This window comes from Planotetraspora mira (genome assembly GCF_016863275.1).
Classification (GTDB): Bacteria; Actinomycetota; Actinomycetes; order Streptosporangiales; family Streptosporangiaceae; genus Planotetraspora; species Planotetraspora mira.
This window is the reverse complement of the sequence record NZ_BOOO01000026.1, coordinates 1-49,285: the sequence shown is the minus strand read 5'-3', so window position 1 is coordinate 49,285 and position 49,285 is coordinate 1. Positions and strand designations below refer to the sequence as shown.

The following is a 49,285-nucleotide window of genomic DNA, read 5'->3' as shown; positions in this document are numbered from 1 at the left end:
GGAGGCGCGGCAATCAAACACTGTGATCAATCTCATTGCGAGCCGGCGGCCTGTTCCACCACGCGGGCCCACCGTTCGAGGATGCCCTGGGCGCTGTCGACGTCGTGGCCCTCGGCCCACAGGTGGGTGACGGCCTCGGACGGGTCGGGCAGGACGAGGGCCCAGCTGCCGTCGTCCTCGACGACCCGCACCCCGTCGGTGGTGTCGATCCTGTGGCCCTCCGCGGCCTCGACCACCGACCGCATCACCGCCCCCTTGTGGGCCCACGGCGTCGGCACGGTCCGCTTGAGCAGCTTCGCCTCCGGGATGCGGGCGTCGATCTGGCTGAGGGACAGCCGGGTCCGCGCGACCAGGCCGAGCAGCCGGAGGAACACCGCGAGCCCGTCCACCGTCGGGGCGAACTCGGGCACGATGAAGCCGCCGCGCCCATCGCAGGCGAAGATCATGTCGGGGTGCCGCGCGGCCGTCGCGAGCGTGTCCACGCCCGTTGCGGTCCAGTCGACCTGCACGCCGTGGAACCGGCAGACCATCTCGGCGACCCGCGTCGTCGTGACGGGGAGGGCGACCCTGCCTCCCCTGCGCTCGGCCGCGACCAGGTCGAGCACGACGAGCAGGGCCCGCTCCTCGCTGATGAGCTGGCCCATCTCGTCGACCAGGGACACCCGTTCGCCCACGGGGTCGAACCGTACGCCGAAGGCCGCTCTGGACGAGGCCACGAGCTCGGCGAGCCTCTGGAGGTCACGGCGGCGCTCGGCGAGGCTCTCCGTGGGCGAGACGTCGTCCAGGCGGTTGTTGACGGTCAGCACGTCGACGCCGGCACGGCCGAGCAGGCTGGGCAGCACGAGCGAGGACGTGCCTCCCGCGCAGTCGACCACGACCTTCATCTCGGCGTCCTTCACGCCGGTCATGTCGATGCAGCGCAGCAACTCCCGGGCGTAGGTGTCGACGGCCCTCGCGGGGAAGGTCAGCTCGGCGATCTCGCCGGGGAAGGCACGGCGGTACTCCTGCCGCGAGAAGACCCTCTCCAGCTTCCGCTGGGCCGCCTGGGACAGATCGGCCCCGGACTCGTCCATGAACACGATGTCGACGCTCTGGGGGTCGCCCGCGGTGGTCCGCAGGGCGATGCCGCCCCGGACGTTCTCCCTGGAGGTGTTGAACCGGGTGACGGGGAGCGCGGCGGCCTCCAGGTCGACGACGTTGATGGCGCTGGAGTTGAGCGCGCTGATCACGGCCCGCTTGAGCGCCCTGGCGGCGCGGGAGGCGTCGCGGGACGTGACGACGGTGTCGCCCTTCCTGAGGGTCGTGGCGTAGGCGCTGGCCAGCCGTACGCACAGCTCGGGGGTGATCTCCACGTTGACGAGACCGGAGACGCCGCGAGGCCCGAACAGGCTGCGCTGGCCACGCGACTCCCAGATGACGCTGGTGTTGACGACCGCGCCCGCCTCGATGGTCTTGAACGGATAGATCTTCACGCCGGAGGAGACGTAGGCCTCGGCCTCGATGACGCACTCGTCGCCGACGACGGCGTTCTCCTCGATCCTCGCGCCGGTCATCACGTCGGTGTTCTTGCCGATCACGCAACCCCGGAGGTGGGCCGCCGGGCCGACGTAGACGTTGTCGCAGACGACCGCGCGGTGGAGGAAGGCGCCCTCCTTGACCACCGCGTTGCTGCCGAGGACCGTGTACTCGCGCAGCTCGGCCCCGGCCTCGACCTTCGCGTAGTCGCCGATGTAGAGCGGGCCCTTCAGCACGGCGTCCGGGTCGACGGAGGCGCCTTCGGCGGCCCAGACGCCCGGTGCGAGCTCGAACGCGTCGAAGTCGACCTTGACCTTGCCCTCCAGGACGTCTGCCTGGGCCTTCAGGTAGCTCTCGTGGGTGCCGACGTCCTCCCAGTAGCCGTCCGCTACGTACCCGAACAGCCGCTTCCCGCTCTCGAGCAGCTTGGGGAAGATGTCGGACGACCAGTCGACGGACTGTCCCGGCTCGATCTCGTCGAGGACCGAGGGCTCCATGATGTAGATGCCGGTGTTGACGGTGTCGGAGAACACCTGGCCCCATGTGGGCTTCTCCAGGAAGCGCTGGATCCGCCCGTTCTCGTCGACGATGATGATCCCGAACTCGAGCGGGTTGGGGACGCGCTTGAGGCCGATGGTGACCAGGGCCCGGTTCTCCCGGTGGAAGCGGAGCATGTCGGTCAGGTCGATGTCGGTCAGGGCGTCGCCGGAGATGACGAGGAACCGGTCCTCGCGGAGTTTGTCGGCCGCGTTCTTGACGCTGCCGGCCGTGCCGAGCGGGATCTCCTCGGTGGCGTAGTGGAGGCTCATGCCGAGCTCGTCGCCGTCGCCGAAGTAGTTGCGGATCAGGGCGGCCAGGAACTGGACCGTGACGACGGTCTCGGTGTACCCGTGGCGCTTCAGCAGCCGGAGCACGTGCTCCATGATCGGCCGGTTGATGATCGGGAGTAGGGGCTTGGGCTGGTTGGCGGTCATCGGCCGCAGCCGTGTCCCCTCCCCGCCCGCCATGACGACGGCCTTCACGGTCACCCCTTCGTTAGGTGGCGCACCTGTACGACATACAACACCCCCGCCCACCAATACAGACCAGTTCCCCAGATGGCGAAGGCCCATCCGAAGATCGTGGAGATCTCCGCGTACCAACCGTCGTGGGAGGCGAGGAAGAGCAGCGGGAAGGCGTACATGAGGGCCGCCGTCGCCGCCTTCCCGAGGAAGTGGACCGGCAGCGCCGGGCCGTACCCGTGGCGGCGCAGGACCGGGGGGACCCACAGGAGCATGACGTCGCGCAGCGGCACCACGAGCGCCAGCCACAGCGGGATGGCGTCGCGCAGCACCAGCCCGACCAGGGTGGCCAGGATGTAGAGCCGGTCGGCGAGCGGGTCGATCAGGCGGCCCAGCCTGCTGGTCTGTCCCCAGGCGCGGGCGAGCTTGCCGTCGAGCCAGTCGGAGAACCCCGCGAGCATCAGCAGCAGGATGGCCCAGCCGTCCTCATGGGGTCCCAGAACGAGCCAGAGGAAGACCGGGACGCCGAGCAGTCGCAGTGCGCTCAGCAGGTTGGGAACCGTGTAGATCCGGTCCTCGGCAGAGTTCACGCCCCAGACCCTACATGCCCCTTTCCCGCGCGCCGCGAGGCGGTTCCAGGGCATTGAACTCCGCGTCGACCAAGCCGAACCGGTGGGCCACGACCGCGGCCTGGGTCCGGTTGCGCAACTCGAGCTTCTCCATGATCGCCGCGACGTGGCTCTTGACGGTCGTCACCCCCACATGGAGCCGGTCGCCGATCTCGGCGTTGGACAGGCCCATCCCGACCAGCGTGAGGACCTGGACCTCGCGTTCCGTGAGGTTGCCGGGGAGACGGGCCGTCTGGCGCTCGGCCGCCAGCGCGCGTTCGACCAACCGCCGCAACACCGACGGGGCGAGCAGCGGCTCCCCCAGTGCCGCCCGCCGTACGGCCTCGACCATCCGGTCCGGTGGGTCGTCCTTCACCAGGAAGCCGAGGGCTCCGGCGCGCAGGGCGGAGTAGACGTTCACGTCGTCGGAAAATGTGGTCAACACCACGATCCGCGCGGCCGGGTCGGCGGCCAGGATGCGCCGGGTGGCCTCGAGCCCGTCCACGCGGGGCATCCGCAGGTCCATGAGCAGCACGTCGGGCCGGTGGCGCTCAGCGAGCCGCACGGCCTCCGCGCCGTCGGCGGCCTCGCCGCAGACCTCCATGTCCCCGGCGGCCTCCAGCATCATCCGCACGCCCGCCCGGACCAGCGCCTGGTCGTCGGCGACCACGACGCGGATCACGACGGGCTCCGTGAGGTCCACCGGCATTCCGGGCCGGCCTCGGGGCCCTCCGCGGGGTCGGGCAGGGGTAAGGACGCGGCCAGGCGCCAGCCGCCGTCCTCCACGGGACCGGCCGTGAGCCGGCCGCCGAGCGCGCGGGCCCGTTCGCGCATCCCGGCGATCCCCTGCCCGGTCGAGGGCAGCGTCTCCCCCGGTCTCGCCGTGCCGGGGCCGTTGCGGACCTCCACGGTCATCGCGCCCTTCTCCATCCCGACCGTGATCTCGGCCGTCGCCTCGGAACCGGCGTGCTTGAGGACGTTCGTCAGGCCCTCCTGGACGATCCTGGCCGCGGACGCCCGGACGACCAGCGGCGCCGCCACGGCCTCGGTGGCGATGCTCAGCTCCACCCGCAGACCGGCGGCGGCCATCCGGGCGACGGCGTCGCGCATGATGTCGTCGGGGTCGGCCAGCGTGAGGTCGAGGCTGACGTCACCGGGCCCGGTGCGCGCGAGTTCGTCGCGTTCGGGGTCCCTGAGCACGGTGAGCAGCCCGCGGAGGTCCTCCAGGACGCGGTGGCCGGTCTCCCTGATGTCGTCCAGCGCCTCGGCCGCGGGCCCGGTCGCCCCGGCGTACTGGGCCGCGCTCGCCCGCAACACCATCGCCCCGACGTGGTGCGCCACGATGTCGTGGACGTCGCGGGCGATCCGCTCCCGCTCGGCGAGCCGGTCGGCGCGCAGGCGCTCGGCGCTCAGCTCCCTCGCCTGACGCCCCTCGGCCTGGCGGGCGCGGACGTACCGGCCGATCGCGACGGGGGCGGTCACGATGGCCATGAGCGTGACCACGCGGACGATCGTGATGTCGGCCGGGTCGTCGACTATCACGATGGCGGTGACGGAGCAGGTGAGCAGATATCCGGCGCCCACCCACGTCCAGCTCGCCCGGGTGGAGAACACGCCCAGTGCGACGAGTGCGAGGAGTTGGAGGCTGCTCCCCGTCCGCGGGGCGTACTGGTCGGCCACGACCAGGATCACGCTCTCCAGCAGCAGTACGGCCCCCGGGTGCTTGCGGACGACGCCGAGGGCGAAGCCCGCCACCACCGCCCCGAGGCCGACCACCCACACCGGCGGCGTCCCGCTGTCCCAGAACGGCCAGGTGCCGAGGACGGCGAACGCCACCCCGCCGCCGGCGAGCAGCAGGTCGAGCAGGGGCGCCGGGTCCTCCTCGCCCTGACCTTTCTCGCTGCGCAGATATCGGCCGACCAGCACCGGGAAGGCGATGATGCCGACCGAGTAGAACCACGAGTTCTGGGTGAAGGCGATCCCCGGATCGGCCAGGTTGACGGCCGTCGCCGCACCGGCGAGGACCGCCACCGGAGCCGTCCAGCGCCACCCCCTCTCCCGGGCCACCACGCCGACGGCGATGGGGAGCAGGATCTGCAGAGTGTCCGTGGTGGAGGCGCCGAGCTGGTCGCAGACGACGAGAAAGCCGGCGAAGTAGATCGCGACCGGGCCCGGCCGCCGGCGCACCAGTCCCAGCGGAAGGCCGGCGAGCAGGGCGAACAGGGCCCTGATCCACCAGGGCGCCGACGGCCCGCCCCAGTGCCCATGGGTGACGAGCACGTCGAGGACGACCCCGCACACCGCGAGGAAGACGTCCAGCACTCCGCCACGCCACCGCATAGGGGAACGGTATCCGCCGCAGGGGCGTGGTCCCCTTCCTCCGGAGGGACGAGACCGTCTCCTTCTTCTGGCCGCCCCGGCGGGTCCAAGTGGCCGCCTCCCCGGGTCCTTGTGGCCGCTCACACGGGCCGGACGACGGGGGCTCCGCGCGGAAGCGCGCCCCTAGCTTCGAGACATGGCGAACGAGTCAGCGATCTTCTTCAGTCAGTTCCTCAGGGCGCCCGCCGTCACCGGTGCGATAGCGCCCAGTTCCCGGCGGTTGTCGTCGGCGGTGTGCGTGCCGGTGCCGGAGCGGGGCGACCCCGTGGTGGTCGAGCTGGGGCCGGGCACGGGCCCGTTCACCGGCGAGATCCAGCGCCGCCTGGGCGGGCGCGGACGGCACCTCGCCGTCGAGATCAACCCTCAGCTCGCCGGGCTCCTCGGCGGCGCCCATCCGGGTGCGGAGATCGTGGTCGACAGCGCCGCGCGGCTGCCCGCCCTCCTCGCCGAGCGGGGCCTGGCCGCGGCCGACGTGATCGTGAGCGGGCTGCCCTGGGCCGCCTTCTCCTACGGCCACCAGTCCGAGGTCCTCCGTGCGGTCGTGCAGGCCCTGGCTCCCGGCGGGGCGTTCACGACGTTCTCCTACGTGCACGCCAGGGCGCTTCCCCCCGCGCTGCGTTTCCGCAGGAGGCTCTCCGAGTCGTTCGAAGAGGTCGTGCCGGGGCGCACGGTGTGGCGCAACCTCCCGCCCGCCTTCGTTTACCACGCGCGCCGCCCGCGCCGCTGATTCCCCGCCGATACGGAGACTCATAGGGAGATCGCTTCGTTCTACTATTGCGCGCGACCAGGAAATGGAGACAGTTATGGACTTCTCACTGCCGGAGAGCGCGCAAGCCGTACAACAGGGTGTCGCGGACATCTGCTCCCATTACGACATGGCTTACTGGGAGCGCTGCGAGACCGAGAAACGGTGGCCGGAAGAAGTCTGGGGGGACCTCGCCAAGGGCGGCTGGCTCGGTCTCGCCGTCCCCGAGGAGTACGGCGGCGCCGGGCAGGGACTGCTGGAACTCGCGGTCGCCACCGAGACGTTGTCGGCGTCCGGTTCCGCGGGCGGTTCCGCGTTCACCTACGTCCTGACGCCGGGCTTCGGCGCGATGACCCTGGCCAGGCACGGCACCCCGGAGCAGAAGGCCGCGCTGCTCCCGAAGCTTGCGACGGGGGAACTCGAGACCTGCTTCGCCCTCACCGAGCCGGACGCCGGGTCCAACTCGCTGGCGATCTCCACCTTCGCCCGCGAGGACGGCTCCGACTTCGTCATCAACGGGCAGAAGATCTGGATCACCGGTGTGCAGCGCGCCACCTGGATGTTGCTCGTCACGCGGACCATCCCCGCCGCCGAGGCCAGGCCGCGGACCAACGGCATGACGGTCTTCCTGGTCAACGTGCCGGATGCGGTCGCGGCCGGGCAGTTGTCCTACCGGCCGATCCCGAAGATGGGCGCGAACACCACGCCGTCCAACATGGTGTTCATCGACGATCTGCGCGTGCCGGCGACGAACGTGCTCGGCGAACTCCACGGGGGCGCCACGGTGCTCTGGGACGTCCTCAACCCCGAGCGCATCCTGCTGGGCGCGAGCGCCCTCGGCGGGGCGGAGGTCGCGCTGCGGGCCGGCGTGGACTACGCGAAGCAGCGCGAGGTCTTCGGCCGGCCGATCGGGTCGAACCAGGCCATCGCGTTCCCGCTGGCGCAGGTCAAGGCCAAGATCGAGCTGGCCAGGCTCATGCTGTACAAGGCGGCCTGGTCCTTCGACAACGGGCTCCCCTGCGGCACCGAGGCCAACATCGCGAAGCTGACCGCGTCCCAGGCGGCGTGGGAGGCCGCCGACGCCGCGTTCCAGACCCACGGCGGCATGGCCTACTCGCTGGAGTACCCGGTGGCCCGGCTACTCACGGACGCGCGCATCGGCAAGATCGCACCGGTGACCGAGGAGTTGCTGCTCAACTACCTCGCGACCCAGGTTCTGGGGCTGCCGCGGAGTTTCTAGCCGCCGGATCCGCCATTGCGTATGCGCCTTCGGGGGAAGTAAAGACATACGTAAGGCAGCGGTGAAGGGGACATCGGATGGACAAGCCGTACGCGAGCACCGTGATCAGGGCGGACGCCGACGAGGTCTGGGCCTACCTCCGGGACTTCGGCAACCTGGCGGAGTGGCTGCCCGGCATCACGACCTGCGAGATCGAGGACGGCGGGGCGCTCTCTCCCGGGGCCGTCCGCCGGATCGAGGGCGCCGGCGGGGTCTTCCGGGAACGCCTGTCGTCCCTCGACGACGCGGAGCGGTCGATGACGTACGAGATCCTCGAATGCCCGCTGCCGGTCAGGAACTACCGGGCGACGTGCCGGGTGGCCCCGGTGACGGACACCGGTGAGGCGTTCGTCGAGTGGTACGCGTCCTTCGAGGCCGACGACCCGGGCCGGGTGGCCAAGATCTTCACACGTGGCGTCTTCGCCCCCGGCCTCGACTCCCTGCGCAAGCGGTTCGGCTGACCGCCGTCGCGCGGACCCTCAGGAGAAGCGCGGAGGGCGCTTGTCGCGGACGGCCCGGACCCCTTCCGCCACGTCCGGACCGGTGAAGCCGAGGAACTCCATGGCCAGCGACGCGTCGAACGACGGGCCCGCCAGCCGGAGCCAGTTGTTCAGGGCGTACTTGGTCAGCCGGATGGCCTCGGCGGAGCCGTTCGCCAGTCGCACCGCGACGTCCAGCGCCCTGTCGTGGACCTGGTCGTCGTCGACGCACAGGCTGACCAGGCCCATCGCCTCGGCCTGCTCCCCCGAGACCGGCTCGCACAGCAGCAGGTGGTACTTGGCCTTCGCCAGGCCGCACAGCAGCGGCCAGATGATCGCCGCGTGGTCGCCGGCCGCCACCCCGAGCCGCGTGTGGCCGTCGATCACGCGTGCCGTACGGCCGGCCACCGAGATGTCGGCGAGCAGGGCGACCGCGAGCCCCGCGCCCACGGCGGGCCCCTGGATGGCCGACACCACCGGCTTGGGGCAGTTGATCACGTTGTAGACGATGTCGCGCGCCTCGGCGAAGACGCGCATGCGGGTCGCGTGGTCGCGCGTCATCTCCTCGATCATCGACAGGTCGCCTCCCGCGGAGAACGCCGCGCCCTCTCCCCGGATGAGCACCGCGCGGACCGCGTCGTCGGCGCCGGCGTCCTGCCACACCTCGGCGAGCTCACGGTGCCCGGTGCGGTCCACCGCGTTCAGCCGGCCGGGCTCGCTGATGACGATCCGCAGCACGCCCTCGGCCGGCCAGTCGATCTTCAGCTTCTCGTAGTCCCTCACGCATGGGCACAGTAACCGCGCGGCACCCCGGAGGGAACGGTCACGGCCGCGCGGCCTCCATCAGAGATTCGACGAGCCGGTTGTCCGTGCCGCGCTCGGGGTGCCACTGGACGCCGACGGCGAACCGGTGGCCGGGGATCTCGATCCCCTCCACGATCTGGTCGTCCGCCCACGCGACCGCCTGCAGCCCGGTGCCGAGCCGCCTGACGCCCTGCCGGTGCGCGCCGGTCACCTCGGCGTGGTCGCCGATCGCCTTGCCGACCTTGCTGGAGACGCTCACGGTGATCTCGTGCCTGGCCGTCTCGTGCCGCTCGTGGGCGACGACGTCGGGCAGCCAGGGGATCAGCGTGCCGCCCTGGGACACGTTGAGGATGTGCATGCCACGGGAGATCGCAAGCACCGGGAGGTCCGCCTCCACCGCCGCCCGGGCAAGGGCCAGTTCGAAGCGGTCACGGTGGACCTGTGGCTCCTCAACCCGATTGTCCGGCTCCTCGCCGTACAGGGAGGGGGAGATCTCCACGCCGCCCGCCAGGATCAACGCGTCGAGGCCGCGCACGTAGTCGGCCGCGGAGGCGGGACTGATCGGGGGGAGCAGGAGCGGGGCGCCGCCGGCCTTGTCCACGGCCGTGGCGTACGCCTGGGGCGAAATGGCGGCCTCCCTCACCCATACGCTCCATCGCGCGGCCTCGAGGTAGGTGGTGATACCAACGATCGGACGCGCCATTGCGATCTCCCGGGTGTCTTACAAATCGGTACAACCATAATGGCGTAGCCGGAATTCACTTTGTCCCACTTGCCTCACTATTACCGCAGGTAACAGCAAGCATCCACGATTACAATCCATTACCAGACAATCACAATGAGTTGGTTTTCGCACCACCTTGTGAAGAATCGGTTGTGACGTCCGACTGCGAGTGCAAGACTTCCAAATGAGCGCGGTTGAGCCGGGGCTGGCGGCGCTCATCACCCGGAGCCGTCAGGGAGGTGGATCGACAAGACCGGAGCTGGTCCGGTCCCAAGGGTGGGACACAGTAGATGACGCTTAATCCGCGCCTCGTCAAAGAGAGCTTCTCCGTCATCGAACCCGTCGCGGGTAAGGCCGCGGCGTTTTTCTACGGGCGACTGTTCGCGGAGAACCCACGACTGCGGGCGATGTTCCCGCCTGCGATGGACATGCAGCGTGACCGCCTTTTCAGCGCGCTCACACGGATCGTCTGGTTGCTCGACAGTCCCGATGGGCTCACGGCCTACCTCGGCCAACTCGGACGCGACCACCGCAAATACGGTGTCGTCGACGAGCACTACACCGCCGTGGGCAACGCCCTCGTCGCCACGATCAAGCATTTCGCCGCCGACATGTGGACGGACGAGATCGAGTCCGCCTGGGTCGAGGCGTACGGCCTGGCCTCCGCCGCCATGATCGAGGCGGCGGCCGCCGACGCGGGTGTCGCGCCCCCCTGGTGGCTGGGAGAGGTCCTCGACCACGACCGCCGGACTCGCGACATCGCCGTCATCACGGTACGGCCGGCGCAGCGGCTGGAGTTCACGCCGGGCCAGTACATCACCGTGCAGACCGCCCGGTGGCCACGGGTCTGGCGGACGTTCTCGATCGCCAACGCGCCGCGCGACGACAACACCATCCGCCTCCACGTGCGTGCCATCCCCGGCGGGTGGGTCAGCTCGGCACTCGTCCAGCACACCCGGATCGGCGACCAGATCCTGCTCGGCCCGCCTGTGGGCACGATGGCACCCGTCGAGTCGGACCGGGACATTCTGCTCGTGGCGGGCGGCACGGGACTGGCCCCGCTCAAGGCCATCGTCGAACACGTCATCGCGTCCGGCCGCCGGCCCAACATTCACCTGATCTTCGGCGCCCGGCGCTCGGCCGAGCTCTACGACATGCACGACCTCATCCGAATGGAGTCGAGCTTCCCATGGTTGCGCGTGTTACCCGTGGTCTCCGACGAACAGTCCTACGACGGGATGCGCGGGCGGCTGCCCGACGTCATGGAGCGCTTCCACTCCTGGGCCGAGCACGAGGTCTACGTCTGCGGCCCGGGCTCCATGGTGAACGAGACCGTCCAGCGGTTGCAGATGTCGGGCGTGCCCCTGTGCCGGATCCATCGCGACACCATCCAGGGCGAGCCCTAGCCGACTCCCGTATCTCCCTGACCGGCCGCCGGTCTCCTGGCACGATGGGCCCAACCCGGAAAGGGGCCGTGCACGAAGCCCATCAGGAGGTGTTCATGGAAGCCCTGCTAGCGATCGGCACGCGCAAGGGTCTGTTCATCGCACGCTCGTCCGGCGGCGGGCCCTTCGAGGTCGACCCCGTCCGCTTCTCCACCATCGGCGTCCACTCCGTGGCGATCGACACCCGTGGGGAGACTCCGCGGCTGCTCGCGGGCATCGAGTACGGCCATTTCGGGCCCTCGGTGATGTGGTCGGACGACCTCGGGCAGACGTGGCAGGAGGCGGCCACGCCTCCGGTGGCGTTCCCCGAGCGGACGGGTGCCTCCCTCGCCCGCGTGTGGCAACTCCAGCCCTCGCCGACTGAGCCCGGCGTGGTGTGGGCGGGCGCCGAGCCCGCTTCGTTGTGGCGGTCCGAGGACGGCGGCAAGACCTACTCGCTCGTCGAAGGTCTGTGGGACCACCCCACCCGGCCCGAGTGGCAGCCCGGCGGAGGCGGCCTGTGCCTCCACACCGTCATCCCGCACCCGACCGATCCCCGTCGCATCGCGGTGGCGGCCTCGGCCGTCGGATTCTTCCGCAGTTCGGACGGCGGCGCCTCGTGGGAGCCCGCCAACCGGAACATCCGGGCGCCCTTCCTGCCGGAAGGCGCGCAGTATCCCGAGTTCGGCCAGTGCGTGCACAAGGTGGCGCAACACCCGGCCAAGCCCGAGCGGCTCTACCTCCAGCACCACTTCGGCGTCTACCGGTCCGACGACTTCGGGGGCTCCTGGACGGACATCGGCTCGGAGTTGCCGTCGGACTTCGGCTTCCCGATCACCGTCCACCCCTCCGATCCCGACACGGTCTACGTGTTCCCGCTGCACGCCGACATGGACCGCACGCCGGTCGGCCACCGCTACAACGTCTTCCGCAGCGATGACGGCGGAGCGGAATGGAAGAGCCTCGGCGACGGTCTGCCGGACGGGCCGGTGCACTCCACGGTGCTCCGCGACGCCCTGGTCGCCAGCGAAGCGGGCGTCTTCTTCGGCACCCGTGACGGCGAGGTGTACAGGTCGGAGAACGCCGGCCTGAGCTGGACGCTGATCGCCCGCCACCTTCCCGACGTCCTCACCGTCCGTGCGGCGGTGCTCTGAGGTGACCAGGCCCGTCACGCTGGTCACCTTCGTGGTGCCGCACATGCTCCGGCACTGGATCGGTGACCGGTCCGAGGTCAGGGTCTTCGCGGTGGCGCCGCCGGACGAGGACACCCCCACGCTCGGGGCCGCCCTCGACACGCTCCGCCGTACGCACCCCTCGCTGGAGGAACGGCTGCGCGACGCGGACGGCCACATCCGGCGGCACATCAGCATGTTCGTCTGCGGGGAGAACGCACGACACCTCGGAGGACTGTCGTGCGCCCTGCCGCCCGGCGCCGAGGTCTACGTCCTGCCCGCGCTCGGTTAGGCGGGCGGGACGGCGGGGGTCAGACCTTCCGCCAGCCGGGAACCCAGGCGCCGTCCTCGACGACGTAGTCGCCGAACAGGGCGGGCGCCTCCTGCTTCATGAGCTCGCCGATCCGCTGGAACACCAGGCGGATCTCCTCCTCCGCGCCCACGGCCGTGCGGGACTCGATCGTGTGCCTGAGCGCGCGGACGTTGGCCGTCCAGACCAGGCCGGTCGCCAGGCCCTCGGGGGCGAAGCGGCGCATGAACGAGGTGTGGTGCTTCTTCTCGGCGAACTTCACACCCTCCTCGTCGAGTCCGAAGTGGCCGGCCATCCAGGTCTGGAACTCCTCCAGCTGGTCGAGCACCGCGGTCGCGCGCTTCATCAGCTCGGCGTCCTCCTTGGCCCAGTCGGGGAACCAGAACGGAAGATCCGACAGGCGGACGAACCGCAGCGACTCCTGCGAGATGGCCACACCGGGCCGGTGCCGTACGAGCTCGTGGGTGAAGACCCGGCTGACGTTGTGCAGGACGAAGCTGAAGTTGATGTGCTCGAGCACCGACCCGTGCGCGCTGGCGAGGATGTTCTGGAGGTACTGGGTCTGGTCGGTCCTGATCCGGGTCACGTTCGGGTTCAGCCCCGGCTCGAACGACCGGTAGCACAGCCGCCCGGCGAACTCCGCGAGGTTCTGCGCGTCGAAGTCGCCGCGCTCCAGCCGATCCAGCCAGCTGTCCCCGCCGATCTCCCGCAGGTAGCGGGCGAGCTCGTCGTAGTCCAGCTCGGGCCGGGCGACGATGAAGACCTCGGGTTCCACACTGCGCATGATGACCGTCCCCGTCCACTGTTCGTACTTGGCGAGTGGGCCACCGCTCGGCTCACTCGGCCCAACACCCTACCGATGGACGGCCTCGCGCCGTCCATCGGCTCTCGGATGATCTCGCCGCGTTCGCGGGGTCCGCTCAGGTGATGTCGCGGCGGACCGTCGTGGCCGAGGCGACGACGGCGAACAGCAGTCCGTACGCGACGAGGACGAGCGCGCCGCCCCACGCGGGCAGCCATTCGGGCCTGCCGAGCCCGGTGTCGATGTCGATGCTCATCAGGGACTGGGCGGCCCCGCCCGGCAGCCACTTGCCCACCGAATGCAACGCCGGAATCGCGGTGAAGATGCTCTCGATCACATACGCCCACACCACCGCGCCGACGATGCCGGCGATCTGGTTGCGCACCAGCGCCCCGAGTCCGATGCCGAACAGCCCGTAGAGGGCCAGACTCGCCAGGATGCCGACGCTCACCTGGGGGATGCGCGTCTCCGCCAAGGAGAACTCCCCACCGGAGAGCAGCACCGTGGGGACCACCGTGGCGGCCTCGAACACCAGGATCACGAGTGCGAACAACAACCCGATCAGGAGACCGGTGATCAGCTTGGCGGCGATCACGCGCTCGCGACGTGGCGTGGTGAGGAAGGTTCCTGTGACCGTCTGGTAGCGGTACTCGGAGGTGATCATGACCACTCCGAGGATCATGACGAAGATCCCGCCGCTCGAGCCGACCGACCAGGCGACCTGGGCCCATTCCATGGTGTCCCGCTCGGGCAGGGCCGGCCCTCCGTTCTGGCTCACCCCGGCGAACGCGATGATGAAGGCCAGGTTGACCCCGACCAGGACGACCATGACGATCAGCATGATCCACCACAGGCGCGTGGTGAACAGCTTGCGCAGCTCCGCCTTGACGAGCCCGATCATCGCTCCCCCGTCAGCTCGAGAAAGACCTTCTGCAGGTCGGACCGTTCCTGGGTCACCTCGGTCAGCACGACGCGCCGGTCGAGCGCGATCTGCCCGACGGCCTCGGCGTCGATCCCCCGGACGCGCAGCAGGCCGTCCTCCACCCGCTCTACGGCGGCCCCCGCCGCCTCCAGCGCCGGAGCGAGATCCGCCGCGTTGGACGCCCGGACGCGGATGGCCGTGTCCCCGTTCGTGATGAGCTCCTTCAGGGTGCCCTGCCGTACGAGCCGGCCCTTGGCGATGATCACCACGTTGTCGACGGTCTGCTCGACCTCGGCGAGCACGTGGCTGGAGACCAGCACCGCGGCGCCCTGGTCGTGGGCCAGATGGCGGAGGAAGCCCCGGAGCCACTCGATCCCGGCGGGGTCGAGGCCGTTGGCGGGCTCGTCGAGAATGAAGATCTTGGGCCGGCCCAGCAGGGCGGACGACAGCGCGAGGCGCTGCCGCATGCCGAGCGAGAAGCCCCCTACGCGCTTGCCCGCGACGTCGGCGAGTCCGACCATTTCGAGGGACTCGCCGGCGCGCTGATCGGGCAGGCCCGCGGCGACGCACAGGATGCGCAGATGGTCGAGGGCCGTGCGGCCCGGATGGAAACTCGTGGCTTCGAGCACGGCCCCGACCTCGCTCACAGGCTGGGGCAGCGTGACATAGCGCCTGCCGTCGACGAGCGCCTCCCCCGAGTCGGGGGTGACCAGGCCGAGCAGGCTACGCAGCGTTGTCGTCTTACCGGCGCCGTTGGGACCGAGATAGCCGGTGACAGAGCCCGCCTCCACAGTGAAGGAAACCCCGTCGACCGCTTTCACCGAGCCGAACGACTTCGCAAGGTCGCGGATCTCAATGGCAGTCATCTCGGCGATTATCTTGTGGCCTGCGCGGCGTTTCCTCCTTCTTGATGATGATCCGCGGGAGTCAGAGCCGATACACCCGTCTGGCGTTGCCCGACCCGATCATGTGGGCGATCCTGGCCGCGTCCGCCGCGCTCCACTCCCCCTCGGCGATGCGGTCGGCGAGCACCCGCGCGAGCCCTCGCCGGTGGTACACCGCCCCGAGGAGGCACAACTCCGCGACCCCGTAGCAGTCGGAGCTGAACATCTGCTTGTGGAAGGGGACGAGCTCGAGCATCTCCCGGAGGACCGCGGCAGACCCCGCGGCCGTGTAGGTCAGCGCCAGGCCCACGTCGACGTAGACGTGCGGGAAGACCGCCGCCAGGTAGGCCGCCTGGCGGTGGAACGGGTAGCAGTGCAGCAGGACGACGGGCATCCCGGACGGCGCGACCGCCCGGATGAACCCCGTCAGCAGTGAGGGGTCCGAGCGGTGCAGGTCGAGGTCGGCGTCGCCGTAGCCGCAGTGGAACTGGAGCGGCAGGCTCCGCTCCCTCGCGACGTCGACCGCCGCCCAGAGCAGATGCCGCACCAGTACGGGGTCGGTGAGCCGCTCCTTGGGATCGGACAGCCGCCGGCCCGCGGAGGCGATCACGGCTCCCCTGGACGGCCGGGAGGGGTCGAATCCGAGCCCGCAGCGGTAGGCGGCGATCGACTTCAGCCCCACCGCGCGCGCGGCTCTGACGGCGAGCTCGTCGCGCAGCGCCTTCACGTAGCCCACGGCGGAAAGGCCGGCGGTGGCGACCTCCTGCTCGATCTGCTCCAGCCGGACCACCTCGTCGGCCGCCGCCCCGCCCGTCCGGCCCATCTCGGCCGCGCTGAGCAGCTCGGGCCGGTCGAGCCCGGTGTCCACCAGGAAGGCCGCGATGCCCGCCTTCCTCAGCAGCCGGCGGTTCACCTCGGCCGCGCCGAGTTCCGCCCTGCGGGACAGGTAGACCGCGGGCGACACGTGCGGCTCGAGGTCGAGAGCGGGGGCGCACCAGCGCCGGATCGCCATGCCCGCGGGAGTGTCGAAGTGCGTGGTGCCGGGCGGCGCGGGTGTGCCGGCCTCCGTGATCAGAGTCTCGAACTCCGACCTGGACAGGTCGTCGCGCCGTACGCCGTGACAGTGGTGGTCGACCATCGGGGCGACGAGCGCGGCACGGACCGGGTCGGGCAGGGGCACGGGCAGCGCGTCGTCCACTCTGATCTCCGGCACGGGAGTGGACTTTACGGCTCCACTCCCGTGCCGGCGCGGCTTTCGCGTCCCTCTTTACCTGCTTTACCCGGGCGGGCTCGGCGGGTTCACCCAGCCGGGCTCGGCGGGTTCAGCGGGCGAGCCGCAGGACGTTGGCGATGATCCGGGCCCCGGCGCCACCCTGCGTGGTGAGGATCGACTCGGGGTGGAACTGCACCCCGAAACGCCGGTTCTCCACGTCCTCGATCGCCATGGCCGCGCCGTCCTCGGTGGACGCGGTGACCGTGAACCCGCGCACGCCGGGCTCCTTGGCGTGCACCGAGTGGTAGCGGGCCGCGACGAACTCCTCCGGCAGGCCCTCCAGCAGCGCGCTCGGGCCCTCGCGGCGGACGTGGCCGCGCTTGCCGTGTTCGGGGTACGGCAGCAGCTCCAGCGTGCCGCCCGCGTGCTCGACCATCGCCTGGAGTCCCAGGCAGACGCCGAAGACCGGCAGGCCCTTGGCGTACACCGCCTCAATCAGGGCGGAGGCGCCGAAGTCGGACGGCCAGCCGGGGCCGGGCGAGAGCACGACCAGAGTGGGCGCGATCTCCTCGATCGTCTCCGGCGGGAAGCCGTGCCGCAAGGTCACGACGGAGGCGCCCTGCTGGCGGAAGTAATCGGCCAGGGTGTTGACGAACGAGTCCTCATAGTCGACCAAGAGCACCTTGTGGCCCTCGCCCGGCAGGTCGGCGGCCCTCTCCGGCGCGGTCTCCGCCCGGTCACGGCCGACGGCGGCCAGCGCGGCGAGCAGGGCACTGGCCTTGAGCTCGGTCTCCCGCTCCTCGGCCTCGGGGTCGGAGTCGTACAGCAGTGTCGCCCCCGCCCTGACCGCGGCGACCCCGTCGCGGATCTGGGCCGTCCGCAGGGTGAGGCCGGTGTTCATGGAGCCGTCGAAGCCGATGAAGCCGACGGCTCCGCCGTACCAGCGGCGGGTAGTCTCCTCGTGGTCCTCGATGAACTGCATGGCCCACGTCTTCGGGGCCCCCGTGACGGTGACGGCCCACATGTGGGTGAGGAACGCGTCGAGGGCGTCGAACTCGGGGCGCAGCCGGCCCTCGATGTGGTCGACGGTGTGGATCAGCCGGGAGTACATCTCGATCTGGCGGCGGCCGATGACCTTCACGCTGCCGGGGACGCAGATCCGCGACTTGTCGTTGCGGTCCACGTCGGTGCACATGGTCAGCTCGGACTCCTCCTTCACGCTGGACAGGAGGGTCCTGATGGCCTCGGCGTCCTCGACCGGGTCGGCACCTCTGGCGATCGTGCCGGAGATCGGGCACGTCTCGACCCGGTCTCCGGTCACCCGGACGTACATCTCGGGGGACGCGCCGACCATGTGCTCGCCGTCGCCGAGGTTGAGCAGGAACTCGTACGGCGCCGGGTTGCTCGTGCGCAGGGACCGGTAGAAGGCGGAAGGATCGGTGCAGGAGGAGTGGAAGACCTGGCCGGGGACCACCTCGAACAGGTCGCCGCGCTTGAACTTCTCCTTGGCCGTGGCGACGATCTCGGCGTACGTCCCCTTTTCCGGATTTTTCGGTATTTCGGTGGGAATGGTGAGCGGGAAGCTGTCGCCTGACCGTTCCATGCCCCTGGTGGAGACGCCGTCGACGGTGAAGTCGTAGGTGTACTCCATGCTCGTCTCGCGGACCCGGTCGATCACCACCAGCCGGTCGGGCAGGTGGAGCACGAGGTCACGCTGGTCGGCCGGGCGGCTGAGGCGGTAGCGGATCGGCTCGAACTGGAATGCCAGGTCGTAGCCGAACGCGCCGTAGAGCCCCAGGTGCGGGTCGTCGCCCCGGAAGGCGGCGATCACCTCGCGGATCGCGGTGAAGACCGTCGGCCGCCGGCTGCGGAACTCCTCGGGCAGCAGATCCTCCGACTCGGCCACGTGGACCTCGACGTGACCGGCGTCCGGCTCCGACACCGGCTTGCCCGCGGCGAGCAGGCAGGAGGCGATGACGGGCAGGACGACGCGGCCGCGCTCGTTGAGGGCGCGCGCCGAGATGCGCCGCCCCCTCGCCACGATCTCCACGCAGGGATCGACGTAGCCGAATGCCCAGCGGCTGTAGCGGCCCGGATAGTCCATTCCGGAGGAGAACGCCCCGCCACGGCGCTCCCCCAGGGCCGTCACGATCTCTTCGAGGGCCTCCTCGGACACCTCGCGCACGCCGCGCTCGACCCCGACGCCCCCTGCGGTGGTATATCCGCTGGTCTCCACTGTCTCGCCCCTTTAAGTCGTATGCCCCGGGGGCGGACACACATAAAAGGCCGCCTCTCGGGGCGGCCAGTCGATCTGCTCACAACGAACCCGCGCCGCCTGCTAGCGGCGCCACCACTGAAGGGCTGCGGAAGTTCGCATGCCGTAAGGGTAGCGGCGCGCGTCGTGATCAGGCAACGCCCCAATACGATCATGAAATCGGACAAACAGTACGATAGGCCCCAAGAAGACACAGAGTATTGATATTCTGTTACCAAGAGGTTAAGGAGGCAGCGTGGCTTACCTGCCTGTTCCCCGGCTACCCGTCCCACGGCTGCCGGTTCTCCCCCGGCCACCCGGCGTACCCGCTCGTCGTGTGCAGGTGCGGCGCGACATCCCCGTCCCCATGCCGGACGGGGTGGCGTTGCTGACCGACCACTACATCCCCGTCGGCGCCCCCCAGCCCCCGACCATCCTGATCCGCACACCGTACGGCCGGGCCGGGGTCTTCGGCTGGCTGTACGGCTGGACGTTCGCGCGGCAGGGGTTCCAGGTGATCATTCAGAGCTGCCGCGGCGGCTTCGGCTCCGGCGGCCTGCTCGACCCCCTGGGCGACGAGCGCGAGGACGGGCTCGCGACCGTCGGCTGGATGCGCGCCCAGCCGTGGTACGGCGGCAGCTTCGCCATGCACGGGCCCTCCTACCTCGGCTACAACCAGTGGGCGATCGCCTCGGAGACGCCCGATCTCGCGGCCATGGCGACCCAGGTCACCGCGTCGAACTTCCGGGACGCGGCGTACGTCGGCGGAGCGTTCGCACTGGAGTCCACGCTCATCTGGACCACGCTGACCACGCAGATGGAGGGCCGCCTGGGCGGCATGGCGGCGCTGACGGCCCCGTGGCGGACGCGGCGCGCCGTCCTGTCGGGACGCCCGCTGTCGGAACTCGACCTCGCGTCGGCGGGCCGGCCGATGCCGTTCTTCCAGGACCTGCTGGCCAATCACTCCGACCCGGCCTCGCCGTACTGGAAGAAGAGAGACTTCTCGGGCACCGTGGGCGAGGTGACGGCCGAGGTCACGATGACCGGCGGCTGGTACGACGTCTTCCTGCCGTGGCAGCTCAAGGACTACGCGGCGATGCGGGCGGCGGGGCGGCAGCCGTACCTCACGATCGGGCCGTGGTACCACGCCGACATCCGGCACGGAAGGGCGTCGAACATCGACGCGCTCGCCTGGTTCCGCGCCCACCTCATGGGCGACCCCTCCGGGCTGCGGGCGTCCCCCGTCCGGCTCTACGTGACCGGCGCGAACGAATGGCGGGACTTCCCGGACTGGCCGGTGGCGAGCACGCGGCCGGCCCGGTGGCACCTCCAGCCCGGTTTCGCGCTGTCGCGGGACAACCCGCAGGAATCCCCTCCCGACGCGTACCGGTACGACCCGGCCAACCCCACTCCGGTGATCGGCGGCCCCGTGCTCATCGGCAACTCCGAGCCGCGCGACAACCGGAGGCTGGAGTCCCGGAAGGACGTGCTCGTCTACACGTCGCACGTGCTGGCCGAGGACACCGACGTGATCGGGCCGGTGACGGCCGAACTGTACGTGCGGTCGAGCCGGGAGCACACCGACATGGTGGTGCGGGTCTGCGACGTGCACCCCGACGGGTCGTCGATGAACGTGTGCGAGGGTGTGAGGCGGCTGACGCCTTCGATCCCCTCGGACGGGGACGGCGTACGCCGGGTGGAGGTCGACCTGTGGCCGATCGGTCACCGGTTCCGCCGCGGCCACCGGATCCGCGTCCATGTGGCGAGCGGGGCCTACCCGCGGATCGCCCGCAATCCGGGGACCGGCGACCCGCTGCCCTTCGGCGCCACCATGTACCCCTCCGACCAGGAGATCCTGCACACCCCCGCCCACCCCAGCGCCGTGATCCTCCCCCACCTCTCCTGATTTGCGCGTGATCATGCACAGGTTCGGGAATCGCGACCGTGACCTGGGCTTTCTTCCGGCGTGATCATGCACAAGTTCGGCGTCGTGGACCCTGATCTGCGTGAACGCGCGCCGTGATCATGCGCAGATTCGTGGTCGTACGGTCTGACCTGCGAATTCTCAGATGGTGATCATGCACAGGGCGTCCGCGATCAGCTCCGGCGTGCGGCTTCGCCGTACACGACACACGTGGTGAGCCGGCACAGCTCTGGCAGACATGAGCGATCGGGGCATGCGGCAGCATTCGCGGACGGCCGGCGCGGACGGCCGGCGCGGACGGCCGGCGCGGACGGCCGGCGCGAGTGCATGATCACGGTCGGCATGGGCGCAGCTCACGAGCCTTGCCGCCGAACTTGTGCATGATCACGCCGGGAGAAAGCCCAGGTCACGACCGCAATTCCCGAACCTGTGCATGATCACGCCCGAGATCGACGCAGGTCAATCCGTGCGATACCGAATCTCTGCATGATCACGGCGGGAGGACGGGCAGGTCATGGCGGGGGTTCACGAACCTGTGCATGATCACGGCGGGGGGGGTTGGAAATGGGAGGAGGGTCGCTCGTCGCGGCAACACGACCGTTTGGCGATCAGTGATCCCTCACTTTCACTGCGGACTTTACGCTGCGGAGCAGTCCGTGTCCGAAGGAGCATGCGATGACCACACCCCGCACTGATCGCAGTCCATGGAACTGGTTGCTCCTGCTGCCGATCGCCATTCCCCTGATACCAGCCCTGTTCAATGCGGTTGAGCCGCGGTTGTTCGGCATCCCGCTGTTCTACTGGTTACAACTCAGCTTCGTCCTCGTCAGCGTCGCCGCGACCCTGGTCGTCTATCACATGACGAGGAGGGCCCGATGACCACCGAGATCGTCATCTTCACCGTCCTCTTCCTGATCGTCAGCGGCATGGGCTTCGTGGCCTCCCGCTGGCGGCGGCCCGACGACATCGCCAGCCTGCACGAATGGGGGCTCGGCGGCCGCAACTTCGGCTCGTGGATCACGTGGTTCCTCGTGGGAGGCGACCTCTACACGGCCTACACGTTCGTGGCAGTGCCCGCCCTGCTGTTCGGCGCCGGCGCGACGGGCTTCTTCGCCGTGCCGTACACGGTGATCGTCTATCCCCTGGTCATGATCGTGCTGATCCGGCTCTGGTCGGTGTCGCACGTGCACGGGCTCGTCACCCCGGCGGACTTCGTGCGGGCGAGGTTCGGATCGCCGACCCTGGCCCTGCTCGTCGCCATCACCGGCATCGTCGCGACCATGCCGTACATCGCGCTCCAGCTCGTCGGCATCGAGGCGGTCCTCAAGACGATGGGGGTGACCGGTGACCTGCCGCTCATCATCGCCTTCGCGATCCTGGCCGCCTACACCTACCAGTCCGGGCTGCGCGCCCCCGCGCTGATCGCCTTCGTCAAGGACGCGCTCATCTACGTGGTGATCCTCGTGGCGGTCATCTACATCCCCACGCAGCTGGGCGGCTGGGGATCGATCTTCGACGCTGCCCAGGCCAAGTTCGACAAAACCCCCGCGGCCACCGACGGCATCCTGCTCAACGCCAACAACCAGCTCCAGTACGTCACGCTCGCGCTGGGTTCGGCGTTGGCGCTGTTCCTCTACCCCCACAGCGTCACGGGCGTCCTGGCCTCCAAGAACCGCGACGTCATCAAGCGCAACATGTCCGCGCTGCCCGCCTACAGCGTGCTGCTCGGCCTGATCGCGCTGCTCGGCTACATGGCCATCGCCGCGGGGGTGACGCCCATCGGCACCGACGTGAACACGGTCGTGCCGCAGCTGTTCGACAAGATGTTCCCCGACTGGTTCGCCGGGGTGGCGTTCGCCGCGGTCGGCATCGGTGCGCTCGTACCGGCCGCGATCATGTCGATCGCCGCCGCCAACCTGTTCACCAGGAACATCTACCGGGAGTACATCAAGCGGGACGCCACGGACGCGCAGCAGGCGTCGGCCAGCAAGATCGCCTCGCTGGTCGTGAAGGTCGGCGCCGTGCTGTTCATCCTGCTCATCGATCCGCAGTTCTCGATCGACCTGCAGCTGATCGGCGGCGTCATCATCCTCCAGACGCTTCCGTCCGTCGCCCTCGGGCTGTTCACCCGCTGGTTCCACCGGGCCGGCCTGATCGCCGGATGGATCGCCGGCATGGGGGCGGGCGTGCTGATGCTCTACAACATCGCCAACCCCGCGACCAACCACGCCCACTTCGGCAGCTCGGCGTTCGCCCTGTCCAAGCTGGGCCTGGACACCAAGATGACGATCTACGCCGGCTTCCTCGCGCTCGCCGTCAACCTGATCGTCGCGCTGCTCGGCACGGTCATCGCCAAGTCCGCCAAGGTCGCCGACGGTCCGGACGCCACCCGTACGGACGACTACACGGCCGACCAGGGCGACCCCCGTGTCCACGACCTGGAGGTCTCCAGCTCCACATGACGCCGCACGGGACGGCCACCTGACATCCGGCGCGGCCCGGTGACCTGGACGGGTCACCGGGCCGCCGCAGCCATCGATCTGATCATGGAAACACCGGGTGATCGAGGCACAATCCCGCCATGACCCCTGTTTCAGGGGCCGGTAGGCATCTCAGGACCGCCTGTCCCGGTTCAGCGAGCGGGTGTCACATCCTGCGGGGCGGAATCGTCGTTCATACCGTGTCCCCACATGCTCAATGTGGCGTAAAAAGGGCACGCATCTAGGGCAACCGATTCCGGGACCAGGAGAGCATGAGCATGGCTGAACGGAAGAGAGTGGTCGTCGTCGGAGGCGGTTTCGCCGGCTTCACCGCCGCCAGGACCCTTGCCCGGATCACGCGGGGGACGGCGGAGATCGTCCTGATCAACCCGACCGACTACTTCCTCTACCTCCCGCTGTTACCGGAGGTCGCCGCCGGGATCCTCGACCCGCGCAAGGTCGCGATCCCGTTGTCCGGCAACTGCCCGGGCGTACGGCACCTGCTCGCCACTGTGGACTCCGTCGACGTGCAGGCCCGGCGCTTGACCTGCACCGACCCGGAGGGAACCTCCCGGGAGCTCGAGTACGACCGGCTGGTTCTCGCGGTCGGCAGCGTCAACAAGCTGCTCCCCATCCCGGGGGTCGCCGACCACGCCCACGGTTTCCGCAGCATCGGCGAGGCTCTCTACCTGCGCGATCACCTCATCCGTCAGATCGAGCTCGCCGACGCCTCCGACGATCCGGAGGAGCGCAGGGCCCGCTGCACGTTCGTCGTCGTCGGCGCCGGATACACCGGCACCGAGGTCGCGGCCCAGGGCCAACTGCTGACCCGGGACGCGCGCCGGCACCGGCCTGGTCTGAGCGACCAGCCGCTCCGCTGGATCCTCGCCGACCTCGCCCCGCGCATCCTGCCCGAACTCGACGAGCACCTGTCCCGGACCGCGCACCGGACCCTGGTCAAGCGCGGGATGGAGATCCGCACCGGCACGAGCGTGTCGGAGGCGACCGCCGAGGGGGTCAAGCTCTCCGACGGGGAGTTCGTGCCGACCCGGTCGCTGATCTGGTGCGTGGGCGTGCGACCGGATCCCTTCGTCGAGTCACTGGGCCTGCCCACGGAGAAGGGCCGTCTGCTGACGGACGAGTACCTGAACGTCCCCGGCCATCCGGAGCTGTTCGCCTGCGGGGACGCCGCGGCGGTGCCGGACCTGACCAACCCCGGCCAGTACACCGCGATGACCGCCCAGCACGCCTCCCGTCAGGGCAAGCGGGTCGCGCACAACGTCGCCGCCTCCCTGGGCATGGGCAGGCGGGAGCCGTACAAGCACGGCGACCTCGGGTTCGTCGTCGACCTGGGCGGGGTCAAGGCGGCGGCCAACCCGCTGGGCGTGCCGCTGTCCGGCCTCCCGGCGAAGGCCGTCACCCGGGGATACCACCTGCTCGCCGTCCCGGGCGGCCGGGCGCGCATCGCCGGCAACTGGCTGCTCGACGCGCTGCTGCCCCGCCAGACGGTGCAGCTCGACCTGGTGCACGGCCAGGCCGTCCCGCTCGCCGGAACAACTCCCGAACGACCGGACGAACCCACCGGCTGACCCCTGTCCTCGCGTAAACGATCGACGGCGCGCCGACTCCGGTAGTGTGCGCGACGCGGACGTTCCACCCAGGCGAGGAGGTGGCGAAGGTGGACGAGGCGGGCGCGCCACTGGTGCCGGGATACGAGGTGCTCGGCCTCCTCGGCCAGGGCGGGTTCGGCGTCGTCTACCGGGCCAGGCAGCTCGCGGTGGGTCGCGAGGTCGCCCTGAAGATCGACAATCGGGTGCTGGTCTCCGAGCGCGACCAGCGGCGGTTCATGCGCGAGGTGACGGCGGCGGGCGCCCTGTCGGGGCACCCCCACGTGGCCGACATCTACGACGCGGGCGTGCTCCCCGACGGCCGGCCGTACATGGTGCTGGAACTGTGCCCCGGCGGATCGCTGGCGGACCAGCTGAAGCGCAACGGCCCGCTGGGCGTCCACGAGGTCCGCGACATCGGAATCAAGATCGCCGACGCGCTCGCCGCCGCCCACGCGAGCGGAGTGCTGCACCGGGACGTCAAGCCGGCCAACATCCTGATCAACTCTTACGGGATGGTGGCCCTGACCGACTTCGGGCTGGCCACACGGCCGGGGGGCGATCCCGCGCGGAGCGAGATGTCGGTGACCAGGGAGTCGCTCACCCCCGCGTACGCCCCTCCGGAGGCCTTCGACCTGACCGAGCCCACCGCCGCCGGGGACGTGTACGCGCTGGCCGCCACCCTCTACGCGCTGTTGCAGGGCAGGCCGCCCCGCTTCCCCGAAGGCGGTGTGGTCAACCTCGCGGTGATCATGGTGTTGCATCGGCGGCCCATCCCCGAGATCCCCGGCGTTCCGCCGGCGTTGACCGCCGTGCTCAGGCACGCCATGGCCACTGATCCCGCGCAGCGCATCCAGACGCCCGCCGAGTTCCGCGACGCGCTGGCCGCCCTGGACGTCGACGGCTCGTCCATGTCCCCCGGGTCTCCCATGTCTTCCGGATCTCCCGTGTCTTCCGGGCCTTACGGCGTCCGCGGGGCGTCGTCGACGGCGAACCCGGCCGCGCCGCCCTACGCCATGACCGGTCCTGGCGCCGGGCGGCCGTCGGCGGACCCGCAGTCGACGGGGCCGGGGCTGCTCTCCGAGGCGGGCAGACCCCACACCGTCCCATCCGGTCTGCCGTCAGGAGGCTCGCGGCAGTCGACGATCTTCGCGGTCGTGGCCGCGGTGTTCGCGCTTCTGCTCGCCGCCGGGATCGGCGTCCTGATCATCGACCGTCTCGGACCGCCGCCACCCCGCGCGGGGCAGCCACCAGGGCCGCCGCCGGGGCAGCCCGGAGGCCCGCCGCCGCCCAACTACGAGGTCCCCGTCACCTCCACCGGCTGTCCGGCCTCCACCGCCGCGGGTGTGATGGGAGCCGCGTGCGTCGTCAAGCCGGAGTGCTGGCACGGACTGACGTCGGTCGCGGGGGACACGACCGCGCGGCCCGCGTCCTGCGACGGCCCGCACTCCTGGGAGACCTTCGCCATCGCGCCCCTGCCCCTCGACCTGACCACGAGCGACCAGGAGACGGTGGCCCAACACCCCGCCGTGGCCGGCCTGTGCACCATGGACATCCTGCTCAGGTCGCGGCACGGCGCCGCGGCGAAACTGACACCCGACAGGTGGGAGGTCGACGTGCTGCCGCCGAGCGCCGCCCGGTTCGCGGCGGGTTCCCGGGTCTACCGCTGCATCGGTCACGTGACCGGCAAGGACACGACGGGCAGCGCCTTCACCGTCCCGAACTGACCGGGCTGGAAGACGCGCGGCCTCGGCCGTCCCGAGCCGACGAGGCGAAGCGCATCCTCGCCGTCCGCGCTGACCGGGCCGGACGAGGACGAACGGCTACCGCTGCCGTCCGGCCAGTTCGGTGAGCTCCGCGAGGCCGTCCCTCAGGTAGTCGATGAGGTCCCAGACGTCGGGGACCATCTCCCTGTCGACGACGATGCCGAAGTCGATCCGGCCGTCGTAGGAGAACACCGTGATGTTGATCCCGCCGCTCACATCGGTGATCACCGACATCGGGTACTGGGCCAGCACCCGCCCGCCGCAGATGTAGAGGGGCGACTGGGGCCCCGGGACGTTGGAGATGAGCAGGTTCACCGCGGGAGCCGTACGGGATGCGAGCCGGAAGGCCGAGCGGTTGGCGAGGGCGCTCAGCGCGGCCGGCATGGCCTGGCTGAACTCCAGCAGCCACGTCGCCGGAGCCGCCGCGAACCGCTCCTTCACGAGCTTCATGGCCTGGTTGACCGACTTCAGGCGCTCCTCCGGGTCGGCGACGTCGGTCGGGATCGTCGTCATCGCCAGCATGACCTCGTTGGCGAGGGAGTCGTCGGGCAGTTCCCCCCGGGTCGAGATGGGGATGCCTGCGACCAACGGCAGGCGGGGCAGTTCGTCTCGTTTGTCCAGCCAGCGCCGCAGGGCCGTCGCGCACAGCGCCAGCACGACGTCGTTGACGGTGACGCCGAAGGCGTTCTTGACGTGCTTGACCTCCGCCAGCGGGAGCGCGCCGAACGCGAACCTGCGGTGTTCCGACACCCGTCCGGAGAACGGCGTGCGCGGCACCGACATCCGCGGCAGTCCCGGCAGGTCGGTGCCGCCGCGGATCAGGCGGGCCAGCATCCCGGCGCCCGGGATCTGGGAGACGATCGGCACCTCGTCCAGCCTCGAAACGGCCTCGCCGAAGAACCGCATCAGGGCCAGCGGGTTGTCCAGAACCCGGGCGACGCCCCTGATGATCATCTCGAGGGGTTCGGGGGCGCGCTCCGCCGACTCCCAGACCGGCACGTCGGGCGTGTCCTCCAACGGCGGGACCTCCCGCGGCTCCGGGGTGAAGTCCATGAGCGCCGCCAGCACCTCGGCGCCGGTCACGCCGTCGACGGCCGAATGATGCACCTTGGTGTAGACCGCCACCCGTCCGCCCGCGAGCCCGTGGATCAGGTAGAGCTCCCAGAGCGGGCGCCGCCGGTCGAGCCGCCTGCTGTGCAGCCGGGCGGCCTGGGCGGCGAGCTGGTGATCGCTGCCCGGCGGCGCCAGCGCGAGCTCGCGGACGTGGTAGTCGAAGTCGACCTCCTCGTCCTCCGCCCAGTAGGGGTGATCGAGACCCAGCGGCACCTCCACCAGACGGCGCCGCAGCGGCGGCGCGAGGTGGAGCCGCTCGCGGAGCAGGCCGACCAGATCGCCCCGGGTGATCACCCCTCCGGGCGCGGTCGACGGGTCGAGGATGGTGAGCCCCGCGATGTGCGCGAGGTTCGTGGCCGTCTCGAAGTTGAGGAACTGCGCGTCGAGGGCGCTGAGCTGCCGTCCCATGACCTACTCCCTGCCCCGAAATCCGACCTTGGACCGCCGCCGCACCGCGCCCGTCTCCGGATGGTGAAATCGGAGGGCGGGCCCGGTGCGGGCGACGGTCGCCAGCCTAGACGCGCAGCAGGAAGATCTGCTGGGTGCCGTCCCGCTGGGTGCGGGTGGCCCGCCGATCGCTGGTGAAGACCACGAAGCCGTCGCCTGCGGACGGGAAGGTGCCGTTGCCGAGGGTGCTGAGCTGCACCGGCGCCGTCCATCCCCTGGTCCGGTCGAGCCGGGACGTGAAGAGCTTCCACCGCCAGTCGGCGGAACGGGTGTCGTACCAGACCGCGTGGACCGAGCCGTCCGACCCCTGGCTCAGGCTGGGACGCTGGCTGATCGCATCCGGGTTCAGCCCGACCGGCTCGGAGGCCGACCAGGTCCTGCCCCCATCGGCCGACCGGCAGGCGCGCAGGGACAGGTTCGCCCCCGAGCTCTGCAGCTTCTTGGTCTCCCACATGATCACGAACGCGCCGTCGCGGTCCCTGGCGATGGCCGGGTGCCGGTCCGCCGTGTCCGTGGCGGCGCTCACCTGCACGGGCGTCGTCCAGTCGCGTCCCTTGGCGTCGCGAACGCTCGCCACGATCTGCCAGTTGTCCGGGTCGGTGCCGCCACCGGCGGGCTGGCCGGCGGGCGGGGTGTGCCCCGTCCACAGCGGGTCGGGGTCGAACCGGTTGTCCTGCCAGGTGACCACGACGCTCTTGTCTTCACCGACGGCGATCGCGGGGAACAGCGAGGCCGGGTACCGCGGCGACCGCGCGTCCGTGGCGGGCGTGCCCGCGGTGACGGTCTTGCCCGGCGCCGACAGGTTGACGGGGGCCTCGTCGACGCCGATCACCTGCGCGTAGACGTCGAACGCGCCGCCGTCGTTGTCGGCCCAGGCGACGACGGCGTGCCTGCCGTCCAGGACCGAGACCGCCGGGTGGATCGCCCGGCCCTGGGTGTCGGTGAGGCGGACGGCCGGCTCGAAGGAACGCCCCCCGTTCCGGCTGTGGCGCAGGAAGATCTGCGACCGGTGCGGCCGTTCCTGGCCCCGCGAGTCCTGCCACACGACCCAGACGTCGTCGCCCGACGCCGCCACCCGCGGAGAGCAGGCGGTGGGTGAGCCCGCCGACAGTTCCAGCGTGTGGGCGGAGTGCCCGTGCGACTCCACCCGGCGGTAGACGACGGAGGTCCGGTGGTCCCGATGGACCTGGGCGACGACATGGGCGACCCCGCCGTGCCCGGCGACGTCGGCGAAGCCCGCGAACTCACCGGTCTCGCCGAGCACCAGGGACGCCCGGTCGTCGCGGGTCTCCGCGAGGGGAAGGGCGATCTCCGGAGCCGGTACGGCCGGCGCCTTCAGGGAGACGAACACCGGCGAGGTGGCCGCCCGCAACTGGTCGGGGAGCGTCGGGTCGGCGTCCACCCCCGACGGGTCGCCCGGCGCGCGGACCTCGGCCCGGAACCAGTTGTGCGTGCCGTCGAGGGTGAAGGGGACGAGATACGTCTGGTCGGCCGAGCCGGGGGTGAAGGTCGCCAGCGGGCCGGCCGTACGGCCAGGGGACGCGTAGACGAGGACCTTGGCGCCGGCGCCGCCGCGGATGCGCACGCGGAGGCGGGCCTTCTTCGGCAGACGGCGGTCACGGACGATCACCTCGTCTCCCCCGATGGCCTCGAACACGCCGTCACCGTCGACGTCGGCCTCGATCGTGACGAACGCCCCCTGAGGGGTGGCCGAGACCGCCGTGCGCCCGGCGCGGATCGCGTCGAGGATCCCGCGCACCGAGCGCTCGGCCGCGAACACCCAGGTGGTCGGCTGGCCGGGGCTCGCCTTCCCCCACACCTCGCGGAAGTGGCAGTCGCTCGCCCCGACCGCGCCGAAGCGGAACCCCTTGTTCCATCGGTTCTCGGCGTAGTCGATCTCAGCGTCCGGGTCGGAGGCGACGTTCCACACCTCGACCGTGTTCACTCCCTGAGCGCTGGCGTTGTCGTTGGGACCCGCTTCGCGGGTGTACTCGCCGTCGTCGGGGTGGGCCGTCCCCCACGACGCGTCCTGTGCGTGCGCGTCCCAGATCGACTGCTGGACGTGCCGGAACGCAGCGGAGCCGGGCGGGTTCGCCCCGTCCACGATGGTGTCGACCGCTCCGAGGACGGTGGCGTGCGGGGAGCCGTTCGCCTCCTCCCCCGGGATCAGGAGCAGCTTCGACGAGTGCCACTGGGGGTCCCAGTGCTGGTCGTAGGTGCGGTGGTCGGTCAGCGGCAGGAAGTCCAGCCCGACCCGCTCCGCCTCGCCGATCTGGTCGCTGACGGGGAGGTTCCCCGGCAGAGCCTGCTTGGAGGTCTGGCGGGGGAGACTGCCGTCGGCCGAGTGGTCGTCGTGCGCGTGGGTCTCCCCCGCCAGCCACTCCCCTCGCGGCGCCGCCTTCTTCGACTGTGCGGAGGCCGTCGACTGGGCGGTCGCGGCCTGTGCGGCCGCCTGCTCCACGGAAAGTCCGGCGGCCGCGACCGCCGTTCCTCCGACGACCATGAACCGCCTTCTGTTCAGCTCCATTGACGTTCCCCATCTGTTGCCGGCGCCGAGGTGATCCCGGAGGTGAAACCCGTCGAACGCTAGCCAGCCCACTCCCGTCCAAGCTGAATGCCACCAAAATCCTGAATGTCCGATTTATTAATCACTAGGACACCCCCACCCCCCGCCGTGATCATGCACAGGTTCGTGATCAAGCGCCTTGAACTGCCCTGTCCTTCACCGTGATCATGCACGGGTTCGGAGAAGTGGCCACTGACCTGCTCATTCACGTTTCGTGATCATGTGCAGGTTCTGGATCAGCATCCTCGACCTGCGGCGATGTCATCCGTGACCATGCACGGAATCCCCGATGTGGGCCCTGGGCAGGCGAAACGATGCTCGTGATCATGCAATCGCTACTGCGCCCCATCACAAGGGCCCCCGATTCGTCGCGGCGGCGAACCTGCATGCCGCAGAGCTACGGCCGTTCCGGCGTACTCATGGATGGCCCTGATCCAGGCCAAGGGAGGCAGGCCGATCGCCCAGCCGTACATGATCACGGGTATGGGAAGCGCAGGCCAGGCGGCGCGTTCCCGAAACCGCGCATGATCACGGTGGAGACGACACCAGGCCAAGGCCCATGATCCCGAATCTGTGCATGATCACGAACGGTGAAGGGGCAGGTCGGCGGCCACTTTTCCGAACCTGTGCATGATCACGGCGAGGGAAAGGGCAGGTCGGGGCGCTTGATCACGAACCTGTGCATGATCACGCGCGGAGGAGGGTGAGGAGGGCGGCGGAGAGGATTGCCAGGGCTGTGCCGAGGAAGATCATTCCGGCGAGGAATCCGTTGCCCGTCGCGTTGTCGATGCGGACCCGGGTGGGCCTGGCCGGGTCGTACAGAACCGGGACCTTGTCCCCCGGCATGGCCGGAGGCGGCGTGCCTCCCAGCGGGGACTCGGCCTCCACCCGCTGGCCGTAGACCGTCGTGAAGCGCACTGTCGGGTGGTAGACGATGCGGCCGTTGCGGGACCGGCTCGGGCGCAGCCGGACGACCTCCCCTTCCACGCGCTCGGCGCGCCTGCGAAACCGGCGGGCGCCGATGCCCAGCCCGCCGCCGACCAGAGCGGTGACGACGCCGACGACGCCGAGAACGAGGGGGAACAGGATGTCCGGTGGCACGTTCGCACCGTAGGGCGTCGGGCTTGCCCCCGGCTTGCGATCGCCTTGCCCGGCCGGCAGCTTCCCCGGAAACGGTCAGGGTCGCAGGCGCATCAAGGTCTCGGCCACGTCGAACACCGACTCACCCAGATCGAAGCGGCTGAACAGATGGATCTGCTCCCCCGCGTCGATCTCAAGCAGCTCGGTGGTCAGGCCGTAGCGCCGGCGGCTGTCCACCCGGATCCTGTCGACGTCGTTCCAGGAGATCCGCTCCTTGCCGGCGAGCCCGGTGACGATCAGCCCGTCGTCCCCCACGGCCAGCCGTACGGGCGCGAAGAGATCACGGAACACGAGCACGGCGAACCCGACGGCGGCGATTCCGGCAAGCAGAAGCTGCCGGCGGTCACCGATGAGCGCCAGCCCCACGCAGACGGCTACGCCGGCGGCCTTCAGAACAGTGACCTGCCAGGGCACCCGCCATTCGTGCCGCGGCCCCTCAACATCAGCCACCGTGAGAGCGTAACCCCTCGGAGACCCGTCCGCAGATCTTGCCCCACGCCGTGGCGTCCCCAGAGCCCGGTGACGGCTATGTCACCGGGAGGATCCTGGCCTCGACGACACGGCCGTCCTCGACGTCGAGGACGCCCACGGTGCCCTTCGGCTGCCTGCGGCGGTCGGTCGGAGAGCCCGGGTTGAAGATCCGGACGCCGTCGCCCGTCAGGTCCATCGGGATGTGCGAGTGGCCGAAGACGACGAGGTCCGCGCCAGGGAACCGGTGGCGCATCCTGGCAGTCCGCCCCGTGGCCTGCCCGCTGTCGTGGATCATCGCGATCCGTAGGCCGTCGACCTGGAGTTCCAGGGTCTCCGGCGCGCCCCACGCGGCCACGTCCGGCCCGTCGTTGTTGCCCAGCACCGCCCGGACGGGCGCGTACGCCGTGAGCTCGACCAGCACCTCCGCCGTGCAGACGTCTCCGGCGTGCAGGATCAGATCGGCCCCGCGAAGATGCTCCGCCACCGCCGGCGGGCAGGACTTCCACCGTCGCGGGGCGTGGGTGTCCGACAGGACCACGAGCCTCATCGTTCCATCCTCCTCGAACCGCCCGCGGACACCGGAAGTCGGCTGGGGATCACGGGATAACACTGAATATTCGGGGGAATAGGAACCCACGTCCCCGCCGTGACACGTCGCCGACGTGAGGCACGCACCACACGCCGGCCCCCACCCGGCGCTCGGGAGGAACGATGACGAGGCAGATCGCCGACGGCTTCCAGAACCCCCGGCTCATTGAGCTGGAAGCCCGCGTTCGCGGGCTGGAGACACAGGTCGCCCACCTCACCGAGCTGGTCAAGGCGCTCTCCGGCGAGCGCGACCCCACCTGACCGGCCGCCCACAAAGACCGCCCACAAAGACCGGCCACGGATCGGCCACTGACCGGTCGCCGCCGGGGCTCCACCCGGTTCCGCGCTGTCAGCGGGGCGGCGGGTCATCCGGACGTACGGCGCCGCCCACCTGCCGCCGCCCGGAGGGGATCGGCTGCGGCATGTACGGCTCCCGCTTGGTGGTGGCCGCCATCGCACCCAGCGCGACCAGCACGACGGCCGAGATCGTCAGCAGCGCCAGGATGACGAGCACCGTCAGCGCCGCCAGGGAGATGAGCGCTCCCAGCAGCTCCGCCATGCGTGGTCCCCCAAGAGGTCGGCCTCACGATCTCACAAGGCGTCCCGAGATCGCGTCTAGCGGCTGAGTGCCCCTTTTAAGGTGATTCATACCTTTGCCCGGTGGACACCGCGGAACCGCGCCGATCGGGTGCCCCCGGGCGTCCGCCCGGGAGCTGGTCGAGGCGCCGGAGGATCATCCCCTCCCGCAGGGCCCAGGGGCACAACTCGAGGACCGGCAGGCCCAGCAGGTCCATCGCGGCGTCGGCGACGACCGCCCCCGCGAGGAGCTGCGACGCCCTGCCGACGGACACTCCGGGCAGCTTGGACCGCTCCGCCGCGGGCATCGCGGACAGCCGCGCCGTCCATTCCGTCAGGGCGCCGTGCGCCAGCGTGCGCCTGACGTACGGGCCCTCACTCGACGAGGCCGCGCCCGCGATCCTCGCCAGTTGGCGGAAGGTCTTCGACGTCGCGACGGCGTGGTCGGCCCGGCCGTACCGGGTGACGGCTCCGACCTGGCGGGCGATCTCGGCCCGGGCATGGCGCCGGAGCAGGCGCACCTCCTCGGCGGGCGGCGGGTCGGCGGTGAAGAAGTCGCGGGTCAGCCGTCCCGCGCCGAGCGGAAGCGACACCGCCACGTCGGGCTCCTCGTCGATGCCGGAGGCGATCTCCAGCGAGCCGCCGCCGATGTCGACGACGAGCAGCCGGCCCGACGACCATCCGAACCAGCGGCGGACGGCGAGGAAGGTCAGGCGCGCCTCGTCGTCCCCGGAGAGCACCTGGATTCCCACCGGCGCCCCGGACTCGATCCGGCTGAGGACGTCCTCGCCGTTGACGGCGTCGCGGACCGCCGAGGTGGCGAAGGCCACCAGGTCCTCCACGCCCTTGTCCTCCGCGATGCGCAGGGCGTCCTCGACGGTCGCGCCCAGCCGCGCCGCGCCCTCGTCCGACAGCCGGTTCCCGTCCACGAGGTGCTCGGCCAGACGCAGCTCCTCCTTGTGGGAGAAGGCGGGGATGGGGCGAGCGCCCTGGTGCGCGTCCATCACCAGCAGGTGCACCGTGTTGGAACCGACGTCCAGGACTCCGAGTCGCATGATCCGACGCTACCGCCCACGACAGGCCGGTATCCGCACATCCCCTGCCAATACGCCGTGCGGAACGCCGGAATCGGTCGCTCAGTGACGTACTTCACGATACCGGCCTAACTGAGCGTTACGATTTGCGACTTAATAATTACGTATCGTGGCGGACGCTCCCCTTGCGGGTCATTCCATGACAAGACGACACTCGAAAACGGGCCTTATCGCAATCTCGGCAGTTGGGCATGAGATCACGCGATGACCCGTCGACCAAGGGGGTGGTCCAGGTGCCGGAGGGGTTCAGCACTTACGAGACGTGGCCTTTCGAGTGCCTGCATTGCCTGCGCGTCTGGGAGGAGGAGTACCTCGTCCGCCGCCAGACGGACGGGCACGGCAACGACGTGGTCATCTGGACCCGGGAGGGCACACAGGTCCAGCCTCCCTGGTCGGGCATGGTCTGTCCCCACTGCGGGTGCGGCAGCGTGACGACCTTCCCCACCGGCTACCTGGCCCATCACGCGGAGATCATCGCCGTGCGCCGGGTCGACGCGCCCGCCGCGCTGGAGGCGACCGGGCACCGGCACCCCACTCTCCTTCTGCCGTACGCCTTGCTGGCGATCTCGCTGCTCGTCTTCACCGGTTCCGAGATATACGGCCAAGTGATCGGACGCTGATCACGCCATCGAGGCCCCGGCGGGAAACGACCCGCCGGGGCCTCGGCACGCCGCCTATCTCACATATTGACGCTGCTTCAACCTGTGGGTAAGTTCACCTTAAATTAAAAGGAAAGCTTACTAATAGTTCCCCGCGAACACACAGGCAGGAACCGCGCCATGCCACGGTCGCCGCCCACCGTCTTTCCGATTCTCTGTGCCCCGAATTCCCCGCGACCGGCCTCGCGCCGCCTCGCACACGCGTCCTCCGCACCCTCCCCTCGCATCCGCCCCTTGGACGTGGAGCACATATGAAACGCAGGATCCTTCCGACATTGTTAGCGGCGATGGGGGCACTGCTCCTGCCGATCGCCGTCTCGGTGCCCAGTGCGTACGGGGCGGTCGCCGTCCCGATCCGCGCGAACGCGGGCGGCCCGGCCCTGACCGACGGCTCGGGCAACGCCTGGGCGGCCGACAAGGCCTACTCCAGCGGCAACTGGGGTTACGACACGCTCTACGGATCAGGCTCGACCCCCAGCGCGATCGCCGGGACCACCGATGACGCGCTGTACCAGAACTACACCCTCTTCAGCGGCTGGACCGGCTACAAGTTCGACGTGGCCAACGGCACCTACCAGGTGACGCTGAAGATGGTCGAGGACTGGGCCAACGGCCCGGGTCAGCGCAAGTTCGACGTGCGCGCCGAGAACACGACCGTGCTCACCGCCTTCGACGTCTTCGCCTCGTGCGGGGCGCTGACGGCCTGCGACAGGACCTTCACCACCACGGTCAGCGACGGCCAGCTCAACGTGCAGTTCAACATGAACGGCGGAGCCAACTACGCCACCGTGTCGGCGATCTCGGTCACCGGCGGCGGAGGCGGAGGCGGCGACACGAGCGCGCCGAGCGTCCCCGGCAACCTCCGGGTCACCGGCACCACCACCTCCAGCGTCTCGCTGGCGTGGAACGCCTCCACCGACAACGTCGGCGTCACCGGCTACGACGTCTACCGGGGCGGCACCCTCGTCACGACCGTGACCGGCACGTCGTACACCAACACCGGGCTCACGGCGGGCACCGCCTACAGCTACACCGTCCGCGCGAAGGACGCCGCGGGGAACGCCTCGGCCGCGACCGCCGCGGTCACGGGCACCACCCAGACCGGCGGAGGCGGCGGGGACACGAGCGCGCCGAGCGTCCCCGGCAACCTCCGGGTCACCGGCACCACCACCTCCAGCGTCTCGCTGGCGTGGAACGCCTCCACCGACAACGTCGCCGTCACCGGCTACGACGTCTACCGGGGCGGCACCCTCGTCACGACCGTGACCGGGACGTCCTTCACCGACAGCGGGCTGGCCGCCGGCACCGCCTACAGCTACACCGTCCGGGCCAGGGACGCCGCCGGCAACCTGTCCGCCAACAGCTCCGCGGTCTCCGGCACCACCCTGACCGGCGGCGGAGGAGGGGGTGGCAACAAGCTGCTCGGCTACTTCGCCCAGTGGGGCGTCTACGCCCGCCAGTACTTCGTGAAGAACATCGAGACCAGCGGCTCGGCGTCCAAGCTCACGCACATCAACTACGCCTTCGGCAACGTCACCAACGGCCAGTGCGCCATCGGCGACGCCTATGCCGACTACGACATGGCCTACACCACCGCCAACAGCGTGGACGGCAAGGCCGACACCTGGGACGCCGGCGTGCTCCGCGGCTCCTTCGGCCAGTTGCGCAAGCTGAAGGCCCTGCACCCGAACCTCAAGATCCTCTGGTCCTTCGGCGGCTGGACGTGGTCGGGCGGATTCGGCCAGGCGGCGGCGAACCCGACCGCCTTCGCCAACTCCTGCTACAACCTGGTCGAGGACCCGCGCTGGGCCGATGTGTTCGACGGCATCGACATCGACTGGGAGTACCCGAACGCCTGCGGCCTCAGCTGTGACAGCAGCGGACCGGCCGCGTTCAAGAACCTGATGTCGGCCCTGCGCACGCGCTTCGGCCCGAACTACCTGGTGACCGCCGCCATCACGGCGGACGGCAGCAACGGCGGGAAGATCGACGCGGCCGACTACGGCGGCGCCTCGCAATACCTCAACTGGTACAACGTCATGTCCTACGACTACTTCGGAGCCTTCGCGCCGACGGGCCCGACCGCGCCGCACTCACCACTGACCTCCTACACCGGCATCCCGACGGCGGGCTTCAACTCCGACGCCGCCATCCAGAAGCTCAAGGGCCAGGGCGTTCCCGCGAGCAAACTGCTGCTCGGCATCGGCTTCTACGGCCGGGGCTGGACCGGCGTGACCCAGGCCACGCCGGGTGGAACGGCGACGGGCGCGGCCCCCGGCACCTACGAGGCGGGCATCGAGGACTACAAGGTCCTCAAGAACACCTGCCCTGCCACCGGCACCATCGCGGGCACGGCGTACGCCAAGTGCGGAAGCAACTGGTGGAGCTACGACACCCCCGCGACCATCGGGGGCAAGATGAGCTACTCGAAGAACCAGGGCCTCGGCGGCTCCTTCTTCTGGGAGCTCAGCGGTGACACCTCCAACGGTGAGCTCATCACGGCCATGAAGAACGGCCTGGGCTGACCGGACGGCCGGGGAGGCTCCCGCCTCCCCGGCCTCTCAGGCGGTCCGGCCTGTCGGCCCCGAGTGCGTGAGCACCCGAACGCCCGACCGCGCCTGACCGCCCGACCGCGTGCGCGCCCGAGCTACCGACCGCCTGACTGCGTCGCGGGTTAGATGTCCTGGCCGCCGTCGTCGCTGCTCCGGGGCAACGGGCTCTGACTGCCCGAGCCGCCGCCCGACGGGGTGGGCGAGGGCTCCTGAGGTTCCGGCGACGTCGGCACGGGCGGCGGCGTCGGAACGAAGTTCGTGGCGGGAAGCGGCCGCGCCGGCTCCTGTTCCCCGTCGCCGCGGAAGACCAGCAGCCACAACATGACCATCATCAGCAGGGTCAGTGTGGCGAGTAGCGCCGAGGCCAGCACCACCTGACGCCGCGTGCCGATCGGCGGCGGAGGCGGGGGCGGCGGTCCGGGGAACGCGGGATTGCGGTCGCCCAGCCAGTGCGGCACGAACTCGGGCCCGTGCCGCTGGCCGATCAGGGTTCCCGACACCATCACCGGGTCGAGGAAGCGCTCGGCTCCCGGCCCGCCCGGCACGTACGGCACGGCCACCCACGGCGCCCGCCCGTCGTGCATGGCCACGACCGGAGGCGCGTCGGGCGAGACCCGCCCGCGGACGCGGTGCAGCATTGAGGCGCCCCAGCCGAGGACGCCCGCGCGAGGTTGCTCGGCGTCCCTGATGGCGGTGACGAACCGGTCCCTGGCGGCCGCGTCGAGCGCCGCGCCGCTGGTGAGCACGGCCACCGACACCGCACGGCCGTCCGGGGCCTGCCCCAGGTAGACGAGCCCGGCCGGCGCCGTGCGCAGCCGTGCCTGCAACACGAAGGGCCCCAGGTGGGGCGGGTCGCCGTACTGCAGCGGAGTGACCATCACCCTCATGAAAACACACGCGCACGGCAGGTGCGTCGTTCCGTGGCCCGGCGAGCAGAAGGGAGAAATGTTCGTGAGGGCCGCAACCGCCGGCCTGCCTGCGCGGATGGCACCGGAGTGCTGCGGAAGGGCCGCCCGGTGGCGCTCAGTGCCCGAGCAGTGCGTACAGCCCGCCGCAGACGCTCGCCAGGAACGCGAGCAGCGCGAGCGGGCCGGCGAGGGCGCCGGGGAAGGACATCCTGCGGGACCGAAGGCGGTTTCGATGAAGCTCGACGAGGCGCAGGGCCGCCATGTCGAGGTCTGTGGCGAGCTGGTCCTCGATCGCTCCGATGGCCTCTTCCGCCTGCATCGCCATGGTGCGCAGCCGCGTGCCCTCCACGTAGGTGGCGAGGGTGACGACAGCGCTCACGAGATCCACCGCGACCGCCGCGCCGTACAGGTGGGAGCTGAGCGCGGTGGCGTATGCCGTCGTCAGGACCGCGGTCACGATCAGGAAGTAGTTCACCACCTGGGAGGCCATGTTGAGGTGGTACTCGTACCACCTCCACGCGTGGTCGAGAGCCAGCGTGAGCGCCCCGCGTTTGTCGTCAATCTCCGGCATAGAGCCACAATGGCGGCAAACCGCAAGATCGTCCACGGTTGGGCACATTGGTTGGCGAGTCGCCGTACCGGGGAGCTGTGACCGTCACTCTCAGGAAAAGACAGCCGCTCGGGCGGTGTGTCGTTCAGCGGCCCGGCGGGCAAAAGGGAGAGAAATGGATTCTCCCGCCGAGTCACGATTGAATAACGTGCATGAGCGTTGCCGATGAACTCAGTGACCCGGAGCCGGGCAAGGCGATCGCGACCCAGGCGGACGCCGGGGCGGCGGACGTCGGGCTGCTCCGTGACGCCCTCGACGAGGTACGACGTGTGATCGTCGGCCAGGACCACATGGTGGAGCGGCTGCTGGTGGCCCTGCTGGCACGAGGGCACTGCCTCCTCGAGGGTGTGCCCGGCGTGGCCAAGACCCTCGCCGCCTCCACGCTGGCCACGGTCGTGGGCGGCACGTTCGCCCGGATCCAGTTCACTCCCGACCTCGTGCCGAGCGACATCGTCGGCACCCGCGTGTACCACCCGAGCACCGAGCGGTTCGACATCGAGCTCGGGCCGGTGTTCGTCAACTTCCTGCTGGCCGACGAGATCAACCGCGCGCCGGCGAAGGTCCAGTCGGCCCTGCTCGAGGTCATGGCCGAGCGGCAGGTCACCCTGGCGGGGCGGACCCACCGCCTGCCGAAGCCGTTCATCGTGCTGGCGACGCAGAACCCCATCGAGTCCGAAGGCGTCTACCCGCTGCCCGAGGTGCAGCGCGACCGGTTCCTGTTCAAGGTCCGGGTCTCGCATCCGAGCGCCCACGAGGAGCTGGAGATCCTGCAGCGGATGAGCGTCCGCCCGCCGGTGGCCGGCCCGGTGCTCGATCCCGAGCGGCTGCTCCGGCTGCAGGAGATGGCCGAGGAGGTGTCGGTGCACCAGCTCGTCGCCGACTACGTCGTCCGGCTGGTCATGGCCACCCGCACGCCCTCCGATTACGGCCTGCGCGACCTGGAGGAGGTCATCGAGATCGGCGTCAGCCCCCGGGCGACCCTGGGCCTGATCGCGGCCGGGCGTGCGCTCGCCCTCCTGCGGGGCCGCGACTACCTGCTGCCCGACGACGTCCGGGACGTCGCCGTCGACGTGATGTCGCACCGGCTGATGCTCACCTTCGACGCGCTGGCCGACGACGTCGACGCCGAGAGCGTGGTGCGCCAGATCCTGATGGCGGTGCCGCCGCCTCTCGTCGTGTGGAACAACCAGGGTCCCCGGTGATCGGCCGATGAGCCCGGCCACGCCGGACCAGGCGCTGCGGCGCCTGGAGCTCACCGTCGTGCGGCGGCTCGACGGCCTGCTGCACGGGGGCCACCAGGGGCTGATCCCCGGGCCGGGGAGCGAGCTCGGCGACACCCGCGTCTACGTGCCGGGCGAGGACGACGTCCGCCGGATGGACTGGGCCGTCACCGCCCGCACCACCACCCCGCACGTGCGCGACCTCATCGCCGACCGGGAGCTGGAGACGTGGGCGCTGGCCGACCTGTCGGCCAGCATGGACTTCGGCACGGCCGACGTCGCCAAGCGCGACCTGGTCATCTCCGCCATCGGCGCCATCGGGTTCCTGGCCAGCCGCGTCGGCGACAGGTTCGGCGCCTACATCCTGCACGGCGACGACGTCCACCGTTACCCGGCCCGCCCGGGACGGCCGCCGCTCTACGCGCTGCTGCACTCCCTCCTGAGCGCTCCGCCGTCCGGCGGCTCGGTCGAGCTGGGACCGGCGATCGAGATGATGGCCGCCGCTCACCGCAAGCGAGGGCTGCGCGTGATCGTCTCGGACTTCCTCGACGACCCGGACGGGTGGGAGCCCGCCCTGCGCCGGCTCGCCTCCCGGCACCAGGTCCTCGCCGTGGAGGTCATCGACCCGCGCGAGCTCGAACTGCCCGACGTGGGCCTGGTCACCCTCGCCGACCCCGAGACCGGGCGCAGCCGCGACATCTACCTGTCGCGCGAGATCCGGGCGAGGTACGCCGCCGCGGCCGAGACCCAGCGGGAGTCCAACCGGATCGCCCTGCGCCGATGCGGCGCCGCCCACCTGGTCCTGCGCACCGATCGGGACTGGGTCTTCGACATCGCCCAGTTCGTCCTGCGGCAGCGGCGGACCGCGTACCTGATGCGCCGGATGGCCTCCACCAGGGGGGCGGCGAAGTGATCTTCCTGTCTCCCGGCTGGCTCTGGTTGTTCACCCTGGTCGCGGCGCTCGCCGCCGGCTACGTGGTGGTGCAGCTGACCCGGCGCCGCTACGCGGTGCGCTTCACCAACCTGGCGCTGCTCTCCCTGGTCGCCCCCGAGCGCCCGGCCTGGCGCCGGCACGTGCCCGCGGCGCTGTTCCTGGTGATGCTGACCCTGCTGGTCCTCGGGTCGGCCAGGCCCGCCGACGCCGTACGGGTGCCCCGCGACCGCGCGACCATCATCATCGCGGTGGACATCTCGTTGTCGATGGAGTCCGCCGACGTCCCGCCCACCCGCCTGATCGCCGCCAAGCAGGCCGCCCAGCAGTTCGTCGACGACCTGCCGGAGCGGTTCAACGTCGGCGTGGTGGCCTTCGCCAGGTCGGCGGCCGTGGTCATCTCCCCCACGACCGACCACGTGGCCGTCACCACCGCGATCTCCAACCTGACCACGCGGCCGGGCACCGCGATCGGCGAGGCCGTCTTCAACTCCCTCGACTCGATCAGGTCCTTCGACCAGCGGGCGGTCACCGACCCGCCCCCGTCTGCGATCGTGCTCCTGTCCGACGGGGACAACACCTCCGGCAGGTCGGTCAACGAGGCCATCGAGGCGTCCGTCGGCGCCAAGGTGCCGGTCTCGACCATCGCGTACGGCACGCCGGACGGAACGGTGAACATCGACAACCGGCCGGTGCAGGTCCCGGTCAACAAGACGACGCTGAAGTCCCTGTCGGACGGCACGGGCGGCCGTGCCTACGCCGCGGAGTCGGGCAGCGAACTGCGGGACGTGTACTCCCAGATCGGCACGTCGCTCGGCTACCGCGTCGTCCACGAGGAGATCACTCAGCGGTTCCTCATCGGGGCGATCATCGCCGGCCTGCTCGTCGCCGCGTCGGCGATGTTCCTGGGCTCCCGCATACCGTAGTCGCCCACACCCGTCGCCCACACCGCTGTCCACAGGCTGTCCACAGACCTGTGGACAGCGGTGACCGGCGATCACCGCTGTCAGGCGTTGGTACGTTTGTGCACGTGGCACATTACTTCGAGGAAAGCCCCCAGGCGGCCAGCCGTCCCGGCATGGTCAACCTGGTCCTCCCGGATCTGCATCTGCGGCTGGAGACCGACCGGGGCGTGTTCTCCCCCGACCGGGTCGACTCCGGCACGCGCGTGCTGCTGGAGACCGTGCCACCGCCGCCCGGGGAGGGCGACCTGCTCGACCTGGGCTGCGGGTACGGCCCCATCGCGCTGACCATGGCGTCCAGGGCGCCCGGCGCGACGGTCTGGGCCGTCGACGTCAACCGCCGCTCCGTCGAGCTCTGCGAGCGGAACGCCAAGAGCGCCGGCCTTGACAAAGTAAGGTCGCTCCATCCTGACGAGGTGCCGGACGACGTGCGGTTCCAGGCCATCTGGTCCAATCCCGCGATCCGCATCGGCAAGACCGCCCTCCACGAGATGCTCACGCGCTGGCTGGACCGCCTCGCGCCCGGCGGCTCGGCCTACCTGGTCGTCCAGAAGCACCTCGGCTCCGACTCCCTGCAGCGCTGGCTCGGCGAACAGGGCCGGCCGACCTCCCGGCTCGCCTCCCGCGCCGCCTACCGAATCCTGAAAGTGGACGCCCGATGAGCACGCCCAATCCCCGCAAGCAACTGCGGCCGACCGATGTGAAGCGGCTGAACCGGAACTGGCGCCGCGCCACCACCGGCCGCATGGCGCTGATCCTCGAGTCGGTGACGAGCCCGTTCAACGTCGGCTCGATCTTCCGCAGCGCCGCGGCGTTCGGCGTGGACACGGTCTGGCTGGCCGGCAACGCCACCCCGCCGAGCAACCCCAAGGTGCAGAAGACCGCGCTCGGCACCGACCGCCTGGTCGAGTGGCACGAGCCCGTCCCCGTCGCCGACGCCGTCAAGGCCGCCAAGGAGGAGGGCTTCCGGGTCGTCGCCGTCGAGCTCACCGCCGACGCCGTGCCGCTGCACGCGGCCGACCTCACCGGCGACGTCTGCCTGCTGGTCGGCAGCGAGGACCACGGCTGCTCCCCCGCCTCCCTGGAGGCCGCCGACGCCGTGGTCTACATCCCGCAGGTGGGCAGAGTCGGCTCGTTCAACGTGTCGGTCGCCACCGCCATCGTGATCGCCGAGTCCAGACGCCAGGAATGGGCGTCGATGGAGGACTCGTGACGCAAATGTTCACTTCCGCTCGCTGACGGTCCGGCTCCGTAACCGGCATACTCCTCCTCGTGCAACGCCGCTATCCGTTCCTCGACCATCCGGGGCCGCTCGCCTTCGCGCACCGCGGCGGAGCGGCGGAGGGCCGTGAGAACACCATGGCCGCCTTCTCCCGGGCGGTCGACCTCGGCTACACCTACCTCGAGACCGACGCGCACGCGACGTCCGATGGTGTGTTGCTGGCGTTCCACGACCACACCCTCGACCGGGTCACCGACCGTAAGGGACGGATCTCCGCGCTGCCCTACCGGGAGATCGCCAAGGCGCGCATCGGCGGCAAGGACGAGATCCCGCTCATCGAGGACCTGCTCGGCACCTGGCCGGACATCCGGCTGAACATCGACGTCAAGGAGAGCCCGGCCATCGTGCCGCTGGCCCGCGCGATCCGCAGGACCGGCGCCTACGACCGCGTCTGCCTCACCTCCTTCTCCGACCTGCGGCTCGAGCGGGCGCGCAGGGCCATGGGCCGCGACGTCTGCTCGGCCCTGGGTCCCCGCGGGATCGCCGCCCTGCGCGCGGCCGCGCTCGCCGGCGGCTACGGCCGTCTCCTCACCGGTCTCGCCCGCGCCGGCGTCCCCTGCGCCCAGGTCCCCATCGGGTTCCGCGGCCTGCGGGTCACCACCCGCGCCTTCGTCCGCACGGCCCATGCCATCGGCATGCAGGTGCACGTCTGGACGATCGACAACCCCGTCACGATGGAGGTCCTGCTCGACCTCGGCGTCGACGGCATCATGACCGACAACATCACCGGCCTGCGCGACGTGCTCGATAGACGTGGCCAGTGGCATCCCGGTACGGCGAGCAGTTAGGCGAGGAGACACGATGACCTCCCCCCCGGTCACCAAGGAAGACACGCCCCAGGCCCAGGGGCGTGAACGGCGCGGCTGGTATTGGTACGACTGGGCGAACTCCGCCTTCTACACGACGATCATCTCGGTGTTCCTCGGGCCGTACCTCATCCCGATCGCCAAGACCGCCGCCTGCGAGCAGGACTTCGCGTCCATGCCGGCCGACGCGTGCGCCAGGGACTTCGACACCCTGACCACCGGCCAACTCGGCTTCGTCGACGTCCTCGGCTTCGACATCCGCCCGGCGGCCTACTTCGGCCTGATCCTCACCGTGTCGACGCTGCTGCAGATCGTCCTGCTGCCCGTCGTCGGCGCGCTCGCCGACCACACGGGGCGCAAGCGACAACTGCTCGGCGGCTTCGCCTACGTTGGCGCGCTGGCGACCCTGGGATTGTTCTTCCTCGAGGGAGACCGCTACCTGCTCGGCGGCGGGCTGTTCATCCTGGCCAACGTCGCCTACGGCGCGTCGATCGTCGTCTACGACTCCTTCCTGCCGCAGATCTCGACTCCCGCCGAGCGGGACAAGGTCTCCTCCCGCGGCTGGGCGTTCGGCTACCTCGGCGGCTTCCTGCTGCTCGCGCTCAACCTGGGGCTCTACCTATTTCGCGACGACTTCAGGGTCTCCGAGGGCATGGCCGTACGCATCTGCATGATGTCGGCCGGCCTGTGGTGGGCCATCTTCACGATCATCCCGCTGCTCACCCTGCGCAACCGGCCCGTCCCCGCGCACGAGAGCACCGCGCTGCGTTCCGTCGGCGGTAGCTTCCGCCAGCTGGGCCGGACCATCTCCGAGTTACGCCGCTACCCCGGCACCCTGCTGTTCCTGGTCGCCTACCTGATCTACAACGACGGCGTGCAGACCGTCATCGGCAACTCGGCCCCGTACGCCTCAGAAGCCCTCAAGCTGGACAAGGACGTCCAGATTAAGGCCATCCTGATGGTCCAGCTCGTCGCCTTCGGCGGCGCGCTGCTGCTGGGCGCGCTCGCCCGCCGGTTCGGCACCAAACGCGTCGTGCTCGCCAGCCTGCTCGTGTGGACGTTGATCGTCGTCATGGCCGTCTTCCTCGCGGAGGGCGCGGAGCTCCAGTTCTACGGCCTGGCCTTCGCGATCGCGATCGTCCTGGGCGGAACACAGGCGTTGTCCCGGTCGCTCTACTCCCACGTGATCCCCCGGGGCAAGGAGGCGGAGTACTTCAGCCTCCTGCAGATCAGCGACAAGGGCTCGGCGTTCATCGGCTCGCTGACCATCACGCTCGCGGTGCAGTTCACCAACAGCTACCGGATCGCGATCGTCTCGCTCGTGGTGTTCTTCGTGATCGGCTTCCTGATGCTCCTGGCGGTCAACCTGCCCAAAGCCATCCGCCAGGCGGGAAATGAGGTCCCGGAACACCTCTGAGGCAGGCGCGCCGGAAAAAGCGCGATTGGATCACGTCTCTGGTGGGAATCCACACACGGTATCAGGCGTTGTACGCGGTGGAGACAAACCCCTCTTATGGCGGGGACCTCAGGAGGCTTAGAACATGGGCGAGCGTGCACTTCGCGGTACCCGGCTCGGGGCGACCAGCTACGAGAACGACCGCAACACCGATCTGGCTCCGCGCCAGGAGGTGTCCTACACCTGCCCCAAGGGCCATCTCACCACCGTGCCCCTCGCCGCTGAGGCGGAGATCCCGACGAACTGGGAGTGCCGCAGCTGCGGCGCCCCGGCGCTTCGGGTGGACGCCGAGGAGCCCCAGCAGAAGAAGTCCAAGGCGCCACGTACGCACTGGGACATGCTTCTGGAGCGCCGCTCCATCGAGGACCTCGAAGAGGTGCTCAACGAGCGACTCGCGATTCTCAGGGCCCAGCGACGCAAGAGCGCGTAGACGGCAGGTAATGCAGACGCCCCCGGGTGGCCGACAGGCCGACGGGGGCGTTCGTGTTGTCCGGAGTGTTTCCGGGCCCTTCAGGCGCTCCTGACGCCCTCCTGGGGGCCCTGGGGGCCTGTGTGTCAGGCGTCCCGGCGTCGCCGGGTCTCGTCGTCGACGACCTCGCCCTCGATCACTTCACCGTCGATCACGTGGCCGCGCACCGCTCCGTCCCGCCTCGGGGCCTGGCCCCCGGCGGTGAAGATCGGGCCGTACGGCGAGCGGGCCGCCAGGACCTGCACACGGCGGCGCAGGAACCATGAGAGCCCGCGCCGGGCGATGGGCCGCGTGAACGGCAAGATGAGGATGAACCCCAGGACGTCGGTCAGGAACCCGGGGGTCAGCAGCAGCGCCCCTCCGGCGACGATCATCCCGCCGTCGGCCAGCTCACGATCCGGCATGCGGCCCGACTGGACGGCGCTCTGCAGTGCCGCCCACGCCCGCCGGCCCTCCCGGCGGACCAGCCAGGCCCCCAGGATGCTGTCGGCGATGAGCAGGGCCACCGTCTGCCAGCCGCCGATCACGGACCCGATCCGGATCAGCAACCAGATCTCCATGACGGGGACGACCAGGAACGCCAGGAAGAGCCCGATACGCAACATCAACTTGCCTCACTCGCCGCGACAGCCGTACGAACCAGTCAACGCTTCCGTGGCGGTCCTGGTTCCTCGTGGGCCCGCGACGGCCTACCGCCGCCTACGGCGAAGCCGCTCGGGCAGCCCGTCGACACCCCAGATGGCGACCCGCCAGAAGGCCTCCAGGATGATGGCGCGGCTCATCTTGCTCGTGCCGATCGTCCGCTCCACGAAGGTGATCGGCACTTCGGCCACGCGCAGGCCCTGCCGTACGGTCCGCAGGGTGAGGTCGACCTGGAAGCAGTACCCCTGGGACTCGACGTCGTCGATGCCGATCTTCTCCAGCGTGGCGGCCCGGTAGGCGCGGAACCCCGCCGTGGCGTCGCGCACCGGGATGCCCAGCATCCGCCGCACGTAGATGTTGGCGCCCCGGGAGAGGATCTCGCGGGAAGCCGGCCAGTTGACGACCCGGCCTCCGCGCACCCAGCGTGAGCCGATCGCGAGGTCGGCGCCGCGTGCCACCCGGTTGAGCAGCTTGTGCAGCTCCTCCGGCTGGTGCGAGCCGTCGGCGTCCATCTCGACGAGCACGTCGTAGCCCTCGGCCAGCCCCCACCGGAATCCGGCGATGTAGGCGGAGCCGAGGCCCTGCTTGCCGGGGCGGTGGAGGACGTGGATGTGGTCGTCCTGCTCGGCGAGCCGATCGGCGATCTCTCCGGTGCCGTCAGGGCTGTTGTCGTCGGCGACGAGGAGGTGCACCTCCGGCAGGGCCTCGCGCAGCCTCCCGGCGATCAACGGCAGGTTCTCACGTTCGTTGTACGTGGGAACGATCACGAGCACCCGCCCGGGGGTCCGCTCCATCAGCTCTTCCTCCGTGCCGCAAAGGTCGCCGCCGCCACGGCTCCGGCCCCCATCAGTATCAAAATCCACTCCGGTATCGCACCTACATCGGTGGCCAGCGTGTTCTCCGTCCGGACCGGCAATTTCACCACGTTCATGGCCGGAACGAGCTCACCGGTCCGCCATTCCACTCTGCCATCCGGGGCGACATATGCCGAGATGCCGGTCGTCGCGGCCGTCACGACGGCCCGGTTGTGCTCGACCGCCCGCAACTGCGACATGGCGAGCTGCTGGGCCGGGAGGTTGGTGAGGGCGTAGGTGGCGTTGTTGGTCTGGACGACCAGCGGGCTCCCCCCGGCCTTCACGGTGCTCCGGACGTCGTCGTCGAAGGCCACCTCGTAACACTCCACGGTGCCGACGGTGACCGGTCCCATCCGCAGGGCCCCGGGGACGTCGCCCGCGACCGACTGGCGGCCGACCAGGTTCGCCCGCTTCGACAGGGCCAGCACGATGCTCTTGAACGGCGTGTACTCCCCGAACGGCACGAGTTTGCGCTTGTCGTAGTAGGCGCCCGGGCCGGTGACCGGGTCCCACACGAGGCCTCTGGTCGCCCGGTTGGCGTCCCCGATGTTCACGACCGCCCCGACGAGGATCGGCACGCCCACGTCCTTGGCCGCGGAATCGATGATCCCGCTCGCGAAGGCGCTGCGGTAGGGGTCGATGTCGGTCGAGTTCTCCGGCCAGACCACGATGTCCGGCTTGGGGAGCTTGCCCGCCCGTACGGCCTCGGCCATCTTGTGCGTCTCGTCGGCGTGGTTGCGCAGCACGATCGAGGGCTCGTCACCGAGGAAGTCCATCCCGCGGCCGGGCACGTTGCCCTGGATGATGCCGACGGTCACCGTCTTGCCCTCGTCGCCCGGTCGCGGCACCGCGAACCCCAGGGCGGGTACGGCCACCGCCGCCAGGAGCGCACCGGCGACCAGGCGGTCCCGTCTGAAGCCGCGCGCGAGCCGGATGACCAGGTGGCAGAGCAGGGCGCCGGACAGGGCCACCGCGAAGGTCACCAGCGGCGCGCCGCCGAGGGCGGCGTAGGGGGTGAACGGCGATTCGCCCTGGCTGAAGGCCAGCCGCGCCCAGGGGAAACCCCCGACGGGGAACCGGCCGCGCGCCCATTCCTGGGCGACCCACAGGCAGGCCACCCACAGCGGCCACAGGCGCAGGCGCATCACGAGGACGGCCAGGCATGCCAGGGCCGCCCAGTAGAGGCTCTCGATCCCCGCCAGGGCCGCCCAGGCGTCATAGCCGATGGGGCGGACCCAGGCCAGGGTGGGCAGCAGGAACGCGAGGCCTCCCGCGTACCCCAGCCAGGCGGCCCTGCGCATGCGACTGCCGTACAGGGCGAGTGCGAGGAGCGCGACGCCCGGCGGCGCTAGGAACCACAGTCCGATCGGGGGAAACGCCAGGTACAGCACGAGGCCGCCCGCAATCGACGCTCCGAGACGGACCAGCGGATGCCCCACGGGCAGCGGAGTGCGCCTCGCGGGTGCGGGGGGCGGTGCCTCGTCCTTGACTTCCAGTGCCACGGGGCGGTGTCTCCTCCGCGTGAGTGTGCCCTCCCGGCGCCGGTGCACGGACGCGAAGTCCCAGACCGGCCAGTGCGGACAGCTTCCCAGATCCCGCTGAACAGCGCCAATTCGAGAGGCCGATTTCAGCCGGGCCGATTCGAGG

At 70.2% G+C, this 49,285-nt stretch carries 45 protein-coding genes; 22 read left to right on the top strand and 23 right to left on the bottom strand.

Going from position 1 to position 49,285, the window contains the following annotated elements; genetic code table 11:
- Positions 1–32: 32 nt before the first annotated feature.
- Genes Pmi06nite_RS24025 through Pmi06nite_RS24010 form a run of 4 tightly spaced genes read right to left on the bottom strand, consistent with a single transcriptional unit; the run spans position 33 to position 5,464 of the window.
- Positions 33–2,537 (bottom strand): mannose-1-phosphate guanyltransferase, encoded by a 2,505-nt coding sequence (locus tag Pmi06nite_RS24025; RefSeq protein ID WP_203955358.1) that lies wholly within the window; start codon positions 2,535–2,537, stop codon positions 33–35.
- A 2-nt stretch (positions 2,538–2,539) separates the two neighbouring features.
- Positions 2,540–3,106 carry a cardiolipin synthase ClsA gene (clsA, locus tag Pmi06nite_RS24020; RefSeq protein WP_239114167.1) on the bottom strand — a complete coding sequence of 189 codons (567 nt, stop codon included), beginning with the start codon at positions 3,104–3,106 and terminating at the stop codon, positions 2,540–2,542.
- A gap of 10 nt (positions 3,107–3,116) precedes the next feature.
- Positions 3,117–3,806, bottom strand: coding sequence for a response regulator (locus Pmi06nite_RS24015; protein ID WP_239114166.1), 690 nt, complete (start codon positions 3,804–3,806; stop codon positions 3,117–3,119).
- Positions 3,803–5,464: a sensor histidine kinase gene (locus Pmi06nite_RS24010; protein WP_203955355.1), complete on the bottom strand. Its 1,662-nt coding sequence runs from the start codon at positions 5,462–5,464 to the stop codon at positions 3,803–3,805. The genes Pmi06nite_RS24015 and Pmi06nite_RS24010 overlap by 4 nt, the downstream gene beginning before the upstream one ends.
- Positions 5,465–5,639: 175 nt before the next feature.
- Here Pmi06nite_RS24010 and Pmi06nite_RS24005 point away from each other — a divergent pair, with 175 nt between their 5' ends.
- From Pmi06nite_RS24005 to Pmi06nite_RS23995, 3 genes are all read left to right on the top strand, one after another.
- Positions 5,640–6,230 (top strand): class I SAM-dependent methyltransferase, encoded by a 591-nt coding sequence (locus Pmi06nite_RS24005; protein WP_203955354.1) that lies wholly within the window; start codon positions 5,640–5,642, stop codon positions 6,228–6,230.
- A 76-nt stretch (positions 6,231–6,306) separates the two neighbouring features.
- A complete protein-coding gene (locus Pmi06nite_RS24000; protein ID WP_203955353.1) occupies positions 6,307–7,488 on the top strand; it encodes an acyl-CoA dehydrogenase family protein in 1,182 nt (393 codons plus the stop codon).
- Positions 7,489–7,565: 77 nt separating this feature from the next.
- Positions 7,566–7,988, top strand: a complete 423-nt coding sequence (locus Pmi06nite_RS23995; protein ID WP_203955352.1) for an SRPBCC family protein — start codon at positions 7,566–7,568, stop codon at positions 7,986–7,988.
- An 18-nt stretch (positions 7,989–8,006) separates the two neighbouring features.
- Here the strand turns inward: Pmi06nite_RS23995 and Pmi06nite_RS23990 are convergent, their stop codons facing one another.
- Both Pmi06nite_RS23990 and Pmi06nite_RS23985 read right to left on the bottom strand, forming a co-directional pair.
- On the bottom strand, positions 8,007–8,789 hold the full coding sequence (locus Pmi06nite_RS23990) for an enoyl-CoA hydratase/isomerase family protein (protein ID WP_203955351.1): 783 nt from the start codon (positions 8,787–8,789) through the stop codon (positions 8,007–8,009).
- A gap of 40 nt (positions 8,790–8,829) precedes the next feature.
- The gene (locus Pmi06nite_RS23985; RefSeq protein WP_203955350.1) at positions 8,830–9,513 is read right to left on the bottom strand and encodes a gamma-glutamyl-gamma-aminobutyrate hydrolase family protein; all 684 of its coding nucleotides are present in this window, start codon (positions 9,511–9,513) and stop codon (positions 8,830–8,832) included.
- 311 nt (positions 9,514–9,824) lie between these two features.
- On the opposite strand from Pmi06nite_RS23985, the gene Pmi06nite_RS23980 reads away from it, so the two are divergent.
- The 3 genes from Pmi06nite_RS23980 to Pmi06nite_RS23970 all read left to right on the top strand — a co-directional run bounded on the left by Pmi06nite_RS23980 (position 9,825) and on the right by Pmi06nite_RS23970 (position 12,422).
- On the top strand, positions 9,825–10,940 hold the full coding sequence (locus Pmi06nite_RS23980) for a globin domain-containing protein (protein WP_203955349.1): 1,116 nt from the start codon (positions 9,825–9,827) through the stop codon (positions 10,938–10,940).
- Between the two features lie 95 nt (positions 10,941–11,035).
- The gene (locus Pmi06nite_RS23975; protein ID WP_203955348.1) at positions 11,036–12,112 is read left to right on the top strand and encodes a WD40/YVTN/BNR-like repeat-containing protein; all 1,077 of its coding nucleotides are present in this window, start codon (positions 11,036–11,038) and stop codon (positions 12,110–12,112) included.
- Position 12,113: 1 nt separating this feature from the next.
- Positions 12,114–12,422, top strand: a complete 309-nt coding sequence (locus Pmi06nite_RS23970; protein WP_203955347.1) for a ubiquitin family protein — start codon at positions 12,114–12,116, stop codon at positions 12,420–12,422.
- Between the two features lie 19 nt (positions 12,423–12,441).
- On the opposite strand, the gene thyX is transcribed toward Pmi06nite_RS23970, so the two are convergent.
- From thyX to Pmi06nite_RS23945, 5 genes are all read right to left on the bottom strand, one after another.
- Positions 12,442–13,224 carry an FAD-dependent thymidylate synthase gene (gene thyX, locus Pmi06nite_RS23965; protein ID WP_203955346.1) on the bottom strand — a complete coding sequence of 261 codons (783 nt, stop codon included), beginning with the start codon at positions 13,222–13,224 and terminating at the stop codon, positions 12,442–12,444.
- A gap of 136 nt (positions 13,225–13,360) precedes the next feature.
- A complete protein-coding gene (locus Pmi06nite_RS23960; protein ID WP_203955345.1) occupies positions 13,361–14,143 on the bottom strand; it encodes an ABC transporter permease in 783 nt (260 codons plus the stop codon).
- On the bottom strand, positions 14,140–15,030 hold the full coding sequence (locus tag Pmi06nite_RS23955; protein ID WP_203955344.1) for an ABC transporter ATP-binding protein: 891 nt from the start codon (positions 15,028–15,030) through the stop codon (positions 14,140–14,142). The genes Pmi06nite_RS23960 and Pmi06nite_RS23955 overlap by 4 nt, the downstream gene beginning before the upstream one ends.
- Positions 15,031–15,091: 61 nt before the next feature.
- A complete protein-coding gene (locus Pmi06nite_RS23950; protein WP_239114165.1) occupies positions 15,092–16,261 on the bottom strand; it encodes an amidohydrolase family protein in 1,170 nt (389 codons plus the stop codon).
- Between the two features lie 109 nt (positions 16,262–16,370).
- Complete coding sequence (locus Pmi06nite_RS23945) at positions 16,371–18,497, bottom strand: anthranilate synthase component I (RefSeq protein WP_203955343.1); 2,127 nt, start codon at positions 18,495–18,497, stop codon at positions 16,371–16,373.
- Positions 18,498–18,771: 274 nt separating this feature from the next.
- Here Pmi06nite_RS23945 and Pmi06nite_RS23940 point away from each other — a divergent pair, with 274 nt between their 5' ends.
- The 5 genes from Pmi06nite_RS23940 to Pmi06nite_RS23920 all read left to right on the top strand — a co-directional run bounded on the left by Pmi06nite_RS23940 (position 18,772) and on the right by Pmi06nite_RS23920 (position 26,253).
- A complete protein-coding gene (locus Pmi06nite_RS23940; protein ID WP_308442526.1) occupies positions 18,772–20,421 on the top strand; it encodes a CocE/NonD family hydrolase in 1,650 nt (549 codons plus the stop codon).
- A 693-nt stretch (positions 20,422–21,114) separates the two neighbouring features.
- The gene (locus Pmi06nite_RS23935; protein WP_203955342.1) at positions 21,115–21,318 is read left to right on the top strand and encodes a DUF3311 domain-containing protein; all 204 of its coding nucleotides are present in this window, start codon (positions 21,115–21,117) and stop codon (positions 21,316–21,318) included.
- On the top strand, positions 21,315–22,901 hold the full coding sequence (mctP, locus tag Pmi06nite_RS23930; protein ID WP_203955341.1) for a monocarboxylate uptake permease MctP: 1,587 nt from the start codon (positions 21,315–21,317) through the stop codon (positions 22,899–22,901). The genes Pmi06nite_RS23935 and mctP overlap by 4 nt, the downstream gene beginning before the upstream one ends.
- 296 nt (positions 22,902–23,197) lie before the next feature.
- Positions 23,198–24,508 (top strand): NAD(P)/FAD-dependent oxidoreductase, encoded by a 1,311-nt coding sequence (locus Pmi06nite_RS23925; protein ID WP_203955340.1) that lies wholly within the window; start codon positions 23,198–23,200, stop codon positions 24,506–24,508.
- An 80-nt stretch (positions 24,509–24,588) separates the two neighbouring features.
- Positions 24,589–26,253 (top strand): serine/threonine-protein kinase, encoded by a 1,665-nt coding sequence (locus Pmi06nite_RS23920; RefSeq protein ID WP_203955339.1) that lies wholly within the window; start codon positions 24,589–24,591, stop codon positions 26,251–26,253.
- A gap of 96 nt (positions 26,254–26,349) precedes the next feature.
- Here Pmi06nite_RS23920 and Pmi06nite_RS23915 read toward each other — a convergent pair whose 3' ends face one another.
- From Pmi06nite_RS23915 to Pmi06nite_RS23895, 5 genes are all read right to left on the bottom strand, one after another.
- Complete coding sequence (locus tag Pmi06nite_RS23915) at positions 26,350–27,813, bottom strand: WS/DGAT/MGAT family O-acyltransferase (RefSeq protein ID WP_203955338.1); 1,464 nt, start codon at positions 27,811–27,813, stop codon at positions 26,350–26,352.
- Positions 27,814–27,919: 106 nt separating this feature from the next.
- Entirely contained in the window at positions 27,920–30,379 is a 2,460-nt protein-coding gene (locus Pmi06nite_RS23910; RefSeq protein WP_203955337.1) for a CehA/McbA family metallohydrolase, read from the bottom strand.
- 726 nt (positions 30,380–31,105) lie between these two features.
- On the bottom strand, positions 31,106–31,519 hold the full coding sequence (locus Pmi06nite_RS23905) for a DUF3592 domain-containing protein (protein ID WP_203955336.1): 414 nt from the start codon (positions 31,517–31,519) through the stop codon (positions 31,106–31,108).
- Between the two features lie 75 nt (positions 31,520–31,594).
- Complete coding sequence (locus Pmi06nite_RS23900; protein ID WP_203955335.1) at positions 31,595–32,008, bottom strand: PH domain-containing protein; 414 nt, start codon at positions 32,006–32,008, stop codon at positions 31,595–31,597.
- 76 nt (positions 32,009–32,084) lie between these two features.
- Positions 32,085–32,576, bottom strand: coding sequence for a metallophosphoesterase family protein (locus Pmi06nite_RS23895; protein ID WP_203955334.1), 492 nt, complete (start codon positions 32,574–32,576; stop codon positions 32,085–32,087).
- A gap of 164 nt (positions 32,577–32,740) precedes the next feature.
- On the opposite strand from Pmi06nite_RS23895, the gene Pmi06nite_RS23890 reads away from it, so the two are divergent.
- The gene (locus tag Pmi06nite_RS23890) at positions 32,741–32,878 is read left to right on the top strand and encodes a hypothetical protein (RefSeq protein ID WP_203955333.1); all 138 of its coding nucleotides are present in this window, start codon (positions 32,741–32,743) and stop codon (positions 32,876–32,878) included.
- A gap of 88 nt (positions 32,879–32,966) precedes the next feature.
- Here Pmi06nite_RS23890 and Pmi06nite_RS23885 read toward each other — a convergent pair whose 3' ends face one another.
- Both Pmi06nite_RS23885 and Pmi06nite_RS23880 read right to left on the bottom strand, forming a co-directional pair.
- Positions 32,967–33,176 carry a hypothetical protein gene (locus Pmi06nite_RS23885; protein ID WP_203955332.1) on the bottom strand — a complete coding sequence of 70 codons (210 nt, stop codon included), beginning with the start codon at positions 33,174–33,176 and terminating at the stop codon, positions 32,967–32,969.
- 76 nt (positions 33,177–33,252) lie between these two features.
- Positions 33,253–34,248 (bottom strand): Ppx/GppA family phosphatase, encoded by a 996-nt coding sequence (locus tag Pmi06nite_RS23880; protein ID WP_203955331.1) that lies wholly within the window; start codon positions 34,246–34,248, stop codon positions 33,253–33,255.
- A gap of 230 nt (positions 34,249–34,478) precedes the next feature.
- Here Pmi06nite_RS23880 and Pmi06nite_RS23875 point away from each other — a divergent pair, with 230 nt between their 5' ends.
- The gene (locus tag Pmi06nite_RS23875) at positions 34,479–34,907 is read left to right on the top strand and encodes a hypothetical protein (RefSeq protein WP_203955330.1); all 429 of its coding nucleotides are present in this window, start codon (positions 34,479–34,481) and stop codon (positions 34,905–34,907) included.
- A gap of 290 nt (positions 34,908–35,197) precedes the next feature.
- The gene (locus Pmi06nite_RS42665; RefSeq protein WP_203955329.1) at positions 35,198–37,471 is read left to right on the top strand and encodes a glycosyl hydrolase family 18 protein; all 2,274 of its coding nucleotides are present in this window, start codon (positions 35,198–35,200) and stop codon (positions 37,469–37,471) included.
- Positions 37,472–37,620: 149 nt separating this feature from the next.
- On the opposite strand, the gene Pmi06nite_RS23865 is transcribed toward Pmi06nite_RS42665, so the two are convergent.
- Complete coding sequence (locus Pmi06nite_RS23865; RefSeq protein ID WP_239114164.1) at positions 37,621–38,376, bottom strand: hypothetical protein; 756 nt, start codon at positions 38,374–38,376, stop codon at positions 37,621–37,623.
- Between the two features lie 145 nt (positions 38,377–38,521).
- Positions 38,522–38,977 (bottom strand): hypothetical protein, encoded by a 456-nt coding sequence (locus Pmi06nite_RS23860; RefSeq protein WP_203955327.1) that lies wholly within the window; start codon positions 38,975–38,977, stop codon positions 38,522–38,524.
- Positions 38,978–39,168: 191 nt separating this feature from the next.
- Between Pmi06nite_RS23860 and Pmi06nite_RS23855 the strand changes: the two genes are divergently transcribed.
- From Pmi06nite_RS23855 to Pmi06nite_RS23820, 8 genes are all read left to right on the top strand, one after another.
- The gene (locus Pmi06nite_RS23855) at positions 39,169–40,218 is read left to right on the top strand and encodes an AAA family ATPase (RefSeq protein ID WP_203955326.1); all 1,050 of its coding nucleotides are present in this window, start codon (positions 39,169–39,171) and stop codon (positions 40,216–40,218) included.
- Positions 40,219–40,225: 7 nt separating this feature from the next.
- Positions 40,226–41,149: a DUF58 domain-containing protein gene (locus tag Pmi06nite_RS23850; RefSeq protein ID WP_203955325.1), complete on the top strand. Its 924-nt coding sequence runs from the start codon at positions 40,226–40,228 to the stop codon at positions 41,147–41,149.
- Positions 41,146–42,093, top strand: coding sequence for a VWA domain-containing protein (locus tag Pmi06nite_RS23845; protein ID WP_203955324.1), 948 nt, complete (start codon positions 41,146–41,148; stop codon positions 42,091–42,093). The genes Pmi06nite_RS23850 and Pmi06nite_RS23845 overlap by 4 nt, the downstream gene beginning before the upstream one ends.
- Before the next feature lie 152 nt (positions 42,094–42,245).
- Positions 42,246–42,791 (top strand): class I SAM-dependent methyltransferase, encoded by a 546-nt coding sequence (locus Pmi06nite_RS23840; RefSeq protein WP_203955361.1) that lies wholly within the window; start codon positions 42,246–42,248, stop codon positions 42,789–42,791.
- Positions 42,788–43,342: a TrmH family RNA methyltransferase gene (locus Pmi06nite_RS23835; RefSeq protein ID WP_203955323.1), complete on the top strand. Its 555-nt coding sequence runs from the start codon at positions 42,788–42,790 to the stop codon at positions 43,340–43,342. The genes Pmi06nite_RS23840 and Pmi06nite_RS23835 overlap by 4 nt, the downstream gene beginning before the upstream one ends.
- Before the next feature lie 59 nt (positions 43,343–43,401).
- A complete protein-coding gene (locus tag Pmi06nite_RS23830; protein ID WP_203955322.1) occupies positions 43,402–44,199 on the top strand; it encodes a glycerophosphodiester phosphodiesterase family protein in 798 nt (265 codons plus the stop codon).
- Positions 44,200–44,212: 13 nt separating this feature from the next.
- Positions 44,213–45,634: an MFS transporter gene (locus Pmi06nite_RS23825; RefSeq protein ID WP_203955321.1), complete on the top strand. Its 1,422-nt coding sequence runs from the start codon at positions 44,213–44,215 to the stop codon at positions 45,632–45,634.
- 124 nt (positions 45,635–45,758) lie between these two features.
- Positions 45,759–46,103 carry an RNA polymerase-binding protein RbpA gene (locus tag Pmi06nite_RS23820; protein ID WP_203882305.1) on the top strand — a complete coding sequence of 115 codons (345 nt, stop codon included), beginning with the start codon at positions 45,759–45,761 and terminating at the stop codon, positions 46,101–46,103.
- A gap of 125 nt (positions 46,104–46,228) precedes the next feature.
- Here the strand turns inward: Pmi06nite_RS23820 and Pmi06nite_RS23815 are convergent, their stop codons facing one another.
- The 3 genes from Pmi06nite_RS23815 to lnt all read right to left on the bottom strand — a co-directional run bounded on the left by Pmi06nite_RS23815 (position 46,229) and on the right by lnt (position 49,140).
- Positions 46,229–46,747 (bottom strand): FxsA family protein, encoded by a 519-nt coding sequence (locus Pmi06nite_RS23815; protein WP_239114163.1) that lies wholly within the window; start codon positions 46,745–46,747, stop codon positions 46,229–46,231.
- An 84-nt stretch (positions 46,748–46,831) separates the two neighbouring features.
- Complete coding sequence (locus tag Pmi06nite_RS23810) at positions 46,832–47,578, bottom strand: polyprenol monophosphomannose synthase (RefSeq protein ID WP_203955320.1); 747 nt, start codon at positions 47,576–47,578, stop codon at positions 46,832–46,834.
- Positions 47,578–49,140, bottom strand: coding sequence for an apolipoprotein N-acyltransferase (gene lnt / locus Pmi06nite_RS23805; RefSeq protein WP_239114162.1), 1,563 nt, complete (start codon positions 49,138–49,140; stop codon positions 47,578–47,580). The genes Pmi06nite_RS23810 and lnt overlap by 1 nt, the downstream gene beginning before the upstream one ends.
- Positions 49,141–49,285 lie beyond the last annotated feature (145 nt).

What these genes read in the sequence shown, in the direction of transcription:
- Pmi06nite_RS24010 (WP_203955355.1), bottom strand. Translation starts at nt 5,464, where the DNA reads ATGCGGTGGCGTGGCGGAGTGCTGGACGTCTTCCTCGCGGTGTGCGGG.
- Pmi06nite_RS24005 (WP_203955354.1), top strand. Translation starts at nt 5,640, where the DNA reads ATGGCGAACGAGTCAGCGATCTTCTTCAGTCAGTTCCTCAGGGCGCCC.
- Pmi06nite_RS24000 (WP_203955353.1), top strand. Translation starts at nt 6,307, where the DNA reads ATGGACTTCTCACTGCCGGAGAGCGCGCAAGCCGTACAACAGGGTGTC.
- Pmi06nite_RS23995 (WP_203955352.1), top strand. Translation starts at nt 7,566, where the DNA reads ATGGACAAGCCGTACGCGAGCACCGTGATCAGGGCGGACGCCGACGAG.
- Pmi06nite_RS23985 (WP_203955350.1), bottom strand. Translation starts at nt 9,513, where the DNA reads ATGGCGCGTCCGATCGTTGGTATCACCACCTACCTCGAGGCCGCGCGA.
- Pmi06nite_RS23980 (WP_203955349.1), top strand. Translation starts at nt 9,825, where the DNA reads ATGACGCTTAATCCGCGCCTCGTCAAAGAGAGCTTCTCCGTCATCGAA.
- Pmi06nite_RS23975 (WP_203955348.1), top strand. Translation starts at nt 11,036, where the DNA reads ATGGAAGCCCTGCTAGCGATCGGCACGCGCAAGGGTCTGTTCATCGCA.
- thyX (WP_203955346.1), bottom strand. Translation starts at nt 13,224, where the DNA reads ATGCGCAGTGTGGAACCCGAGGTCTTCATCGTCGCCCGGCCCGAGCTG.
- Pmi06nite_RS23960 (WP_203955345.1), bottom strand. Translation starts at nt 14,143, where the DNA reads ATGATCGGGCTCGTCAAGGCGGAGCTGCGCAAGCTGTTCACCACGCGC.
- Pmi06nite_RS23955 (WP_203955344.1), bottom strand. Translation starts at nt 15,030, where the DNA reads ATGACTGCCATTGAGATCCGCGACCTTGCGAAGTCGTTCGGCTCGGTG.
- Pmi06nite_RS23935 (WP_203955342.1), top strand. Translation starts at nt 21,115, where the DNA reads ATGACCACACCCCGCACTGATCGCAGTCCATGGAACTGGTTGCTCCTG.
- mctP (WP_203955341.1), top strand. Translation starts at nt 21,315, where the DNA reads ATGACCACCGAGATCGTCATCTTCACCGTCCTCTTCCTGATCGTCAGC.
- Pmi06nite_RS23925 (WP_203955340.1), top strand. Translation starts at nt 23,198, where the DNA reads ATGGCTGAACGGAAGAGAGTGGTCGTCGTCGGAGGCGGTTTCGCCGGC.
- Pmi06nite_RS23915 (WP_203955338.1), bottom strand. Translation starts at nt 27,813, where the DNA reads ATGGGACGGCAGCTCAGCGCCCTCGACGCGCAGTTCCTCAACTTCGAG.
- Pmi06nite_RS23910 (WP_203955337.1), bottom strand. Translation starts at nt 30,379, where the DNA reads ATGGAGCTGAACAGAAGGCGGTTCATGGTCGTCGGAGGAACGGCGGTC.
- Pmi06nite_RS23895 (WP_203955334.1), bottom strand. Translation starts at nt 32,576, where the DNA reads ATGAGGCTCGTGGTCCTGTCGGACACCCACGCCCCGCGACGGTGGAAG.
- Pmi06nite_RS23890 (WP_203955333.1), top strand. Translation starts at nt 32,741, where the DNA reads ATGACGAGGCAGATCGCCGACGGCTTCCAGAACCCCCGGCTCATTGAG.
- Pmi06nite_RS23885 (WP_203955332.1), bottom strand. Translation starts at nt 33,176, where the DNA reads ATGGCGGAGCTGCTGGGAGCGCTCATCTCCCTGGCGGCGCTGACGGTG.
- Pmi06nite_RS23880 (WP_203955331.1), bottom strand. Translation starts at nt 34,248, where the DNA reads ATGCGACTCGGAGTCCTGGACGTCGGTTCCAACACGGTGCACCTGCTG.
- Pmi06nite_RS23875 (WP_203955330.1), top strand. Translation starts at nt 34,479, where the DNA reads ATGAGATCACGCGATGACCCGTCGACCAAGGGGGTGGTCCAGGTGCCG.
- Pmi06nite_RS42665 (WP_203955329.1), top strand. Translation starts at nt 35,198, where the DNA reads ATGAAACGCAGGATCCTTCCGACATTGTTAGCGGCGATGGGGGCACTG.
- Pmi06nite_RS23865 (WP_239114164.1), bottom strand. Translation starts at nt 38,376, where the DNA reads ATGGTCACTCCGCTGCAGTACGGCGACCCGCCCCACCTGGGGCCCTTC.
- Pmi06nite_RS23860 (WP_203955327.1), bottom strand. Translation starts at nt 38,977, where the DNA reads ATGCCGGAGATTGACGACAAACGCGGGGCGCTCACGCTGGCTCTCGAC.
- Pmi06nite_RS23855 (WP_203955326.1), top strand. Translation starts at nt 39,169, where the DNA reads ATGAGCGTTGCCGATGAACTCAGTGACCCGGAGCCGGGCAAGGCGATC.
- Pmi06nite_RS23850 (WP_203955325.1), top strand. Translation starts at nt 40,226, where the DNA reads ATGAGCCCGGCCACGCCGGACCAGGCGCTGCGGCGCCTGGAGCTCACC.
- Pmi06nite_RS23840 (WP_203955361.1), top strand. Translation starts at nt 42,246, where the DNA reads ATGGTCAACCTGGTCCTCCCGGATCTGCATCTGCGGCTGGAGACCGAC.
- Pmi06nite_RS23835 (WP_203955323.1), top strand. Translation starts at nt 42,788, where the DNA reads ATGAGCACGCCCAATCCCCGCAAGCAACTGCGGCCGACCGATGTGAAG.
- Pmi06nite_RS23825 (WP_203955321.1), top strand. Translation starts at nt 44,213, where the DNA reads ATGACCTCCCCCCCGGTCACCAAGGAAGACACGCCCCAGGCCCAGGGG.
- Pmi06nite_RS23820 (WP_203882305.1), top strand. Translation starts at nt 45,759, where the DNA reads ATGGGCGAGCGTGCACTTCGCGGTACCCGGCTCGGGGCGACCAGCTAC.
- Pmi06nite_RS23815 (WP_239114163.1), bottom strand. Translation starts at nt 46,747, where the DNA reads ATGTTGCGTATCGGGCTCTTCCTGGCGTTCCTGGTCGTCCCCGTCATG.
- Pmi06nite_RS23810 (WP_203955320.1), bottom strand. Translation starts at nt 47,578, where the DNA reads ATGGAGCGGACCCCCGGGCGGGTGCTCGTGATCGTTCCCACGTACAAC.